Source organism: Streptomyces sp. NPDC051219 (genome assembly GCF_040682335.1).
Lineage (GTDB): Bacteria > Actinomycetota > Actinomycetes > Streptomycetales > Streptomycetaceae > Streptomyces.
Genome location: NZ_JBFBAS010000003.1, coordinates 48,124 through 104,724 on the forward strand (window position 1 = coordinate 48,124; position 56,601 = coordinate 104,724).

Genomic DNA, 56,601 nt, shown 5'->3' on the forward strand with positions numbered 1-56,601 from the left:
CGGTCGTTGTCACGGCGGAAGCCACCGGACGGACGGTCGTCGCGACGGAAGCCGCCCGACGGACGGTCGTTGTCGCGGCGCTCGAACGAACGGCCACCGGACGGACGGTCGTTGTCACGGTTGAAACCACCCGAAGGGCGGTCGTCGCGACGGAAGCCACCGGACGGACGGTCGTTGTCACGGCGGAAGCCACCGGACGGACGGTCGTCGCGACGGAAGCCGCCCGACGGACGGTCGTTGTCGCGGCGCTCGAACGAACGGCCGCCACGGTCGTCACGACGGTCGCGGTTGAAGCCGCCCCGGTCGCCCCGGTCGCCCCGGTCGTTGTCACGACGCTCGAAGCCACCGCGGTCGTTACCGCGTCGCTCGTAGTTGCCCCGCTCGTCCCGGCGGGCAGCCGTCGGCTGCTCCGGTACGGAAGCCGCAGCGGCAGCCGCGACCTCGGCCTCGGCGGCCTCGGTCACCTCGGCGACGGCGGCCTCCGGGTCCTCACCCCGCTCGCGCGCGGCACGCGCGACCAGGCGGTCGGCCTCCTCGCGGAGCTCGACGGCCCGGCGCTGGATGCGCTCGAGCTGCTTGGTGAGGTCCTGGACCTCGCGCTCGGCCTGCTTGGCGGCGTTGTTCGCGGAGTCGGCCTGGACCTCGGTCAGCGAACGGGCGCCGGTGATCTCGGCCACCTCCGGGTCGAACGCGCCGGCACCACCGACGATGTGGCGCGAGGCGTCGACGCCCGCGTCCTCCATCAGCCGGAAGATCTGGCGGCGCTGGTGCGGAAGCGACAGCGAGACGACGACACCGGACTTACCGGCGCGGGCGGTACGGCCCGAGCGGTGCAGGTAGTCCTTGTGGTCACCGGCCGGGTCCACGTTCAGGACCAGGTCGATGCCGTCGACGTGGATACCGCGGGCGGCGACGTCCGTCGCGACAAGCGCGTTGACGTAGCCCTTCTTGAAGTCCTCAAGCACGCGGGTACGCGCGCCCTGCGTCATACCGCCGTGGAGCGCGTCGGCCTTCACACCCGAGTCGCAGAGCTGCTCGGCGATACGGTCCGCGCCCAGCTGGGTGCGTACGAAGATGATCGTGCGGCCCTTGCGGGCGGCGATGGCGGCGGTGACCGGCGCCTTGTCCTTCGGCTTCACGACGAGGACGTGGTGCGTCATGGTCGTGACATTGCCCTGGGCGCTGTCGACCTCGTGACTGACCGGGTCGACGAGGTAACGGCGGACGAGCGTGCCGATCTCGTTCTCCATGGTGGCGGAGAAGAGCATGCGCTGGCCGCCGGCCGGCACCTGGTCGAGCAGCTCGGTGACCTCGGGCAGGAAGCCCAGGTCGGACATCTGGTCGGCCTCGTCGAGGACCGCGACCTGGACGTTCTCGAGGGAGCACGCACCACGGTTGATGATGTCGCGCAGACGGCCGGGAGTGGCGACGAGGACGTCGACACCACGCTCGAGGGCGTAGATCTGGTTGCCCATGGACGTACCGCCGCAGACGACCTTGATCTTCAGGCCGAGCACGTCACCGTACGGCTGGAGGGCATCGGCGACCTGCATCGCCAGTTCGCGGGTCGGGGTGAGGATGACCGCGCGGGGCTTCTTCTTCTCGGTGTGGCCGCCGGCCAGCAGGGCGAGCGTCGGCAGACCGAAGGAGAGGGTCTTGCCGGAGCCGGTGCGGCCACGGCCGAGGATGTCCTTGCCGGCCAGGGCGTCCGGGATGGTCGCGGCCTGGATCGGGAAGGGGGTGGTCACGCCGTTCTGCGCGAGCTTGCGGACGATGCCCTCGGGCAGACCCAGGTCACCGAAGGTGACCGACGGGGTCTCGGGGGCGTCCGGAGTCTCGGGAGCCGACTCGACGATCTCAACGACGTCGACGATCTCGACGGCCTCGTTGGACTCGTTCTCGGGCATGGCGGTGTGGTCAGTGCTGGAAATGGACATGCGAAATGCGAAACCTTCCGGAGTCTCGGCACGCGCCCAAACTCCGTGAATCGCAAATGCGACCGCCTCAATGCGGTCAGCCACGGCAAGGGAGAGTACGCGCCACGCGGCGCGCTTCTGTTTACGGCGCCGGGCAATGGGATCAAACGATCTATAACCATACGCACCCTCCCCCCTCCCTGGCAAACCGGCCCCCTCTAAGCCGGTCCCACCTGCGGATATGCGTGCGGCTCCCGGTGCGCCGCGGCTCGGTCCACGCCCCCTTCCGGCTGCGTCGACGGGGTCGTGGAGGGCTCCGGCTCGGGATCCGGGGTCGGACTGGCCGGCGGCGGCTCGGTCGGGGTGGGCTCGGGGTCCGGTGGGGTGGGCGTACCGTCCCCGGTCGGCACGGGCGGCTGAGGCCCCGGATCCGGCTGCCCGGGCTTCGGCGACACGCCGGGCGAGGAGCCCGCCGATCCGCTCGGGCTCGGTGAGGACCCGTCGGCACCGTCCCGGCCGTCCTTGTCGCCCTTGCCCTTCTTCTGGCCGCGTCCGTCCGTACGTACGCGGGCGTCCGAGCCCACCAGCCCGCCGTCGGGTTCGGCGGCGGCGCCCTGCCGGCCGGCCGGCGCGGAGGGCGCCGGCTTCCCCGCGTCGTCGCTCACACTCATGCAGCCTGCGGACGCCGCGAGCGCGAGCGCGGAGACGGCCAGTCGGACAGGAACGGAAATCTGGCGCACGGGCGGCACCTCCGGGGCGCGGGTGAGCGGGGTCAATGTGCCCAACTCCCTTTGCCCCGTAAGAGACACGCGCGGACGGCGTCGGCCGGGTGTCCTGCACGAGCCCGCCGGGCACCGCCTACCTCAGCAGCGCCTCGCCGAGCGCCCCGCCCAGCACCACGGCGCCGATCCCGACCAGCACGGACACCGCCGCATTCGCAGCCGCGAGGAATTTCCGGCCGAGCTCGGCCAGTCGCAGCGTCTCGTACGAAAAGGTCGAGTACGTCGTCAGCGCCCCGCACAGGCCGGTGCCGAGCAGGGCGTACACACCGGAGGAGACCGCTGCCCCGGTGAGCGTCCCGAGCACCAGGCTGCCCGTGGCGTTCACCGCCAACGTCCCCCAGGGAAACACCGACTCGTGCCGCGCCTGCACCGCACGGTCCGTCAGGTAGCGCAGCGGCGCCCCGACAGCGGCTCCCACCACCACCAGCAGCCAGTTCACCCGGCCACCGTCCTGGCCAGGGCCGCCCGGGTCACCGAGGCAGCGAGCCAGACCGCTGCCAGCGCCCCCGCGAGCGTTCCGCCCGCGTACGCGAGGGCGGTACCCGCCTCGTCGTGTTCGAGCAGCTGAGTGAAGTCGGCGGCGTACGTCGAGAAGGTGGTGAACCCGCCCAGCACGCCGGTGCCCAGAAACGGGCGCAGCAGCGGATGCGCCGACCGGCCGTGCTCGGCGACCAGCGCCATCAGTACGCCGATCAGCGCGGAGCCGGCCACGTTGATCCAGAAGACGGCCCACGGAAAGGCGCCCTCCGCCTGGGGCCAGAGCAGCGAGGCCCCGTAGCGGGCAGATGCCCCCGCCGCGCCGCCCACCGAGATCGCCGAGAGCACCCACCACTTCCCACAGCCCGCGGTCTCCGCGCGCCCGCCGGGCACATGCAGGTCGACATCCGGATCGATCGCCTCGCCGGCCGGCTCACGTGCGGGCTCAGGTGAGCGCTCGGGCTCGGGCGCGGATGGCGACGGAGAACTCATCCGTAGCCCAGCGCGTGCAGCCGCGCGTCGTCGATGCCGAAGTGGTGGGCGATCTCGTGCACGACCGTGATCTCGGTCTCCGTCACCACGTCCTCGCGCGAGTCGCACATCCGAAGCGTGGGGCCCCGGTAGATGGTGATCCGGTCCGGCAGGACGCCCGCGTACCACTCGCCGCGGTCGGTAAGCGGCGTCCCCTCGTACAGCCCGAGCAGGTCGGCATCGTCGGTCGGCGGCTCGTCCTCCACGAACACCGCGACGTTGTCCATCAGTCGCGTCAATTCGGGCGGGATCCGGTCCAGAGCCTCGGCGACAAGCTCCTCGAACTCCTCACGCGTCATTTCCAGCACGCGGCCATTGTCACGCATTTCACGGACGGAGTCGGGGGCCGCATGTCCCGCCTGTCCAGCGGGCATACGGCATCCCATGCCCCTGGCCCCGCACCGCCGGCTCCGTGCCTGGTTCGCCCGCGCGACAGCTCGCGCGGGCAGCGACGCACCGACCGCCGTCCTGACCCGCACGCCGTCCCCCTACGCCCGGGCACTGGGCATGGTGTCCGTGGTGCTGCTCGGCGCCTGGCTGGGGCTGCTGATCGTCGGCAGCGTCCGCACCCCCGTGGGGCCCGTCGACACGAACATGACGCTGCGCCCCTCCTTCTCCGGCGGTACCAAGATCAACGTGGCCCCGCTCGGCGCCCTTGAGCTGCGCTCCCACGTCGCCCCCATCCGTCTCGACGTGGACGTCGACCGGCTCGACCCGGCGCGCTCGACGGCCCTGGTCGAGCATCCCGAACGGATCTCCGGCCTCCAGGACGAGATCGTCCGCGACATCAGCCGCGGCACGGTCGACCTGGCCGTACGTTCCTGTGTCGCCGTCGTCGCGGGAGCGACCGCGCTCGGGCTGGCCGTGTACCGCCGCCCGCGCCCCGCGCTCGCCGCCGGCGGCCTGGCCCTCGCGCTGCTGACGGCAGCCGGCGCGACCGCCTTCGCCACCTGGAACCCGAAGTCGGTCCTGGAGCCCAAGTTCTCCGGCCTGCTGGCCGGCGCCCCGTCCGTGGTCGGCAACGCGCGCAGCATCGTCACCGAATTCGATGTGTACCAGCAGGAGTTGGCGCGCCTGGTGACGAATGTGACCAAGCTGTACGAAGCGACGTCGACCCTGCCCGCCTACCAGCCGGACCCCGCCACGATGCGCGTCCTGCACGTCTCCGACATCCACCTCAACCCCGCCGCGTGGCACATCGTCGGCTCGCTGGTCAAGCAGTACGACATCGACGTGATCATCGACTCCGGCGACACCATGGACCACGGCAGCACCGCCGAGAACGCCTTCCTCGACCCGATCCCCGACCTCGGCGCCCCGTACGTCTGGGTCCGCGGCAACCACGACTCGCAGGCGACCCAGGCGTACCTCTCCAAACTCAAGAACGTGCACGTGCTCGACAACGGCCGGGCGGTCACCGTCGCCGGACTGCGGGTGGCCGGCACCGGCGACCCCCAGTTCACCCCGGACCGCACCGTCAAGGCCCAGGGCGACCCGGCCGAGCGGATGGCGGGCCTGCGCCTCGCCTCCGCCCTGCGCGACCAGGAGGCTGCCGGGACCCCGGTGGACGTCGCGGTCGCGCACAACCCGGTCGCGGCCCGCGAGACCGACGGCGCGGTCCCCCTCGTACTGGCCGGGCATGTGCACCACCGGGTGAACGAGGTCCTGAAGTTCGGCACCCGGCTGAAGATCGAGGGCTCCACGGGCGGCGGTGGACTCCGCGCCCTGCAGAACAAGGAACCGGAGAAGGTGCGGACCTCGGTGCTGTATCTGGACCGGTCCACCAAACGGCTGCAGGCCTGGGACGAGATCACCCTGGGGGGACTGGGCCTGACAACAGCCGAGGTCAGCCGCCATCTGCCGACTCCTCCACGCCCTTAGGGCCGGCCAGGCGGAAACCGTTTTGGCGATACCTCCCCGCATCCCATATGCTTCTCACGTCCCCGACGCGCTGCAAAGCGCCCAGGTGGGCCCTTAGCCCTCATCGTCTAGTGGCCCAGGACGCCGCCCTTTCAAGGCGGTAGCACGGGTTCGAATCCCGTTGGGGGCACGCAAAACCGTGTGCGAGACTTGTTCTCGCACATTGCTTGGTCCTGTGGAGCAGTTTGGAGTGCTCGCCACCCTGTCAAGGTGGAGGCCGCGGGTTCAAATCCCGTCAGGACCGCTGCGGCTCGCAAGAGCTGCGTGGCTGGGTAGCTCAGTTGGTACGAGCGATCGCCTGAAAAGCGATAGGTCGCCGGTTCGACCCCGGCCCCAGCCACTGTTCGAAGGCCCCGTCTCCGGACGGGGCCTTTCGCGTTCCTTCCGGACTGTCCCCGCTGCGCCGCCCGTGCCTGCTCCACTCCCAGCTCGAGGGCCTCCCGGCGCGTGCGACCGCGTCCGGCTCCGCTCCGAAGAGGGGGATGCGCCACTCGATGCGCAGGGTGCCGTCGGCGACGTACTTCTTCACCAGCTCGGTCTCGGTGTCGCGGGCGAACTTCCCGCAGTAGCCGCCTGGGAAGGCCTCTCGGTGACGTACGGGGGAACTCGTCCCGAAATGGGTGCGGGGCCCCGGAAATGGGTTCGCCACCCGGTTCCGCCGGGTGAGATCCTGAATCAGGTATGTCTACTTCCTTCGCAGCCCTGCAGAACGTCCTCGAAGAGGTGTCGCTCCGCGACGCCCACCGGCTCGGCCGGCGCCTCGAGGGTGCCCGCCGTATCCGCAAGCCCGAGGCCCGCCAGGCCGTGCTCGACGAGATCGCCGCCGAGGCGGAGAAGTCTGCGCAGCGCATCGCCCTGCGGACCGCCCGCAAACCCGCGGTCACGTACCCCGAGTCGCTGCCGGTCAGCCAGAAGAAGGACGACATCGCCGAGGCGATACGCAACCACCAGGTCGTGATCGTCGCGGGCGAGACCGGGTCCGGCAAGACGACGCAGATCCCCAAGATCTGTATGGACCTGGGCCGCGGTGTGAAGGGCATGATCGGGCACACCCAGCCCCGCCGGATCGCCGCCCGCACGGTCGCCGATCGCATCGCGGACGAGCTGAAGACACCGCTGGGCGAGGCGGTCGGCTGGAAGGTGCGGTTCACCGACCAGGTCAACCAGGACTCGACCTTCGTCAAACTGATGACGGACGGCATCCTCCTGGCGGAGATCCAGACGGACCGCGAGCTGCGCGCGTACGACACGATCATCATCGACGAGGCCCACGAGCGGTCCCTCAACATCGACTTTCTGCTCGGTTACCTGGCCCAGCTCCTGCCCAGGCGTCCCGACCTGAAAGTCGTGATCACCTCCGCGACGATCGACCCGGAGCGTTTCTCCCGCCATTTCGGCGAGGCACCGATCGTCGAGGTCAGCGGACGTACGTATCCGGTCGAGGTGCGTTACCGCCCGCTCCTGGAGGACGACAGCGAAGAGTCGGACCGGGACCAGATCACCGCGATCTGCGACGCGGTCGACGAGCTTCAGGCCGCCGGGCCCGGCGACATCCTGGTCTTCCTGTCCGGCGAGCGGGAGATCCGCGACACGGCGGACGCGCTCAACAAGAAGAACCTGAGATTCACCGAGGTGCTGCCGCTCTACGCCCGTCTCTCGCACGCCGAGCAGCACCGCGTGTTCCAGCAGCACACCGGCCGCCGGATCGTCCTGGCCACGAATGTCGCCGAGACGTCCCTCACCGTCCCGGGCATCAAGTACGTGATCGACCCGGGCACCGCCCGGATCTCCCGCTACAGCCACCGGACGAAGGTCCAGCGGCTTCCCATCGAGCGGATCTCGCAGGCCAGCGCCAACCAGCGCAAGGGCCGCTGCGGGCGTACGTCCGACGGCATCTGCATCCGCCTGTACTCCGAGGACGACTTCCTCGCCCGCCCGGAGTTCACGGACGCGGAGATCCTGCGGACCAACCTGGCGTCCGTCATCCTCCAGATGACGGCGGCCGGCCTCGGCGACATCGAGAAGTTCCCCTTCATCGACCCGCCGGACCACCGCAACATCCGCGACGGTGTCCAGCTCCTCCAGGAACTGGGCGCGCTCGACCCTGGGCAGAAGGACCCGAAGAAGCGCCTCACGGACCTGGGCCGCAAGCTCGCCCAGCTGCCGGTCGACCCGCGCCTCGCGCGCATGGTCATCGAGGCCGACCGCAACAACTGCGTGCGCGAGGTCATGGTCATCGCGGCCGCCCTCTCGATCCAGGACCCGCGCGAGCGCCCGTCCGACAAGCAGCAGCAGGCGGACCAGCAGCACGCCCGCTTCAGGGACGAGACCAGCGACTTCCTGGCCTTCCTCAACCTCTGGCGGTACATCCGGGAGCAGCAGAAGGAGCGGGGCTCGTCGTCGTTCCGCCGGATGTGCAAGCAGGAGTACCTCAACTTCCTGCGCATCCGCGAATGGCAGGACATCTACGCGCAGCTGCGCTCGGTCGCCAAGACGATGGGCATCCATCTCAGCGACCAGGACGCACCCGAGCAGGCCGTCCACACCTCGCTGCTGGCCGGCCTGCTGTCGCACATCGGCCTGAAGGACACCGAGAAGAACGAGTACCTGGGCGCGCGCAGCGCCAAGTTCGCGATCTTCCCGGGGTCGGCCCTGTTCAAGAAGCAGCCGCGCTTCATCATGTCCGCCGAGCTCGTCGAGACGTCCCGCCTCTGGGCCAGGGTCAACGCGAAGATCGAACCGGAGTGGGTCGAGCCGCTCGCACAGCACCTGATCAAGCGCACGTACAGCGAGCCGCACTGGGAGAAGGACCAGGCGGCCGTGATGGCGTACGAGAAGGTCACGCTGTACGGCGTACCGATCGTCGCCCAGCGCAAGATCAACTACGGCCGGATCGACGCCGAGACGAGCCGCGACCTCTTCATCCGCAACGCGCTGGTCGAGGGCGACTGGCGTACGCAGCACAAGTTCTTCGCCGACAACCGCAAACTCCTCACCGAAGTCGAGGAGTTGGAGCACCGGGCCCGGCGCCGCGACATCCTCGTGGACGATGAGACGCTCTTCGACTTCTACGACCAGCGCATTCCCGAACACATCGTGTCGGGGGCGCACTTCGACTCCTGGTGGAAGCACAGGAAGCGCGACGAGCCCGAACTGCTCGACTTCGAGCGGTCGATGCTCATCAACCAGAACGCGGAGAGCGTCACCAAGGACGACTACCCGGACTCGTGGCGGCAGGGCGCGCTCAAGTTCAGGGTCACGTACCAGTTCGAGCCCGGCGCGGACGCCGACGGCGTCACCGTCCACATCCCGCTCCAGGTGCTCAACCAGGTGACTTCCGAAGGGTTCGACTGGCAGATTCCCGGCCTGCGCGAGGAAGTCGTCACCGAGCTGATCCGCTCCCTGCCCAAGCCGGTCCGCCGCCACTATGTCCCGGCCCCGAACTACGCCAAGGCGTTCCTCGACCGGGCGGTGCCCCTGCAGGAGGCGCTCCCGCTGACGCTCGCCCGTGAGCTGAAGGGGATGGTCGGCGTTCCGGTGACGGCGGAGGACTTCGACCTCTCCCGGGTACCGGACCACCTGAAGATCACGTTCCGGATCGTCGACGAGCGCCGGCGCAAGCTCGCCGAGGACAAGGACCTGGAAGCCCTCCGCCTCGCGCTCAAGCCGAAGGCCCGTCAGGCCCTCTCCAAGGCCGCCGCGGCCTCCGCCGGCCCCTCGGGCGAGTCCGTCGAGCGCACGGGCCTCACGGACTGGACGATCGGCACGCTTTCACGCACCTTCGAGACGCGGCGGGCCGGCCAGCCGGTCAAGGCGTACCCGGCGCTCGTCGATTCGGGCGACACGGTTTCCGTACGGCTCTTCGACACCGAGGCCGAGCAGCAGCAGGCGATGTGGCAGGGCACCCGGAAGCTGATCCTGCTGAACATTCCGGTCAACCCCGCCAAGTTCGCCTCGGACAAACTCACCAACCAGCAGAAGCTGGCACTGTCCCGCAACCCGCACGGCTCGATACAGGCACTCTTCGACGACTGCGCGACGGCGGCGGCCGACAGGCTGATCGCCGACCACGGGGGTCCCGCCTGGGACGAGGAGTCGTTCCGGAAGCTGTACGACAAGGTCCGCGCGGACCTTGTCGACACGACCGTGCGGACCGTGAGCCAGGTCCAGCAGATCCTGGCCGGGTGGCAGGCCTGTGAGCGCCGCCTGAAGGCCACGTCGAGCCCGACCCTGCTGGCCAACCTCACCGACGTACGGGACCACCTGGCGCGGCTCGTACCGCCGGGCTTCGTGACGAGGACCGGCCTGCGCCGGCTGCCCGACCTGATGCGCTATCTCGTAGCCGTGGACCGCCGGCTGCAGCAGATGCCGACCGGCGCCCAGCGCGACACCTCGCGCATGGAGAAGGTCCATGAGATGCAGGACGAGTACGCCTGGCTGCTGGAGCAGATGCCCCGGGGCAGGCCGGTGCCCCAGGAGGTCCTGGACATCCGCTGGATGCTCGAGGAGTTGCGCGTGAGCTACTTCGCGCACGCCCTGGGTACGGCCTTCCCGGTCTCCGACAAGCGCATCGTGAAGGCGATCGACGCCGCCGCGCCGTGACGCGCCGGGGAGACGTCCCGCATCGGGTTCGACCGCACCGCCTGACCTGCTGTACAGTCTCACTCGCAGCCAACGCACATCTGAGGCTGCGAAACCTGGTCCTGTGGAGCAGTTTGGAGTGCTCGCCACCCTGTCAAGGTGGAGGCCGCGGGTTCAAATCCCGTCAGGACCGCAGTAGATGAAGGCCCGGATCCCTCAAGGATCCGGGCCTTCGTTGTGTCTGGACGTCTTGACGGCGCCAACTGCCCCCGGTACCCAGAAGGAACGGGGTAGCGGGGAGGTGGCGCATGGCGGCGTCTACGGCGAGGCATGAGACGCGGGCGCTGCTCCGCGCCCATCTGGCGGCCGCGTCCGGCTACCGGCACCTCACGCGGCACTGTCCGATCTGCCACCAGCTGCTGCGGCTCGCGATGGAGCCCTCCCCGCCGCGCCGTGCCGGAAGACCGGCCGATGCCTCCCCGGAGGCATCCGTCGAGACGGCCGTCGAGGCAGCCGCGGAGGCTGCCGAGGAGGAAACTGCCCCGCCGGCGTGACCCCTCGGCAAGTGCGAAGGCATGTGACGGGTGTCACTTAACGTTTTTTCAGAAGTGGTCAACTTAACCCGTCTTTACACCCAGTCAATTTAATATGTGCAATTGCACCTCTGGCCAGAGGTACAGGCGGGCACAAAAAAAGATCGCGCTGGACCCGGCGGAGTCCAGCGCGATCGACGACAACGCACCCGTAGAGCGAGGGTGAGGCACCTGTTGGGGCAGGGGCCGGCCGTGTGGAGCTAGTTGGGCGGAACCGGATAGGGGGACCCGGAGAATGCCCGGCAAAACGGGGGTGTAACAGGGTGTTGCTGCTGATCAGGCCTCGCTGCGCTGCTGCGGAATGCCCGCAAGCAGTGCGCGGACCTCAGCCTCGCGGTAACGCCGGTGTCCACCAAGAGTGCGGATGGACGTGAGCTTGCCTGCCTTGGCCCAGCGAGTCACCGTCTTCGGGTCCACGCGGAACATCGTGGCAACCTCAGCCGGGGTCAGCAGCGGCTCGGCATCAGGGGTGCGAGCGGTCATGAGCGGCCTCCTCGGGAGAACCGAACCATCACGGTTCTTTCCTCTAAATTCTGCACCTTGACCCGCGTTGCCCGAAATGGCAGACGCGGGCCGAGTCGGTTATAGGACGAACGGCTTGTCCTCGGCACTACAACTACACCATCCGTCCAGCCACGTCGGCCAAACCGATGGAATTGCCCTCTCAGGTGTTCATCAGCGGCGGAAGCCGATGGACCATGCCATAACGGACAGTCACACCCCCGTGACGATCAGTCACAGAGCGACCAGGGGTCGCGAGACCCCCCATAGAGTGCAATACCGAGCAATCCCCCCAAAGTTGGGTGGAAGGAGTCCTCCCCCGGACTCCTTGTCCTATTTTGGCACGAGGGTGGGGGAAGGGCGCAAGGGCCCCGTAAGTGCCGTCCGTCACCCTTGACACAAAGGCCCGGATAGGGATGTAGGTCCCGCGGCGGCGCCCTTGGGCCGGTTCGCGAACACCGGGTCCGGACGGGCTGCGAGGCTCAGTTCGCGAAGAGGCGCTCGCGAACTGCCCGCCAGCGTTCCATGAGGCGCCCGTACGCCTCGTCCGCGCCGACGTCGTCCCCGTCCCGCAGAGCGGCGATTCCTTCGGCCAGGTCGGCCGCGGACCGGTCCGCGGCGAGCTGGGCCTCCGGGAGAGCATGCACCAGACCGCCGTAGTCGAGTTCGACCATTGAGCGGGGGTGGAATTCCTCCAGCCAGGCCCCCACGTCCACCAGACCGTCGATCAGCGGGCCGTCCTCGGTCGAGTCCCGCAGCGTCTTCAGTGCGCGCGCCACCCGCCGCCTGGCTTCCACCATCGGCGTCCGGTACCGCAGCCGCTCCCCCTGCTCGTACTCCCGCTCCTCGTCCGAGAACAGCGCGAACCAGCGCACCGGCACCTGCCACACCGCGCCGCGGATCCACGGGCGCGCGTCCGGGTTCCGCTCCCGCCACCGCTCGTAGTCGGCGGCCGCCTGACGGCGCACAACCGGTGGCAGCACGGCGTCCAGCACCGGAGCGGGGAGCTCGTCCACTAGCTCCTCAAGGGCCTGCCAGCCGCGCAGCCGGGTCCGCCAGGGGCAGACGACCAGGACCCCGTCCACCGTCGTGGTGAAGGCGTCCGCGCTCTCGTGCACGGGCACCGGGACCGGCGGGGTGGGCAGCAAGTCGGTCAGTGAGCGGCGCAGCTCGTCCTGGTACGTGGGGGTGGCCGCCCGGGTGGCATAACGCTCCCAGTGGCTGCGCTCGGGCTCGGGGAAGGCCGCCAGCGGCTCGTACACGCGCAGGTAGGACGCATACGGGACCATCAACGCCGACGCCTTGGTCACGCCTTCTCCCTCGCCGGTGCCGCTCGGTCGTCCCGTTGCCCTGTCCATACGGAATGCTGCAAATCGTCGCATGCCCGTACTCCGGGAGGGGGTGATCCTCGGCACCGCCTCCCTGGTCGGGCACCGTAGGACTTACCCTCTTGCCCACCGGCTCTCCCCCACCCGCAGGGAGGGCGTCCCCGCCGCTTCTCTTACCTGGGAGTCACCACCGTGACCGACGTAACCGACGGCGTCCTGCACACCCTGTTCCGATCGGAGCAGGGGGGCCACGAACAAGTCGTGCTCTGCCAGGACCGTGCCAGCGGCCTCAAGGCCGTCATCGCCCTCCACTCGACCGCTCTGGGCCCCGCCCTGGGCGGCACCCGCTTCCATGCGTACGCCTCCGACGAGGAGGCTGTCCTGGACGCGCTCAACCTCGCCCGCGGCATGTCGTACAAGAACGCCATGGCCGGGCTCGACCACGGTGGCGGCAAGGCCGTGATCATCGGTGACCCGGACACTCTCAAGAGTGAAGCGCTGCTGCTCGCCTACGGCCGGTTCGTGGACTCCCTCGGTGGCCGCTACGTCACCGCGTGCGACGTCGGCACCTACGTGGCGGACATGGACGTCGTCGCCCGCGAGACCCGCTGGGCGACCGGCCGCTCCCCCGAGAACGGCGGCGCGGGCGACTCCTCCGTACTCACGGCCTTCGGTGTCTTCCAGGGCATGCGAGCGAGCGCCCAGCACCTGTGGGGCGACCCGACCCTGCGCGGCCGCAAGGTCGGCGTCGCGGGCGTCGGCAAGGTGGGCCACCACCTCGTCGAGCACCTGCTGGCGGACGGCGCCGAGGTCGTGATCACGGACGTACGCGCCGAATCGGTGCAGCGGATCCTCGACAAGCACCCCGGCAACCCGGCCGTGATGGCGGTCGCCGACACGGCCGCACTGATCCGGACCGAGGGGCTCGACATCTACGCCCCGTGCGCGCTCGGCGGCGCCCTGAACGACCACAGCGTCCCCGCCCTCACGGCCACGGTGGTCTGCGGCGCGGCCAACAACCAGCTCGCGCACCCCGGCGTGGAGAAGGACCTCGCGGACCGAGGGATTCTCTACGCACCGGACTACGTGGTGAACGCCGGCGGTGTGATCCAGGTCGCGGACGAGCTGCACGGCTTCGACTTCGACCGGTGCAAGGCGAAGGCCGCGAAGATTTTCGACACCACGCTGGCCATATTCGCTCGCGCGAAGACCGACGGCATCCCGCCGGCCGCCGCGGCCGACCGGATCGCCGAACAGCGCATGGCCGAGGCCCGCGCGGCACGCTGACGTAACGCCTGATGAGGGGGCCCGCCGGGGGGCGGCGAGAGATGGCTCACTGCCCTTCGGCGGGTCGACCCTGAAGAAGAGGTTAAAATCGCAGCTGACCAGCGAGTACGGGGCGTCTTGCTGGTCCTGCACCGAGGCACGTCATGCGGGCGGCGTACCGTATGGCCGCGGAAGCAGGTACCGTTGAAGCTCTACGGACCGGTCTCTCCCCGAGAGTCCGTTCCGACTCATGAACGCGTGTCAAGACTCTGGGGCCGTCGAGCCCCGTCACCGAGGGGGTCGAGCCATGGGGCGCGGCCGGGCCAAGGCCAAGCAGACAAAGGTCGCCCGCCAGCTGAAGTACAACAGCGGCGGGACTGACCTCTCGCGTCTGGCCAACGAGCTGGGCGCTTCGACTTCGAGCCAGCCGCCTAACGGCGAGCCGTTCGAGGACGACGACGAGGAAGACGACCCGTACGCCCAGTACGCGGATCTGTACAACGATGATGATGACGACGACTCCGCCGAGGAGTCCGGTCCGTCATCGCAGCGTCGCGGCGCTTGACTCTGCACATAGCTTCATCACCTGACCCGGTCCGGGGCTCGCCCCGGACCGGGTTCTGTGCTGCCTCGCGGCCTTACTCGGCGTAGTCGTTCGTGAGCGTCGCACCCGAGGCGTAGTCGCCGCGCTCGGTGATCTCTCCGGCGACCCAGGCGTCCACGCCGCGGTCGGCCAGGGTGGTCAGCGCCACGTCCACCGAGTCCTCGGGGACCACGGCGATCATGCCCACGCCCATGTTGAGCGTCTTCTCCAGTTCCAGCCGCTCGACCTGACCGGCCTTCCCGACCAGGTCGAAGACCGCACCCGGGGTCCACGTCGAGCGGTCCACCATGGCGTGCAGGTGGTCCGGGATCACCCGGGCGAGGTTGTTGGCCAGACCGCCGCCGGTGACGTGCGAGAAGGCGTGCACCTCGGTCGTACGGGTCAGCGCCAGGCAGTCCAGCGAGTAGATCTTGGTGGGCTCCAGCAGCTCCTCGCCGAGGGTCCGGCCGAACTCCTCGACCTCGCGGTCGAGTGCCCAGCCGGCCCGGTCGAAGACCACATGCCTGACCAGCGAGTACCCGTTCGAGTGAAGTCCGGAGGACGCCATGGCAATCACTGCGTCACCCGTACGGATACGGTCCGCACCGAGCAGCTGGTCGGCCTCCACCACGCCAGTGCCGGCACCGGCCACATCGAAGTCGTCCGGACCCAGCAGACCCGGGTGCTCGGCCGTCTCGCCGCCGACCAGGGCGCAGCCGGCCAGTACACAGCCCTCGGCGATGCCCTTCACGATCGCGGCGACGCGCTCGGGATGCACCTTGCCGACGCAGATGTAGTCGGTCATGAACAGCGGCTCGGCGCCGCAGACGACCAGGTCGTCGACGACCATGCCGACCAGGTCGTGGCCGATGGAGTCGTACACGCCCATCTTGCGGGCTAGGTCCACCTTCGTACCGACGCCGTCGGTGGCCGAGGCGAGCAGCGGACGCTCGTAGCGCTTGAGGGCGGAGGCGTCGAAGAGGCCGGCGAAGCCGCCGAGGCCGCCGAGAACCTCGGGGCGCTGCGTCTTCTTCACCCACTCCTTCATCAGCTCGACGGCGCGGTCGCCCGCCTCGATGTCGACGCCCGCAGCCGCGTAGGAAGCACCAGTGGTCTCAGACATTGCCTGGGATCTTTCGGGTTGGTTGAACGGAGCCTTGGGTCACGGACGACGGAGCGCGTCGGCAGCATCCGCGCCGCCCGCCAGCTCGGTCTCCAGAAGCTGCTTGCCCAGCAGTTCGGGGTCGGGCAGATCCATCGGGTACTCGCCGTCGAAGCAGGCTCGGCAGAGGTTCGGCTTGGCGATCGTGGTCGCCTCGATCATGCCGTCGAGCGAGATGTACGAGAGGGAGTCGGCACCCAGCGACTTGCCGATCTCGTCGATCGACATGCCGTTCGCGATCAGCTCCGCCCGGGTGGCGAAGTCGATGCCGAAGAAGCAGGGCCACTTCACCGGCGGGGAGGAGATCCGGATGTGGACCTCCGCCGCGCCCGCCTCGCGGAGCATCTTCACCAGGGCGCGCTGGGTGTTGCCGCGGACGATCGAGTCGTCGACGACCACGAGGCGCTTGCCGCGGATGACTTCCTTGAGCGGGTTGAGCTTGAGGCGGATCCCGAGCTGCCGGATCGTCTGCGAGGGCTGGATGAAGGTCCGGCCGACATAGGCGTTCTTGACCAGTCCGACGCCGTACGGAATGCCGCTGGCCTCCGCGTAACCGACCGCTGCGGGAGTACCGGACTCCGGCGTGGCTATCACCAGGTCGGCCTCGGCCGGGGCTTCCTTGGCCAGTCGGCGGCCCATCTCCACACGGGAGAGGTACACGTTCCGGCCGGCGATGTCGGTGTCCGGGCGGGCCAGGTAGACATACTCGAAGACGCAGCCCTTGGGCTTCGCTTCCGCGAAGCGGGAAGTGCGCAGGCCGTTCTCGTCGACGGCGATCAGCTCACCCGGCTCGACCTCGCGGACGAAGCTCGCGCCGCAGATGTCGAGGGCGGCGGTCTCACTCGCGATCACCCAGCCACGCTCGAGCCGACCGAGGACCAGCGGACGGATGCCCTGCGGGTCGCGGGCGGCGTACAGCGTGCCCTCGTCCATGAAGACGAGGGAGAACGCGCCCTGCACCTTGGGCAGGACCTTGGTGGCCGCTTCCTCGATGGTGAGGGGCTTGCCGTCGTCATCGGTCTGGCCCGCGAGGAGCGCGGTCACCAGATCGGTGTCGTTGGTCGCGGCGACCTGCGTGGCCCGGCCGTCCTGGCGAGGCAGGTCGGCGACCATCTCGGCCAGCTCGGCGGTGTTCACCAGGTTGCCGTTGTGACCCAGGGCGATCGAGCCGTGGGCCGTCGCGCGGAAGGTGGGCTGCGCGTTCTCCCACACCGAGGCTCCGGTGGTGGAGTAGCGGGCATGGCCGACCGCGATGTGGCCCTGGAGGGAGCCGAGAGATGTTTCGTCGAAGACTTGTGAGACCAGGCCCATGTCCTTGAAAACCAGGATCTGGGACCCGTTGCTCACTGCGATGCCCGCGGACTCCTGTCCACGGTGCTGCAGGGCATACAGTCCGAAATAGGTGAGCTTGGCGACCTCTTCGCCCGGAGCCCAGACACCGAAGACGCCGCAAGCGTCCTGGGGGCCCTTCTCACCGGGGAGCAGGTCGTGGTTGAGTCGTCCATCACCACGAGGCACGCCTCCGAGTGTAGGCGAGATCGACCACTGGTCCGAATTGGGGACCCCGGGCGTACGCAACGTCCGCCCGGAGCGCACAGAGGGTGACCGCCGGGCTCCTCCCGTACGGCGGCTGACCACGTCCCGTGGGAGGCCGGTACGCCCCGCACAGCGACGACGTCCCGTACGGCGGCTACTTGCGCGGCCTCGGCTCCGCCTCGATCGCGGTCGCGCTCAGTCCCTTTCCGTCGGCGGCGGTGAGGGACAGGGTGCGGCCGTCGATCTTGTAGGCCGCCTTGCCCTTCAGGACGTGGTGGAGGGCCTGCTCGGTCTCCATCACCGGGGCCGGGCACATCTTCCGCGTGCTCGCGAGGCTGCCGAAGATGATCGTCGAGCCGTCGACGGTCGCCTTGCCGGAGACGTTGTTGCACCCGAGGTTTCCGCGGACGGTTCCGTCCTTGCCGAAGGTGAGCTGCGCCTTGCCCGTCATCTCGGCGGGGAGGGAGGAGGCGGTACCGCCGTCGAGAAGCGAGTCGACGGCCCACTCGGGGCCGACCAGCTGCGCGGGACGTTCCGGCTTCGAGGTGAGCGCGATGGTGTCGCCCTGCGGAGTCGTCAGGGTGAGCCGGTCGCCCGCGAGCTTCGCCTTCAGCTCACCGGCGAAGGCACGCGACAGCGCCGTCTCGAACTTCTGCAAGTCCTTCTCGCAGCCCATCTCCGTGGACTGGCCGGGGCCGACCGTGATCGAGTCGCCCTTGACCGTGACGTCGGCGCCGAACTGGTTGCAGCCGAAGTTGCCGGAGGCGCGGCCTTTGGCGTCGATCTCGACATGGGCGCCGGCGGGAGCCTTCGCCTGCTTGCCGTTCACGGTCAGGGTGTCGACCGTCCACTTGACCCCGGTGACCGGCAGCGCCGTGTCGACGGAGGAACCGCCATCGTCACCGGCACCGGTTTCCGTGCCGCAGGCGGCGAGGGTGAGGAGGGCCAGGACAGAGGTGGTCATACGGAGTTTCTGCATGGCACTGGGACGGTGCCGGTGGGGTTTCTGGTTCCATCCGGTTCCGTCACGCACGTGCACGTGCACGTGCCGGGCACCGGGCTCGGCTCCGGGCTCGCCGGGAGTGAGCAGCCGGTGGTCAGCCGAGGATCGGCAGCAGCCCCGACAGGTCCGCGCGCTCGCCGCTCGCCCTGACGGCCGCGGCCTCGACCGCTTGCCGCCACCCCGTACGCCCCGTGGCCAGCCGGATCCAGGTGAGCGCGTCGGCCTCGACGACATTGGGCGGGGTCCCGCGGGTATGCCGGGGTCCTTCCACGCACTGCACGACCGCGTATGGGGGGACGCGCACCTCGACCGATCCGCCAGGAGCCTTCCGGGCGAGGGCGTCTGCGAGGAGGCGGGTGCAGATGGCGAGGGCCTGGCGGTCGTACGGGATGTCCAGGCCGGTGGCTTCGTTCAAGTCATCCGTGTGGACAACGAGTTCGACGGTACGGGTGACCAGGAAGTCCCCCAGTGTCATGGCGCCGACGCGGGCCCGCAGCAGCCGGCCGTCCGGGGCGGGGGGAAGGCGCTCGGCGAGCCGGGCGGCCGTACGCGCGAACAGCTCGCCCGGTTCGGCGCTCGCGGCGACGGCCCTGGTGTCCTCGTCGATCCTCCCGGCAAGTGCGGCGGTCGCGAACGGCCAGTCCAGCAACCCGACTTCCTGCTCGGGCGGCGCGGGCAGGTCGAGATTCCGGCTGATGACGTCGACGGCCATGGCGAGGTGAGCCGCCAGATCGCGCACGGTCCAGTCGCCGAGCCGGGTGGGCCGGGCCAGCTGCTCGGCGCCCAGGCTGTTGACCGCAGCGCGGACCAGTTCGAACTGGGCCGTCACAGCCGCACGGACCTTGGCCGGGTCGTAACTCCGGGTGCGCTTCTTGGCGGGAGGCATGGGATCGAGGTTATCGGGGTCGGGGGGCGTCTTCCGGATCGGGCCGGACGGCCCGGCACAAGCCGGAAGACACTTTTTGTCACGCGGGCACGACGGCGGTCGCGGCGTGGATCAGTGCGCCGCCGCCGGGCAGACCGGTGAGCAGGGCGAGTCGGCGCCCTCGTGCACCGGGCCGTACAGCACACCGGACGAAGCGGGCTGCCCCGTACCGTCCCACACGCCCGGGCGGCTGTCCGGCGGCCCCGCGAGGGACAGGGACTCTCGCGGCACCCAGGTGCAGCGCAGCACGCTCAGCGGCTTTCCGGCCCCGGCATCCGGCAGCCGCAGGCACCAGTACGGCACCACCAGCATCAGTACGGCCATCGCGAACCCGCCCCATGTGCTGCCACAGGGGTCGGCCTCCGTGCACACCGGCCCGGTGTCGGCGGTGGCGAGAAGGCCGATGGCAACAGCGGTCGCCACGGCCAGCACCCACGCGACCAGCCGTGGAGCCGACCACGCGGGCAGACCGGCGGCCCGCCAGCGAGCGGCCTGCCGGGTGTCCCAGGGGAGGGCGTCGGGGCCGTGGCCGGGAGGTATCGGTACGAGCGGAGCGAGAGTCACCAACGCAGTATCCGCGGAACGCCTGGATCCGTCAGTCTCCTTGCGGCGTCCGACAACTCGCGGACAGCACCGCAGACAACACCGCGGCCCCGCCCATCGGATGGGCGGGGCCGCGATTCGTACGGAAGCCGTACCGGAGCGATCAGGCCAGCAGGGCCGGGATCGTTCCCTCGTGGGCCGCGCGGAGTTCGCTCAGCGGGATGCTGAACTCGCCCTGGATCTCGATCTCCTCGCCGTCCACGACGCCGATCCGCGTCGCGGGCAGGCCGCGCGCGCCGCACATGTCGGTGAAGCGGAGCTCCTCGCTGCGCGGAACGGCGACGACCGCCCGGCCCGCCGACTCGGAGAAGAGGAACACGAACGGGTCGAGCCCGTCGGGTGCGATCAGTCGGGCGCCCTTGCCGCCGCGCAGGCACGACTCCACGACGGCCTGGATCACGCCGCCGTCCGACAGATCGTGAGCAGCATCGATCATGCCGTCCCGGGAGGCCGAGATCAGGATCTCGGCGAGCAGCTTCTCGCGGCCCAGGTCCACCTTGGGGGGCAGCCCGCCGAGGTGGTCGTGCACGACCTGCGACCAGGCCGAGCCGCCGAGCTCCTCGTGGGTGTCGCCGAGGATGTACAGCAGCTGGCCCTCCTCCGCGAACGCCATCGGCGTACGGCGGTTGACGTCGTCGATGACCCCGAGCACAGCCACGACCGGCGTCGGGTGGATCGCGGTATCACCGGTCTGGTTGTACAGCGAGACGTTGCCGCCGGTGACCGGCGTGCCCAGCTCCAGGCACCCGTCGGCGAGGCCCCGGCAGGCCTCGGCGAACTGCCACATGACAGCCGGGTCCTCGGGCGAACCGAAGTTCAGGCAGTCGGAGATGGCGAGCGGCTTGGCTCCGGTGGCGGCGACGTTGCGGTACGACTCGGCGAGCGCCAGCTGCGCGCCGGTGTACGGGTCCAGCTTCGCGTACCGGCCGTTGCCGTCCGTGGAGACGGCGACACCGAGGTTCGACTCCTCGTCGATCCGGATCATGCCCGAGTCCTCGGGCTGGGACAGGACCGTGTTGCCCTGCACGAAGCGGTCGTACTGGTCCGTGATCCAGGACTTGGCGGCCTGGTTCGGGGAGCTGACCAGAGCCAGGACCTGCTCGCGCAGTTCCGCGGACGTCGCGGGGCGTGGGAGCTTGTTGGCGTCGTCGGCCTGGAGGGCGTCCTGCCAGTCGGGGCGGGCGAAGGGCCGGTTGTACGTCGGGCCCTCGTGCGCCACGGACCGCGGGGGTACGTCCACGATCTGCTCGCCGTGCCAGAAGATCTCCAGGCGGGAGCCCTCGGTCACCTCACCGATGACCGTGGCGATGACGTCCCACTTCTCGCAGATCTCCAGGAATCGCTCGACCTTCTCCGGCTCGACGATCGCGCACATGCGCTCCTGCGACTCGCTCATGAGGATTTCCTCGGGCGAGAGGGAGGAGTCCCGCAGCGGCACGGTGTCGAGTTCGACGCGCATGCCGCCGGAACCGGCCGAGGCGAGCTCGGACGTGGCGCAGGAAAGGCCGGCGCCGCCGAGGTCCTGGATACCGGCGACCAGGTCCTGGCGGAAGATCTCCAGGGTGCACTCGATGAGGAGCTTCTCCTGGAAGGGGTCACCGACCTGCACGGCGGGGCGCTTGGCCGGACCGGTCGACTCGAAGGTTTCCGAGGCCAGCACCGAGACACCGCCGATGCCGTCGCCGCCCGTGCGGGCGCCGTACAGGATGACCTTGTTGCCGGCGCCGGAAGCCTTCGCGAGGTGGATGTCCTCGTGCTTCATGACGCCCACACAGAGCGCGTTGACGAGCGGGTTTCCCTGGTAGCACTCGTCGAACACGACCTCGCCGCCGATGTTCGGCAGGCCCAGGCAGTTGCCGTAGCCGCCGATGCCGGCGACGACGCCCGGCAGGACGCGCTTGGTGTCGGGGTGGTCGGCCGCACCGAAGCGCAGCGGGTCCATGACCGCGACCGGACGGGCGCCCATGGCGAGGATGTCGCGGACGATGCCGCCGACGCCGGTGGCCGCGCCCTGGTAGGGCTCGATGTACGAGGGGTGGTTGTGCGACTCCACCTTGAAGGTGACCGCGTAACCCTGGCCCACGTCGACGACACCGGCGTTCTCGCCGATGCCGACGAGCAGCGCGTCATTGGCGGGAGCCTTCTCGCCGAACTGCTTGAGGTGGACCTTGCTGCTCTTGTACGAGCAGTGCTCGGACCACATGACGGAGTACATGGCGAGCTCGGCGCCGGTCGGGCGGCGGCCGAGGATCTCCCGGATGCGCGCGTACTCGTCCTCCTTGAGGCCGAGCTCGGACCAGGGCTGCTCGACGTCGGGCGTCTCGTTGGCGTGCTTGACGGTGTCGAGGCTCATCAGACGTTGACCAGCTTCTTGAGGATCGAGGTGAAGAATCCGAGGCCGTCGGTACGGCCCGTACCGACCAGCGGCTCGACCGCGTGCTCGGGGTGCGGCATGAGGCCCACGATGTTGCCCGCCGCGTTGGTGATGCCCGCGATGTCACGCAGGGAGCCGTTGGGGTTGCCGTCCAGGTAGCGGAAGGCGACGCGGCCCTCGGCCTCGAGCTCGTCGAGGACGCGCTCGTCGGCGACGTACCGGCCGTCGATGTTCTTGAGCGGTACGGAGATCTCCTGGCCGGACGAGTAGTCGGCGGTCCAGGCGGTTCCCGCGTTCTCCACCCGCAGCTTCTGGTCGCGGCAGACGAAGTGCAGGTGGTTGTTGCGGAGCATCGCGCCGGGCAGCAGGTGCGACTCGGTCAGCACCTGGAAGCCGTTGCAGATCCCGAGAACCGGCATTCCGGCCCGGGCGCCTTCGATGATGGTCTCCATCACCGGTGAGAAGCGAGCGATGGAACCGGCGCGCAGGTAGTCGCCGTAACTGAAGCCGCCGGCCAGGACGACCGCGTCGACCTGCTTGAGGTCCTTGTCGCGGTGCCACAGCGAGACGGGCTCGGCGCCCGCCTTACGGACGGCACGAAGGCTGTCCCGGTCGTCGAGTGTGCCGGGGAAGGTGACGACGCCGATGCGCGCGGTCACGACTCCACCTTGACGACGAAGTCTTCGATGACGGTGTTGGCGAGGAACGTTTCGGCCATCTCGTGGATGCGGGCGAGGGCGGTCTCGTCGACCGGTCCCTCCACCTCGAGTTCGAAGCGCTTCCCCTGGCGGACGTCGGCGATTCCCTCGAAGCCCAGGCGCGGCAGTGCACGCTGCACCGCCTGGCCCTGGGGGTCGAGGATCTCCGGCTTGAGCATGACGTCGACTACGACGCGTGCCACTGGCACTCCCGTGGTGGTTTGGTGCGAAGGCGGTTCCTTCAGAGTACCCGGCTCGAAAATCTACGCGGGTAGATATCCAGACCGACGTCAGGAAAAATTCACCCGGACCCGATTGCGAGGGGACACGCTGACGTAATTAAATGGGCTTCACGAGACAATGGCTTTAGCTGTACAAAGGAATCCGCAGAAAAGACGGATTGATCCGAAACAGCCATACAGTCGACATCGCCGCACGTCAACGCGGTGAAGTCGCACGAAGGGACCGATATCCGTGGCGCAGCGCGTAGTAGTCACGCTCTCCGACGACATCGATGGCGGAGAAGCGGCGGAAACGGTTGTCTTCGGCCTCGACGGGAAGTCGTACGAGATCGACCTCAATCTCGCCAATGCAAAGAAACTGCGCAAGAGCCTCGCGCCCTACGTCGAGGCCGCCCGCAGGCAGTCCCGGTCGGGGAAGGCGTACAAGCTCACCTCGCTCGCACCCGACCCGGCGGTGGTCCGCGCGTGGGCCCGCTCGCACCAGTACGACGTGCCGCCGCGCGGCCGGATCCCGAAGGCGGTCTACGAGGCCTACAACGCCGCTCACTGAGAACCGACTTGCATTGCACCCCCGGAGGTCGGCTAGAGTCTGGAGCACGCCGAGGGGCGAGGCCGAAGGGCCGGACCTCGCGGGAGTCATGCGGGTGTAGTTCAGTAGCAGAACATCCCCCTTCCAGGGGGAAGGCGCAGTGTGCAATTCCTGTCACCCGCTCTGCATCGCCTTACCGTCCACTCAGGTGGATCAGGTAGAGTGGTGGTAGCACCGACCAGTGAGAGCTGGCCGGGAGCATGCGGACGTGGCTCAGTTGGTAGAGCATCACCTTGCCAAGGTGAGGGTCGCGAGTTCGAATCTCGTCGTCCGCTCAGAGGAAGAAGGCCTCGGTCATTGCGACCGGGGCCTTCTTCGTGCGCCTGCGCCCCTTAGCGGCGCGAGCGATGACATTTGTCATGAGCACTCATGACAGCCCGCACTGCCGACCGGGACCCGGCGGCGGAAACCTTGAGTCATGGACAGCGACAGGTACGTGATCGACGTCGCGGGGCTCCGGCGCAGCTACGCCGGCGGCTTCGAGGCCGTCCGTGACATCTCCTTCTCCGTGGCGCGCGGCGAACTCTTCGCCCTGCTCGGCACCAACGGCGCCGGCAAGACCTCCACCGTGGAGCTGCTGGAGGGGCTGGCCCGCCCGAGCGGCGGCACCGTACGGGTGCTCGGCCACGACCCGTACGACGAACGCGATCAGGTGCGTCCGCGCACCGGTGTGATGCTTCAAGAGGGCGGCTTTCCGTCCGAGCTGACCGTTGCGGAGACCGTGCGGATGTGGGCGGGCTGTACGAGCGGGGCCCAGCCGGCCGGCGAGGCGCTGGAGGCCGTCGGACTCGCCGGGCGGGCCGGCGTACGCGTCAAGCAGCTGTCCGGCGGCGAGAAGCGGCGGCTGGACCTCGCGCTGGCCCTGCTGGGCCGCCCCGAGGTGCTGTTCCTCGACGAACCGACCACGGGCCTGGACGCCGAGGGCCGGCGCGAGACGTGGGAGCTGGTGCGTGCGCTGCGGGACGGCGGTACGACGGTGCTGCTGACCACGCACTACCTGGAGGAGGCCGAGGACCTCGCGGACCGGCTGGCGATACTGCACGAGGGGCGGATCGCGGCCGAGGGCCGGGTGAAGGACGTGGTGGCCGCCCAGCCCTCACAGATCTCCTTCGAGTTGCCGGAGGGCTTCTTCCTCGGCGACCTGCCGCCGCTGGAACGCCTGGGTGTCCAGGGGCACGAGACGACGGGCCGCACGGTGCGGCTGCGCACCGTGGAACTGCAGCGGGCCGCGACCGGCCTGCTGGTGTGGGCGGAGCAGGCGGGGGTGGAGCTGCGCGGGCTCGATGTGCGGTCCGCGTCACTCGAGGAGGCCTTCCTGCACATCGCGCGGGAAGCGACGGAGACGGCGAAGGCTACCGAGGGGGCTGCTGTCCGATGAGCACGGTACGTACAGAGGTGACCGCGGGCGGACGGCTTTCCGCCCTGGCCCGGGCCGAACTGACCCTGCTCGGCCGCAGCAGGGTGACGCTTTTCAGTGCCCTGGTCCTCCCGGCGGCGATGACCTTCGCCATCTCCTCGTCCGTCGAGGAGATGGACCTCGAGGACACCGGGCTCACCGTCGGCACCGTACTGCTGCCCGGTGCGATCGGATTCGCCATGCTGTTCGCCGTCTACGGCGGCCTGGTCGGCGTATTCGTCGCGCGACGCGAGGAGCTCGTCCTCAAGCGGCTGCGCACCGGCGAGGTGCACGACCACGAGATCATGGTCGGTGCCTCGCTGCCGCTGGTACTCATCGGCCTGGCGCAATGCGTGGTGCTCGCGGTCGGCTGCTCGGTGGTCCTGGACGTGGCCGCTCCGCGCGCACCACATCTGATCCTGGCGGGCCTGGCGTCGGGCACGGTGATGCTGGTCGCGCTTGCCGCGGCGACTGCCGCCTTCACCAAGACGGCGGAGGCCGCGCAGCTGACGACCATGCCCCTGCTCGTGGTGTCGATGGCGTGCTCCGGGATGGTCGTACCGCTCGAACTCGTGCCGGAGCAGATCGCTTCGGTCTGCGAACTCCTGCCGCTCACGGCGGTGGTGGAACTCGTACGGAGCGGGTGGACCGGCGGCGACGGGACGTACGAGACGCTGGGCAGCTTCCTCACCGCGGTGGCCTGGACCGTGATCGCCGTGTTTGCTGTACGCCGGTGGTTCCGCTGGGAGCCCAGGCGCTGACAGCGCGACGACGGGGGCAGAGGACGATGTCGATTCTCACCGGCTGGTGGGTAGGGAAGAGCAATCCCGCCAAGGTGGAGTTGTACACCCGCTGGTCGTTCCACTCCTTCGCGCTCGTCGAGGTCACGGCCATCGGCTTGGCACCGGTGATGCAGGGCGTCCCCCGGCCGACGGGCATCACGCTCTTTCTGCTGGTCTGTGTCCACGCCGTGCTGTGCGCGGTGCTCTGCTCGCGGGCCATGGACTGGACGCTCGGCAGACGGAAGCGGCCTGTGCGGCTGCTGGTCGCGATGGCCGTGTTCTCCGGCACTGCCACCCTGGCGGTGCTCTCGCTGCGGGCGGCGGACGGGCTGCGGAACACCGCGGTCGCGGCCACCCTGACCGTCGGTCTCTCCGCCTTCGGCGTGGGGGCGCTCGTACTCGGGCTGCGCCGGGTGCGGCACATGCTGTGTCTCTTCGTCGGAGCCGCGGCGGGGACGGGCACGGCCACGCTCGCCGTCGGGCTGCCCGGCAACGAGGCGGCCGGAAACGCCGTGGGCGTCTTCTGCGCGAGCGTCGGGATCGCCTTCACCTGCGGCTTCTCCGGCTGGCTGCTTCGTGCCGTATGGGAGCTGGACAGGGCGCGTGAACTACAGGCTCGGTTGGCCGTCGCGGAGGAGCGGCTGCGCTTCGGGCGTGATCTGCACGATGTGATGGGCCGCAACCTCGCGGTGATCGCGCTGAAGAGCGAGCTCGCCGTACAGCTGGCGCGGCGCGACCGGCCCGAGGCCGTGGAGCAGATGATCGAGGTGCAGCGGATCGCGCAGGAGTCGCAGCGGGAGGTACGGGACGTCGTACGCGGCTACCGCGAGGCCGACCTGCCTGCCGAACTGGAAGGTGCGAGCGGGGTGTTGACCGCCGCCGGTATCGCATGCGCGGTCGAGTCCGACTGTGTACCGGCCGGCAGCGACCTGTCGGCCGGTACACAGTCGGCGCTCGGCTGGGTGGTGCGTGAGGCCACCACAAATGTGCTGCGGCACGGCGACGCGCGGCGGTGCACGATCTCACTGACGACCGCCGACGGGCCGGCCGTCCTGGTCGTGGAGAACGACGGGGCCCCGGTCACGGCCGGCGCACGCCCGGGTTCCGGCCTCGCCGGACTGCGGGAACGGCTGACCGCGCTGGACGGCACGCTGGACGCGGGACCGGCCGGCGACGGGGTCTTCCGTCTGACGGCGACGGTCCCACTGCCCTCGCAGACCTTCGACCGCCGAGGTACGCGCAGGGCGCCCCGCGCGAGGCAAGGAGATGAAGCGTGACCAGGGACAGGGGCGGCAGCCGCCCCGTGCGCGTACTGCTCGCCGACGACGAGCACCTCATCCGCGGCGCGCTCGCCGCACTGCTCGGGCTCGAAGACGATCTGGTGGTCGTCGCCGAGGCCGCCTCCGGGCCGGAGGCGCTCGCGATGGGCCGGGCCCACCGGCCGGACGTGGCGGTGCTGGATCTGCAGATGCCGGGCGCCGACGGTGTGAGTGTCGCCACATCGCTGGGGCGCGAACTGCCGGAGTGCCGCTGCATGATCGTCACCGGTCATGGCCGGCCCGGGCATCTGAAGCGGGCGCTCGCTGTGGGAGTGCGGGGGTTTGTCCCCAAGACCGTGTCGGCGCAGCGGCTGGCCGAGATCATCCGCACCGTACACGCCGGAGGGCGTTATGTGGACCCGGAGTTGGCAGCTGACGCGATCAGCGCCGGAGACTCGCCGCTGACCGCGCGCGAGGCCGAGGTGCTGGAACTGGCGGCGGACGGTGCGCCCATCGCGGAGATCGCCGAGCGGGCGGCGCTTTCCCAGGGGACCGTGCGGAACTACCTCTCATCGGCCGCGTCCAAGGTAGGGGCGGAAAACCGGCACACGGCGGTGCGTCTCGCCCGCGAGCGGGGTTGGGTATAGTGGTTTCCGCGCTACGGCGCATGCGGACGTGGCTCAGTTGGTAGAGCATCACCTTGCCAAGGTGAGGGTCGCGAGTTCGAATCTCGTCGTCCGCTCTTGAAGTGAATTTGATGTCGCTCCGACGACACGACGAAGCCCCCGGCCGATTACGGCCGGGGGCTTCGTCGTGTCTGCCTGCTGCCTCTGCGGACCCACTGGGGCACGCCCCCGCTAGGACCAGGGGATCCCGGTGAGGAGTTCGTACGCCTCCAGGTACTTGGCCCGGGTCGCGTCGACGATCTCCTGCGGGAGTGCGGGCGGCGGCTGCTCGCTCCGGCGGTCCCAGCCGGAGGCGGGGGAGGTCAGCCAGTCGCGTACGTACTGCTTGTCGTACGAAGGCTGCGCGTGGCCCGGCTCCCAGGTGGCCGCCGGCCAGAAGCGCGACGAGTCCGGGGTCAGCACCTCGTCGGCGAGGATCAACCGGTCGCCCTCGAAGCCGAACTCGAACTTCGTGTCCGCGAGGATGATGCCGCGGTCGCGGGCGATGTCCCGGGCCCTGCTGTACACGGCGAGCGTCGTCTGGCGCAGGTGGGCGGCGGTCTCCGCGCCGACCTGACGGGCGACCTCCTCGTACGGCACGTTCTCGTCGTGGTCACCGACGGCGGCCTTGGTGGCGGGAGTGAAGATCGGCGCCGGCAACTCGGAGCCGTCCACCAGACCCTCGGGGAGGGCAAGGCCGCAGACCGTGCGGGACTCCTCGTACTCGGCGAGGCCGGAGCCGGTGAGGTAGCCGCGGGCGACGCACTCGACCGGGACCATCCGCAGCGACTTGCAGACCAGCGTGCGGCCGGCCCAGTCGGCGGGGGCCCCGGCGGGAAGCTCGGTGCTGATGACATGGTTGGTGACGAGATCCGCGAGCTGGTCGAACCACCACTGCGAGAGCTGGGTCAGGACCCGGCCCTTGTCGGGGATCTCGGTCGGCAGCACCCAGTCGTATGCGGAAATACGGTCACTGGCGACCATCACGAGGTCGCCCGCCTCGTTCTGGTACAGGTCGCGCACCTTGCCGGTGTGCAGATGTACCAGGCCCGGCACCTCGAGAGGTTCGGGCTTTTCGACGAATCCGGACACGGTTCCTCCCCGTGGTTATGTCCAATCGCCTCGATTCTCCCGTATGCGGTGAGCGGCGGCCCGGTCAGGGTCGCGCGGGGGCGGGTGGGCCTGCGTCGGGCGTGCGTCCCGTGCGTCAGTCGCGCTTGCAGATGCGGTCGAGGAGATTGGCGGTCGCGCGCTGGATCCGCTCGTCGACATGGCCCGGGCGGTCCAGCGCCGGGGACCAGGCAAAGGTGCCGGACGCGAAGACGAGCGCGCCGCTGGGCGCCCGGTAGAGAGAGGTCTCCTGGTGCCGGACCGCCCCGTCGCCGTCCTCGTACGGGGAGTGGGCCAGCAGTATCCGGCTCTCGTGCCGGGGCAGCGCGGTGCGCGGGAAGTAGCGGTCGGCCTCGCCCGCCACCAGCCCGTCGATCTCCTCACCGTCGGCCGCCCCGGTCGCCTCCCAGAGCCAGTGGCCGGCGTTGCGTACGACGAGCGGGTGCGGCTCGGGGACGCGCCCGGCGTACTGGATGCCCAGCAGCTGCTGCTCGGGCCGGTCCACGTCGCGCCAGAGAGCCGCCTTACCGGGGCCACGCCTCTTGCGGCAGGTGAGGAGGCGGTCGGGGACGCCGGAGGGCGACGGGCCCAGCTCGACCTGCCAGTACATGGTGTTGGCGGAGAGGAAGACCAGGGACGTGCCGTGCTCGCGGGCCAGCTCGGCCGTGCGGCGCATGGGTGCGGACCAGTACTCGTCGTGGCCCGGGAAGACCAGGCCGCGGTAGCGGGTGTGGTCGATCCGGCCCGCGTGCAGGTCACGGGTGTCGGCGTACGCGAGGTCGTACCCGTACCGCTCGGCCCAGCGGATGAAGTCGTAGGCGTGCCCGACATGCAGGGGGAGCCCGGCGCCCGCGTACGGACGGTCGAAGGACACCGTGACCGCCGCGTCCTCCTCACCGAGGAGTCGCCCTCCCTCGTCCCAGGCGTGGTACAGGCTCGCGCCCGTCCTGCCGTCCTCGGGGTAGAGGTTGTACGCCTGCCAGGTCACGTCCGGGAGCAGCAGGAGCAGGTCGGCCGGACGGTCGTCGCGCACCGTGAACGGGATGTGCGAGCGGTAGCCGTCTGCGGTCGTGAGCACCGCGACGTACGCGCCGATGTTCCAGTACGACGGGATCTGGAGCCGCCAGGACAGCCACCAGTGGTGGCAGGAGACCGTGCGGTCGGCGGTGAGGGGGGCCGGTTGCACGATGCCGGAGAGGCGGGGGCTGGTGGTGATCTTCGACGCGCCGTCGCCGCCGTAGTGGCCGATGCGGTAGATGTCCACGGAGAACTGCTGCGGCGGGTCCACGGTGATGTGGAAGTCGATCGCCTCACCGGGAGAGACGGCCCCGGTGGACGCGAAGCCCTTGATCTGGCGGCGCACGTCGTCGGCGGTGCGGGGGCCGGCTCCGGCGGCGCGCGGCTGCGGGATTCTACGGCCCGCACGCTCGGCCTGCTCAGTGACGAGTCCGCTGACGTGCTCGGCGTACCAGGGGACGACCTGACCGGTGTCGTCGAAGTAGTGCTCGCTGCCGCGCAGCCACGGCAGAGGGCCCTGGCCGAAAGGGTCGGTGACGGCGTGCGCGAGGGCACCCGACTCCCATCGCCGGATCTGTTCCGCGCTCATGTCGCTCCCCTCCCTCGATCGGTGTTCACCCGCTACCGGTCCCAGCACATCACATAACGCACGCACTCCGTCACCGTTCGTCGCGAATCGACGTGAACGGAATACAGCCCTCCGGATGTAACCCTCCGCATGCAGCCCTCCGCCTTCCCCCGGAAGTCACGTGCCACGGTCCGCCATGTGGCGGGCGGGCCTCACACGAGACGGACCGGCTTCTCCGCGCGAACTCCCAGGGAATGCAGCCAGGCGCGCAATGGCTCCGGATCGCCTTCCTCCACCAGACGCAGGACGCGATTGCCCAGGTCGGTACGTCGCTCGCCGCCGACCAGCAGAGCCGGGCCGTCCAGCCAGTCCAGGCCGGGGACCGCGCCGGCGGTGTCGACTGCCGCGCAGCAGACCATCGCCGTGACGTGGTCCGTGAGCAGTTCCCGCCCGGTTCGCGGTGGCTGGAGAGGGAAGAGCGGGACCGTTCCGGTGTCCCAGAGGTCCTCGCCGGTACCGGTACCGGCACCGGGGCCGCGCGGCGGCTCGGGCACCGCCGCCTCCTCGCGGGCCACCTCGGCGGTGACCCCGGCGGCCAGCGGGTCACAGCTCTCGCTCGCGAGGTGGGCCATGACCCGGTCGAGGGTGGGACCCGTCTCGTGGGCCGGGCGGCGGACGCCCATCGCATCGAGGACCCGGTGCAGGCGGGCCGCCTCCGTGCGCCACTTCCGGTCGACGACCTCCTCTGGGTACTGCTGCCAGTCCACCGGGGCCCAGTCGGGCCCGGCCCCGGCCGGGCCTCCGTGGAAGAGCCGGGCGGCCAGAAGGGACGCGGCCTCGTCCACGGCTCCGGGCTCCTCGAGCAGATCACAGGCGGGCCGCTCGCCCAACCGGGAGGCGAAGCCTTCGGCGAGGCGGTCGCGGCGGGACAGCTCGGTGAGGGCGGAGACGACACCCGCGTCGAGCCGGGACGGCCAGCGGCCCATCCGCCAGGCAGGCAGGGCGACCCGCGTCAGCAGCCGGTCCCAGCCCGCGTACGCGAGGCCGACCTGCTCCTGGGCGACGATCCGCAGTCCGTAGTCCACAGCCTGTGCACGCTCGGACGCGGCGGCGGCGACCCCGCGCTCCATCTCGGTCGCGTGCGTGCGGCACAGGCCCAGCAGCAGCCGGGCCGGCCGGCCGACGACGGAGAGGGCAAGCGCCCGCGCCTGCCCCTGCCCGGGACGGGCGGCGACGGCGAGAGCAGCGTCCAGACCCCGCACAAAACGACGGGCGGCGGCTATGTCGGGATTCGCAGAAGGTCCGGTGCCGGCCACGACGGGCGCGAGGACGGCCCGCAGCTCGGCCACCCGCATCCACCACAGGAACGGCGAACCGATGACCAGGACGGGGGCACCGGCGACGACCGCAGGGCCGCGGATCCCGTCACCGGATATGCGATGCGCGGGGTGCGTACGGTCCTCGAGCCAGCTGTCGCAGTCGGGCGTCAGGGCTATCGCGGACGGCTCGGGCACCCCGAGACGGTCCGCGAGGTCCCGCACCAGCCGGTACAGGTCGGGCGCGGACGCCTCGGCGAGCGGCACGGTCGGGCTGACGGCAGGGCCGGCCCGTACCACCACGGCCGTGAAGATGCCGGCGAGGAGCAGAACGAGGAGGGCGACACCGGAGATCACCCAGCGCGCGGTGTCCCAAGCCGGGCCGATCAGGCGCCCCGTGACACCGCCCGCCAGCAGCACGACGGCGGCGGCGGCGGGGAGCAGGGCGACGGCCAGGGCCCGGCTGCGGACCCGCAGCACGGCCATGGCCCGGGAACGCGCCACCTGCGCGCCCACTTCCACACCCATACCGGACACGACCGGATGTCACCCCCTCTGCCCTGCGACGGCTTTGGTCACTCCCCCACTGTGGCACCCGTGACCGACATCGCAATGCCGGTGGGCCAAGTGCCGGAACGCTTGCGCCGCACCCTAGTTGGGGCTCGGGCGACCGTCAGCCGGATGGCCCATCGGTCACTCGATGGAATGGCTTTGGGCAAAGGTGGCTGATTACGCCCGCCGGTCTCCGGCGGCCGCCTTCGCGGCGATGTCGGTACGGTGGTGGCCGCCGTCGAGGTGGATGCGGGCCACGGCCGCGTACGCCCGCTCACGAGCCTGGGCCAGGTCGGCGCCGGTCGCGGTCACGGACAGCACCCGCCCGCCCGCGCTCACGATCGCGTCCCCGTCCCGCCGGGTGCCGGCGTGCAGGACGTATGCGTGCGGAGCACCCTGGGCCACCACGTCGTCCAGGCCGTCGATCTGGTCCCCGGTGCGGGGGGTGTCGGGGTAGTTGTGCGAGGCGACGACCACCGTGACGGCCGCGTCGTCGCGCCAGATCAGCGGCGGCTGGGCCTCGAGCGTGCCATTGGCGGCGTTGAGCAGGACGCCGGCGAGCGGGGTCTGCAGCCGGGCCAGGACCACCTGGGTCTCCGGGTCGCCGAAGCGCGCGTTGAACTCGATCACGCGTACGCCGCGGCTGGTGATCGCGAGCCCCGCGTACAGCAGCCCGGAGAAGGGCGTACCGCGGCGGCGCAGCTCGTCGACGGTGGGCTGGAGGACGGTCTGCATGACCTCGTCGACCAGCTTCGGGTCGGCCCACGGGAGCGGCGAGTACGCACCCATGCCCCCGGTGTTCGGGCCCTCGTCGTTGTCCAGAGCGCGCTTGAAGTCCTGGGCGGGCTGCAGTGGAAGCACCGTCACGCCGTCGGTGATGGCGAACAGGGACACCTCGGGACCGTCGAGGAACTCCTCGATGACGACGCGCTCACAGGCGAGGGCGTGCTGCCGGGCCCGTTCGAGGTCGTCGGTGACGACGACGCCCTTGCCCGCGGCGAGCCCGTCGTCCTTGACGACGTACGGGGCACCGAAGGCGTCCAGCGCCGTGTCGACCTCTTCGGGCGTCGTACAGACATAGCTACGGGCTGTCGGGACGTTGGCGGCGGCCATCACGTCCTTGGCGAAGGCCTTGGAGCCCTCCAGCCGGGCGGCCTCCTCGGACGGGCCGAAGCAGGGGATGCCCGCCTCCCGTACCGCGTCGGCGACGCCTGCGACGAGCGGGGCCTCCGGGCCGACGATGACGAGCCCTGCCTCCAGCTCCGTGGCGAGCCGCGCCACGGCAGCACCGTCGAGGGCGTCGACCGGGTGCAGCTCCGCCACCTCGGCGATGCCGGCGTTGCCGGGGGCGCAGTACAGCGCGCTGACGTCGGGGTCGAGGGACAGAGAGCGGCACAGGGCGTGTTCGCGGGCACCGCCGCCGATGACAAGGACCTTCACGGCATGCAGCCTAGCCCGCTGCAGAGCGTGCCCTTGTACGGGCTGCCGAGGGGCCGGGCCCTATTCATTCGTATATTCCTCCACGACCGTCGCGCCCAGTTCGCGCACGATCAGGTCGTGGCCGGTCAGTGCGGTGTCGTCCAGGTCCGGGTCGTCCTCCGCCGGAACATCGTCCTCGGGGGCGACCGGCGGGGGCTCCGGTTCCCGGTGGGCCGGGCGCTGCGGCTCGGGGGCGGGCACCGCCCGGTGGGCGGGCGCCGTCTGTGGTCCGGGCGCGTGGCCGACGGGAGCGACGGGCGGGGCGGTCTGTACGGGCGCGGGCGCCGCGGGCGCGCCGCCTCCGCCGAAGCCGCCACCACCACCGAAGCCGCCGCCACCACCGCCTCCGCCGAAGCCGCCGCCCGGGCCGGGCGGGGGTGTCCCGCCGCCCGAGGCGTCGACGACGGCCTCGATCTTCCACTGCACCTGGAACTGCTCGGCCAGGACCTGCTTCAGCACGTCCTCGCTGCCACTGCTCGCGAAGTTGTCCCGGGCTCCGGCATTGGGGAATCCGAGCTGCAGGGTCGTCCCGTCGAACCCGGTCACCTGGGCGTTCTGGCTGAGCAGGATCCACGTGAAACGCCGTCGGTTCTTGACGGCCTCCAGGACGTTCGGCCACATGCCGCGCACCTGCGCGGCGCCCTGCGCCATACCGGGCGCGGGCGCGGCACTCGGCGCCGGCGGTGCGGCCGGCGGGGCCGGTGTGCCGGGCGCGCTCGCGGCGGCGGCCGCGGGGCCCCCGGAGCCGGGCCAGGCCCCCGGCCGCTGGCCGGAGGCGGAACCTGCGGACGCGGGCGGGGAGGCCGGAGCCGGCGGCGTCGCGGTTCCCGGCCAGGCGCCGGTTCGCTGCGGCGCCGGCACGTCAGCGGCAGCCGGTGCCTGCGGAGCGGCGGGCTCCGGCGTCGCGGGAGCTGCGGTCGGAGCCGCACCCGGCCACGCCCCCGGCCCGGTGGGCCCGCCGGGTACGGCTGCGGTGGGGGACGGCCCGGCAGGAGCCGCAGCCGGGCCCGTCTCCGGCGTGTCCGCACCGCGCACCGCCGCGCGGACGGCGGCCGGGCCGGCGCCGGGATGGGTCTGCGGGGCCGGGGAAGCAGGGGCTTGGGGGGTATGTGGGGCCTGCGGCACCAGGCCATGGGCCTCCGGCCCGGGCACGTACCCCATCACCGCCCCCGCGCCGGCACCCGCCATGAACGCCGCCCCGGCGCCACCGCGCTCCAGCCGGTCGAGACGCGCCTGCACCGACCGCTCGTCTCCGAACGCGGCCGGCAGCAGCACGCGCGCACAGATCAGCTCCAGCTGAAGCCGCGGCGAGGTCGCGCCCCGCATCTCGGTGAGCCCGGTGTTGACCAGGTCCGCGGCGCGGCTCAGCTCGGCCGCCCCGAAAACGGACGCCTGCGCCTGCATCCGCTCGACCACGTCGGCGGGCGCGTCGATCAGCCCCTTCTCCCCGGCGTCCGGCACCGCCGCGAGGATCACCAGATCGCGCAGTCGCTCCAGCAGGTCCGCGACGAAGCGCCGAGGGTCGTTGCCGCCCTCGATCACCCGGTCCACCACCTCGAACGCGGCCGCGCCGTCTCCGGCCGCGAAGGCGTCCACCACGGCGTCCAGCAGCGAGCCGTCCGTATATCCGAGGAGGGAGGTCGCCATGGCGTATGTCACACCCTCCTCGCCCGCGGCGGCGAGGAGCTGGTCCATGACGGACATGGAGTCACGGACGGACCCCGCGCCCGCCCGTACGACGAGCGGAAGTACGCCGTCCGCGACAGGCGTCGCCTCCTGGGCGCAGACCTCCGCCAGGTAGTCGCGGAGGGTGCCCGGTGGCACCAGTCGGAACGGATAGTGGTGGGTACGCGACCGGATCGTGCCGATGACCTTCTCGGGCTCGGTCGTCGCGAAGATGAACTTGAGGTGCTCCGGCGGCTCTTCGACCACCTTCAGCAGAGCGTTGAAGCCCGCCGAGGTGACCATGTGCGCCTCGTCGATGATGTAGATCTTGTAACGACTCGAGGCGGGCCCGAAGAACGCCTTCTCACGAAGATCACGGGCATCGTCCACGCCACCGTGCGAGGCGGCGTCGATCTCGATCACGTCGATCGAGCCCCGCCCGTTGCGCGCCAGGTCCTGGCAGGACTGGCACGTACCGCAGGGAGTGGGCGTCGGCCCCTGCTCGCAGTTCAGGCAGCGGGCGAGGATGCGCGCGCTGGTCGTCTTGCCGCAGCCGCGCGGCCCGCTGAACAGGTACGCGTGGTTGACCCGGTTGTTGCGCAGGGCCTGCATGAGAGGGGCAGTGACATGCTCCTGCCCGATGACCTCGGCGAACGACTCGGGGCGGTAGCGGCGGTACAGCGCAAGGGACGACACGCATACGAGGTTATCGGGGCCCACCGACATTGGGCGCCGCCCGCCGGGCCGCCGGGACACAGAAGCGCCCCTCACGCACCCGCCAGAGCCCACTTACCCTTGCTGCCTTCCGGCCCTGGGGGAGTTGGGTGAGATAGCGCCGCGTGAGGGGCTGACCCCCACCCTAGCCGATGCATGGGCCGGGGAACGAGTTCGCGAGCACTCCTCAACGTCTTGTATTGTTTGCGGCGGAGGATTCGCCTAGTGGCCTAGGGCGCACGCTTGGAAAGCGTGTTGGGGGCAACCCCTCACGAGTTCGAATCTCGTATCCTCCGCCAGTGCCTCACCGGGCACGATGTCGAAGGGCCCCACCGTTCGCGGTGGGGCCCTTCGACGTGTGTGGTCTCACTTCTGGTCTCAGTTGGCCCCGGAGGAGCCCCAAAGCTTCTCACCGACCTGGTCCGCTACCTTGCGCAGCATGGGCCCAGTCACATGCATGTAGCGAGCCCGCATCCGCGCGGCACCGCCCGGCTCCCAGCCCATGATCGCGTCCACGATCACATCCGGGACACCAAGTAGGAGGAGGACCGTGCCCGCCGTGTGCCGGGCATCGTGGAGACGGCCGTCACGTACGCCTGCGTCCTGGAGCAGCCGCTTCCACAGGTGGTAGTCAGTGTTCGGGCTCAGCGGCCCGCCGGTCGGCGAAGCGAAGACGTAGCCCTTGTGCTCCCAATCGGCCCCGGCCTCTGCTCGCTCGCGGTCCTGCGTCTCCTTGTGCTGGCGAAGAAGCTTGACCAGCGGAGCCGGTAAGCCGACTGTACGGCGGCCGGAGCGCGACTTCGTGGTCTTGTGCTCACGCCGAACCTGCTCTCGCTCGGGGCAATAGCCCGGTTTCCTGCCACACGGGTTGCCGTCGCAGCCGTGCCGGTACCTCGGCCGCAGCCGGTTCCGCCGGATGCGGAGGTACCCCGCGTCAAGGTCGATGTCCTCCCACTGGAGCGCGAGCGCCTCTCCTTGGCGGAGGCCCAGCGCCAGTGCGATGACCCACCGTGCGCTGTTCCGGAGCTTCGACGCTTCGAGGAGCAAACTCCGCACTTCTTCGACCGTGTAGGGGTCTACCTCCTCCTCTTCGATCCGAGGAGGACGAGCGATCTCGGCAACGTTGCGGGAGAGGTGCCCGCGCCGCCTGGCCTCAGCTAGCGCCACACGGACCGTACGGTGCACATGATGCGCGGTCCCGGCCTTGCTGCCCTCGCGTTGCATCTTGGCGTAGAACGCCTCCAGGTGCTCTGGTTCCAGGCGGTCGAGCCGGTGAGACCCGATGCCCGGCACCAGGTGCACACGTACGTCAACCTCGTAACCGTCGTACGTGTTCTCAGAGACGTACTTCTTGGCGATCCCATGCACCCAGTGCTCTAGCCACCTCCCGAGCGTCCATGTCTCGCCCGGCTTGCTGAGGTTCCCTGCATCGCGCTTTCGCTCGATCTCCCGGACTGCCTTGACGACTTCAGCCTTGGTTTTGCGGCCGACATGACGCCGGTCCGGCTTGCCATCCGGGCGGACACCGACGGTGACACGGCCGTGCCATCGGCCATCGGCGCCCTTGTAAATCGAGGCCGCACCGTTCGGCTCTCGGCTCCCCTTCGCCATCACGCATCACCGACCGCGGAGACGGAAGGGGCGCGGAGATGGGCGATGTATGCGGCCAGGGCATCGGCGGGAATGCGCCGCAGGCTTCCTACCTTGACCGACTCAAGTTCGCCCGAGGCTATGAGGCCGAAGCACGTGGTCCGGCCGATGCCGAGACGGCGGGCGGCTTCCTCGACAGAAAGGAGCAGGAGCGTCGGGTCCGAGGCCACGGGGGCCACTGTGGCGGTGGCTGAGGTCACTTTTCCTCCCAGAGGTCGAGGCCGAGCAGGGACAAAACGTCACGTGTGGCCACGAGCGTGGAACCGCCACACACAGGGCACGGGTAACGCGGTTCGGTCGAGTGGCGGCCTTCGCCGCCGCATTCCAGGCAAGCGGTCCATTCCCCGGCGGCGAGGGCGGCCGAGCAAGTGGCGCGGTCGGCACAGTCCTGGCGGCACACTGGGCAGTCCGTACCTGGCACGGTTGGCAAACGGTCACCCATGGTCTGCTCCCTCCAGCGGCGAGTGCCTCACACGACCACTTGCGCCGGATCATGGTCGTGCTCATGCGGTCGCTTCTCCTTCCGTGGTGTCGGGTGCGAGTGCTGCGGCTAACCATTCCTCTCCGCGCGTGAGGCCGGTTCCGGCGAAGCTCCAGTGGGCGAGGACGAGGGTGGTGTCGTCACTGTCCGGGTCGGCCGGCGCGTGGGTGTGGTCGCCACGTGCGATGGCGACTTGGAGGCGTCGCCATTCGGCGCGGGCGGTGCGGAGGGCGCCGAGGGTGGTGGAGTAGCGGCGGGTTTTGGTGGAGAAGTGGCCGCGGAAGCCCAGCATGTGGGCCCAGGCGCGGAGGCGTAGGTCTTCGAGGTCTTTTCGGGCGCCGAGAGTCCAGGCGGTGCGGATCATGCGGCGTGCGTGTTCGGGGATGGTCATGCGCCCGAGTTCGGCGAGGAACTTGATCGGCCGGTCGAGCGCGCCGGTAGCGGTCTCGGCGCCCTTGGTGGCGTACTTGGCGATGTAGGCGGCCACGGCCCGTTCGGTCAGTTCGGTGCCGCCGTCGAAGTCGGCGGATCGGATGGTGCGGATATCGAGCTGGCGGCCGAAAGCGAAGGTATGGACGCGGCCGTTGACGACCGGGCCGGGCACGTCGGCCGCGGTGGCGGCGGCGTGAATGGCCTCGGCGAGGAGTTCGGCCGTCGCCCAGGCAGGGGGCGGGGTGTCGCCACCGTCCGGGCCGTCGAGGCGGATGACGGCGTGGAAGTGGATCGCGCCGCGCCGCTGGTACTCGGCGACCTTGGCGAACGACACGCGGGCGTGGTCGGCGAAGTCCCGTTGGGTGATCCCGGCGCGCTTAGCGACCTCCCGACGCAGGTAGATCGAGAAGCGGGCCCAGATCTTCGAGGCATGCGCGTTCCACAGCACGGCCCCTTCGTAGTCGTAGGTGTCGGGGTCGAGCGGGGTGCCTAACTCGGGTGCGTCGTTGGGGTGCTGAGCACCGCAGCGGCAGCGGCCGGTAGCGGGCTGGTTGTGGACGGGGCCGAAGCCTGGAGCGGTGAAAGTGGCGAACACCCGCGGGTGGGTGGCGACTGCCTCCGGGGCGCCCTTGCCGCCCCGCAGTCCGGCGGTGATCAGCTGGTACGTGTCACGGCGGTAGGTCTCGGCGCAGGCCGGGCAGCGGGTGGCGCGGCGGTTGTTACACCGCACCAGCAGATTCCCGGCGGGCAGATCGGAGGCGTTCAGTTCGCCGACGATCTCACCGGTCGCCGCGTCGATGTCGGTGCGGTGGCCGTCGAGGCGGATCGGAGTCGTGCAGCCGCCCAGGCCGCGGAGCTGTCGGACCAGACCGGGCATAGTGCCCAGCGAGGCGAGGAAGGCGAGATCACCTACCGGCGGCGGTGCGGTGGTCTTGGTCAAGGTGGGTTCCTCCTCTCAACGGGGGTTGGCCGGGGCGCCGGGAAGGTTCGGCCGGCATGGTGTCCCGGCGGATGGTCAGCGGCGGCCGAAGACGGCAGCGGCGGCAGCGGCGGCGAGGGTGCGCAGGGCGGGGATGGTGCCGGTGCCGTGGCAGGCGCGGCAGTGGGCGGTGACGGTCCGCAGGTGCCCGGCGGGAGTGCGGCCGCCGAGGGTGATGGCAACGGAGGCAAAGCCGTCGCAGTCCGGGCAGACGCGGGCCAGGGCAGGGTGGTGCTGGGGCATGATGTTGCTTCCTTCCGGTTGATGGATCGGATAGGGGCCCTAGCCGTCCGGGCGGCGGATACTTGGCGGTAGAGGCCGCCCGGAGGGCCGGTCAGCGCTGTCGCGTCTGGCCGTTGGCGAGCGAGCGCAAGACGACGGCGCAGACCGCGACCGAGACGGCGGTGATGGCGACCGCGAGCAGCAGCGAGACCAGGACCGCACCGATGACGAGAACGACCGCGGCGCCACCGCCGACGACGGCGAGCAGGCCGGTCGGGGTCAACCGGACCGCAGGAGCCGACGTCGGGGCCAGGGCCGGGGTGGTGTGCTGACAGGCGCAGTCGGTGTGGTGCTGCTCGGCCGGGGCCGGGTGGATGAGCGGGGTGACGATGCCGGTCGGAGTCGGCATGGTCGGGACACGGGGTCGGAGCATGATGGATCTCCCTTCGGGGCTGGTTACTTGGTGGTGCCGTTGACGACGTCGACGCCGGTCTTGGTGCCGGATTCGATGGCGGGGGCGAGGAAGGTGTCGGCGAGGAGGAAGCCGCCTAGGAGGAGCACGACGATCAGCCAGGTCGGCGGACGCATGAGGCGGATCCCGAAGTAGCCGAAGATGGCGACCAGGACGATCAGCGGCAGTTCGACGTTCACGGCAGGTCTTTCCGGATAGGTCAGTTGCCGCGGCAGCGGTGGGTGCGGGCGGCGAGCTGAGCGGCGGAGCGGGTGGTGTAGTCGGCGGACCAGCCGCAGTCGTCGCGCGAGCAGACGGCGGCGTGCTTGGTGCGTCCGTTGCGGTCGCGGTGGGTGCCGATCTGCACCGGGCCGATCCGCATCACGGAGTAGAAGAAGTCACGGGCACGCATGGCGCGTTGTCCCTTCGTGGCAGGTGAGCGGGGCGGCGTACTTCTCGACAGCGGCGACGTACGCGGTGACGGCGGCCAAGAGATCTCGCGCGAACTTGAGCTGCTCGGCCGGGGAGAGGTCGTCGTCAGCGCAGAGCGTCAGCGATGCGTGCGTGTCCTGGACGGCGAGGATCGGAGTGCGCTCCGTGCCGTAGTCGTGGCACAGCACGAACGGCTTCTCGGCCAGGTGGAAGCTGATCGAAGTCATGAAGAACCTCCGTTAGGCGAGGTGGACGGCGAGCTGGTCGGCCATCGGGCCGGGCAGGCCGAGGCGGTCGCGCAGGGTGGCGGCATCGATTGGTGTGCCGGTTGCCGAGCGATGGGCTTCGGCGACCTTGCGGGCGTGGTCCACGAGGGCGGGTGGTACATCGGCGGGCGGCGGTGAGGCAGGGAGGGCGGGAACAAGCTCTGCGGCCTCGACCGCTTCCGGCTCAGGCGCGGGGTCCGGTTCGGCTGGCGCAGTCACCGGCTCGACCACGTGCAGCGGTGCAGGGTCGATGGCACCAGTGGCTTCACTGGTCGGTGAGTGGACGAGGAGGGTGCCGCCGAGGAACGCCAGGGCGGGCCAGCCGGCGACCAGGATGCGCAGCCAGTCAGGCACGTCGCTCAGGTCGAGAAGTCCCGCGGTGGCGACGTTGGCGCCCAGGGAGGCGGCCAGGGCGACGGCGAACCAGGTCCACGCGGCACAGGCGGGCTCACCCTGGGCCCGCAAGATGCGCAGGCGTCGCCAGGCCGCGACGAGCAGCAGGTCGACGGAGACCGGGTAGGCCCAGGCTTTCCAGCCGTCCTGTCCGGCAGCGGCAGCGAGGTCGTGCAGGTGGGCGAAGGACAGCGCTCCGGCGATCACGGCTTGCACCAGCACGGCATCCGGGCGGATCGAGCGGGTCACGGTCTTCACCTCCTCTGGGGTTGGGGCCGGGCCGGGCGGGGCTCACGAGGTCTTGCCGCCCGGTCGCGGCGGGTGTTCAGTCGTTCGGGGCCTGGCCGGTGCCGAAGCAAGTCAGGCAGAGGGCTTCCTGCCGGTCGGTGCTCTGGTGCTTGTGGCGGCCGCCGACCTGGAAGGACTCCGAGACCTGACCGGTCTTGCAGTCGGGACAGGGCTTGGGCTTCGCGGCCCTGCGGCTGGTGCTCTTCCGTGCCGTCATGGCTCCTCCTTCGGGCATGGCAGGGGTAGAGACCTGGCGCGAGACGGTCGCGCCGACCGACGGGCGGGGTGGTTCAGGCGGTGGTGGGTGCTGCGGCGAGGGTCGGGATCTCGACCGACGCGAGGTCCGGCAGCACCGGACGAAACGGCGCCAGCTCCGCGATCTCCGGGGTGCGGTGCGCGTGCGCGTTGCAGGCGGACACGGCCTGGCGCATCGAGGTGAAGGGGGTGCGGATGCGGATCCAGCCGCCCGAGGAGTCACCGGCAATGGCCATGCCGGGCCGTTCGGTGGGGATCTGTGTGGTGGCTAGTACCGCGTCCGGGGATATGTCGCCGAACGCCATCTTGGCGGAGGCTTCATCGTTGACCCGGTGTGAGACGCGGCCGGTCAGCTGGGCCCGGAGCATGGTGATCCCGTCGCCGAGTTCGGCGCCGAAGCGCTGCCCGCAGATCTCCACATAGATGCCTGCCGCGCGGCCGAGCTGAACAAGGCGGACCAGGGCAGTGATGATCCGCTCGCGGCGTTTTTTCTCTGCCGGGTTGGCGAACAGCGCCAGCTCCGCCACCTCATCCACGACCAGCACGATCGGCACCGGCCGCGACTCCGCGGGCAGGCCCCAGATGTCGGCGGTGATCTCCGCATCCGGCGTGTCCGCGCTGATCCGCTGTTCCCGCCGGATCACCTGGTAGATCGCACCCATCCGGGCCACGAGGGCTTCCAGCAGGTCAGCCGCTTTGTCGGGGTTGTCGGCCAAGGCGGTGAACCGGCGTGCCAGCGGAGCGAGTTCGACGCCTTGCTTGCAGTCGATTCCGGCGAGGGCGACGTGGCGTGGGGCGAGTTCCTTGACCAAGTGCCGTTGATAGACGGACTTGCCGGACTTGGTGGCGCCCAGGTTCAGCGCGTGTGGCACCTCCTCGTAGTCCCGGTAGTGGACCTCCCCGTCCTCGCGCAGGGCGACGGGTATCCGCAGGCCCTTTCGCTCGATCTTGGCGGGCATCTGCACGCGCTTGAGGACGTCGTAGCCGGTCATCCGTAGCTCGACCACGCCTGACTTGATCTCGCGGGAGATGATGCCCTGCATCGAGAACGAGTGCCGCAGCCGGTCCGTGGAGGCCGCGAAGTCGAACGCGTCCTGACCGGGCCGCAGCTTCAGCCGCAGCACCAGGCCCGTACGGGTCGGTCGCAGCCGCAGGACCCGCGGTGGACGGGACTCCGGCGCCGGCCGGTTGGCCATCCGGGCCAGGGTCAGCCGCAGCCGGGACGGCGGAACGGTCAGCCCGCAGGCGTCCATGACCGAGGCGTACCGGACGGTCACCCGGATCATCGCGAAGACGACCCCGAAGGTCATCCAGTACCAGGCCGGACGCTGCCACCGCAGCACCAGCGCGACGGCTGCCAGGACGAGCAGCAGGGCTGCTAACAGCTCGCTGGACATCCCGGTCAGTCCTCCGCGCCGGACGGGGTAACCAGAGCGACCGCGCGGAAGGCGATGCCGAACCGCTTCTCCCCGCCGAAGGTGTTCTCCCAGTCCCGGGCCTTGAGGCCGACGACCTTGACCGGCAGCCCCAGCTTCACACCGGCCGGGATCCCCGTCTCCGGGATCGACACGTTGTACAGGTTCGCCTCACCGTCATCCGCGATGGTCAGGCCGACCGTCATCATCTTCGCCTTGGTCTCACGGTCGACGGCGACCTCACCCGTCTCCTTGTTGATCACCTTCAGCTTCGGCTCAACCGCTACGAACACCACCGCGGTCGAAAGGTCGATCTTGAAGCTAGCCATGGAGCCGACTCCTTGCGGTAAGGGGGGGTTACCACCCAGGACCCCTCTCAGCGGCTGCTAAGGGGGGGTTACCACAAAGATGCACCCGCCTAGCGCGAGTGTCAAGCCCCCCTTATCATTGGGCTGTGAAAGCCACCGCCTACCGCAGATCGGAGGCGTCGGACCGTGATCGATGAAGTCCGACGTGTCGCAGCCATCAGGGACCACAGTCTGCGAGTCAAAGCCGCGGTTGAGCTGATGGAAGAGCTACAGGCCGCCGTCATGGAGACCTCGCGGATGCGGAAGGAAAGCATCGCGTGGCTGCGTCAGAGCGGCCTATCTATGGCAGACGTAGCCAAGCTCATGGGAGTCAGTCGCGCGCGCGTCGCGCAGCTCAAGGACGCAGGTCCGCCAACCGAGCGAGCTTTCCTGGGCTTGGATCGGATCCACGTGGCTGTGCCGCAGCGTGATGGCGAGCGAGAGTTCGTGGCACTTGAGGACAGCGCCACGGGGCAACAGCTGATCAACCTTGCCCACCGACTGCAACTCGACGGCGAGCTTGAGTACATCCCCACGTCAGGAGCCATCGATCTCGACCGAGAGGGGCTAGTGGTCGTGTGTGGTCCGAAGACCTCTGCGATCACTGCCGCAGCGTTGCAGGGCGATCCTCGCTTGGCCTTCGAAACGTTGAGCGATGGCCGATGGGCCCTGATTGAACGCGAAAGCGGGCGGACCTACACCTCACCCTCCGATGAGCCGGGTGATCCGCAATCCAGCGACGTGGCCTATCTCGGACGCCTGCCGCGACCAGACGGGGAGGGGATGTTCCTGCTTATCGCAGGCGTGCACGCCGTCGGGTCGTTGGGGGTGGCGCACTACCTGTCAGGCCACGTCGGAGAGCTCTACGCTGAGATCGGTAGCGAACCCTTCTCCATGGTCGTGGGCTGTGACTACGAGCCCGAGACGAAGCGGATCACGAGCGCCCGGCCCGTGAGCGACGTCCTTCGGCATGAGGCAGCTTGACATGCGGGTTTCCTTTGCCACTGACCCCAGTCCAGGACGGGAGAACGAGGACTTCGTTGCAGCGAGTCCGAACGTCGTAGTCTTGCTCGACGGCGCCGGCATACCCGAGACCCTCGACACGGGGTGCGTCCACGGCGTGCCCTGGTTCGTTCGGCGCCTCGGAACTGATCTGCACACTCGCGCGGCCGAGCAACGAGCCAGCCTGACTGAATGCTTGGCAGACGCGATCCACCACGTCACTCAACTCCACAGCAGCGTGTGCGATCTCAATAATCCGATGACACCATCCGCCACTGTGGTTCTGGCACGAGCCCGCGAAGCGTCGTTCGAGTGGCTCGTCCTCGGTGACTCAACGATTCTCATCAACGACGCAGCCGGTCTGCGGGCGATCTCGGATCACCGAGTGTCCGAGGTGACGAAGCGCCAACGAGAAGCCATGGCAGCGGAGCTGCAAGGGATGCGGTCAGCGGACAGGCGCCGCACACTCGCGCACGCCCAGCGCTCCGTCATGAACACAGCCCATGGCTATTGGGTGGCGGCCACCGATCCCAAGGCGGCCGACGAATCTCTTGCAGGCTCGGCCCCAGTCGCCGAAGTCAGAGCCGCAGCACTCCTCACAGACGGCGCAGCCAGGCCGGTGGACGACTTCCGCTCCATGACGTGGCCCGAGGCCCTGGCCCACCTCGAAACCGAAGGTCCCCGAGGGCTCATCGACCGCACCCGCGCCATGGAGAGGACGGACCCTGACGCCAAGCGGTGGCCCCGGAGCAAGCGTCACGACGACGCGACCGCAGCCCTTTTGCAGCTCTGAACGCTCCGGCAGCGCCGGTTCGTGGAGTGAGTAGAAACCTTCTCTACGGGTTCAAGGCCCGCGCATGGCGCGGGCGCGCGCCGCCTCTGCGGCGCGGCCTGCCTCCTGTCTCCGCCCCGGCTGGCCGCGCCCGGCGGCGCGCTGCGTGCATGCGGGCGGAGGAGAGAGACCCGCTGTGGCTGGGCGGCCGGCTCCACGGCTTTAGGCAGCCACTTTGGCGCGAGCCTCGAAGATCATGGCCCCAGATCGGGCTATTGCGGGCAGGACCAAAGCCTGCCCGATCCGCTGGCGAGCGTAAGGGGCCATGATCACTCGCGCCAAAGCAGCTCCAGCCCAAAGCCGTTCCGCCAGCCGCGTGGTCATCTGCGCCACGACGCCCTATGGGAGCCCGGTGCGCACCATCGTCGCCATGGGAACGGTGACGAGTTAGAAGGGGGCGATGGGCTGTTCTGCCAGTGCTCAGGAGGGGAAAGTACGGTCTGTTCTTTCTTGCTGCCCAACCAAGTAGGAGCTGCCCGTGATCCCCACCGTTGACATCGACATCGACATCGACCCCAGGTTTCCGGCGAACCTGGCTATGGGCTTGCCCGAGGAGGAGGATGTAGGCGAAGAGGGCTACGGCTACTTCCGCGACGTCTGGGCGATCGGGGAGGTGAGCCGCGAAGAAGCAGTCGGCATGATCGAAGAGGAATGGCGCCTTGTCGCCCTCGTAGATCAGGCAAGCCGCACTCATGCTGAATTCGAGGCCATGGCCAAGGCAGTGGAGGCGGGGGAGCTCGACTACCTGCCAGCTGGATACGCTGCACAGCACCCCGATAGCGAGCTCGTCCAAGTTGTGGGCGAAAACGCCGAAGACGGATCGCCTCTTGACGCTCTCGAAATCGGCGTGGCAGGACTGTCGTACGCCCTGACGTCTGTCGGGTGCTTCACCGCAGCGAGTTGCCGTAGCCACTACTCCGATCACTCATGGGCAGACTGGCCAGTGATCTTCTTCGCTGCCGAGCGTCCCACCGTCCATTGGCTCACTCCGCTGGTACACCAAAGCGGGTGCGGCTTCGCAGACGGCAGCGAGCGAGCGGACAGATTGCTGATCGTTGAAGCCCCATCGATCACGAACTTCATGGACCTGGCCAGCCGCATTGTCCAGCAAGTCGAGCGGCAGGGGTCTGCCAAGCCCCCGTTGATGCCTGACATCAACAACTGACACCACCAGCAACGAACCGGAGCCGGACGAAAGCGGTCGGCGACCATCGCACCACCGCCGGGCTGAGACTCCCCCAGCCCAACAGGGCTCCATGACGACCCGATGAGGAGGAGGTTACACAGCGGGATCCGTTGCCGACGTGGGGCATTCCCTTTGATGGCGCCCCTCTGCCGAACACATGTCGAAGCAACCCAGACCAACGGCACACAGGGTTATCGTCACACGGGCGAGCTTGCCCCCGCCGTCGCAGCGAACGACTCCCGAAACAGAACTCCAAGCTCTTCGTCGAGCACTTCCGCCAGCAGTGAATCGAAGGACATGAAGGCGTTGAGTCTGAGCACTCGCTTGAGGAAGTCACGAAGCAGCGCCCTCTCCACATCAGGTGGGACGTCGAGCTCCTGCCAGACTCTGACGATCGCCCGCACCAGATGCGGACTCCCACCGATCGAGGTGCGGCGTGCGTATATCTGGTCGAAGGCGGCCTCGCCGAAGACGGACAGTGATGCGTAGAGGTCCTCCCTCCCGCCTTCGTCGTCGTATAGAAGGTGCGCTCGCCACCACAGCCGGCCGAAGACGTGACGCGTGACGTCGGTTCCCAGCACCCGGTCGCGGTGTCGGTCCGGGAACCTCCACGCCGCCACATCCGGCAGCACGACGAGGGAGAGGAAGGCCCACAGGTCACCCGCGACCGCCTCCGCCGGGATGATGTCCGAGTCTCGGCCGAGGATCGTCGCCGCCTCGATGTCGAAACTCGCCGCCTGCTTCCTGCCGGGTTTGGTGGGGTAACCCCGGTCGGTGGCGCATGCGAGCACCGCCTCGCGTAGAGCGTCGAGCCTTTGCTCGGGAAGACGCGCGCCTCCGGTGGCTGCATAGAACATGGCGGGGTGCGAGAGGCCAGCGCGTTCGCGCAGGTGCTCAACAGATCGGTTCAGGTACTCCTCCCGGAGCCCGGACGCGGCTTTGGGCAGAAGGCGTGGATACAGGTAGGCCATCACGTCTCCTTGGAGAATAGGCCGACGGCGTGTTGGATCTTCGCGGAGAAGAGCGCGGGGTCGGTCCGACGTGTCATGCGTAGGGAGGTGAGGGACGTCCCGGGCAGGAAGGTCCGGAGGAGGCCGAGCAGCGTGTGGCCGAGTGTGTCCGGCTCGAACCGCAAATCGTCGGTCAGCTCCTCATCCGTTACGGCCCTCTCGACCATCAGGCGGACGACGTCCTGTCGCACGGCGGATTGGATGAGCCGTTCCGCGTACGACGCTTTGTCGGCCCGACGAAGTGCGTTTAGCACGGTTGGCGTACCGCTGTTCACGAGGAGCACGACGGCGCCCATCGTCGCCGCCTCCAGGTTCGGGCCAATGTCGAGGTACCAGGGAGCGTTCTCCGGATAGCCAGCGCTCTTGAAGTCGACCACGGCCATTGGGAACTGCGACGCGTCACCTTGCAACCGCACCCGGGCCTCATGACGCCACAGCACGGATCCCGCGCGACGTGGGCCAGCGGGATTCGGGTTGTCCAAGGCCTTCGCGAGGACCAGCTGGGTCTCGACGGACAGCACGCCGCCGCTGTCGCGTCCGGCCACCGTGAACGAAAGCTGTGCCGAGCGGGTGCCTCCGCCGTTCAACGGAACGCGGTCGGCAAGTCGTTTAAGGCCGCTGCCGGTGGAGCTCCAGATCGCCGAGAGGGCGAGTTCGGCCTCGTCCGGAAGTGCGGCCGACGCCCTGACCGCGTCGAGGTCGACGCCCACCACGGTCTCCAGGGACAGGTCTCTCTGAAAGTCCCAGTCGGGTATAAAGGCGGGCAGCGGTACGGCTTCTCCGTCTTCGCTCTTAAGCGACCACTCGGCCATCGTGACCGCTCCGGCAGCCGCTCTCCGGTAAGGATAGGCACGACGGTTCACAGGCCGTCGCCCCCTACCTCCGCCACGACCGCCAGTTCGGTCATGGTGTCGGGAGCCGGCCTGACGATCAGGGACCAGACCGTGCCGTCACCGCCCTTAGTGCGCAACGAAGACCCGGACATCAGGGGCCCATCCCCCGCACGCCATCCCAGAACCGTGGGAATCGAGGCCCCAATAGGGGGCTCCGCCTCGATGCCACGGCCGTCGCCCAATGCGACGGCGGGGCGACCGTGCACGACGCAGGGACCCTCGTCGGGCAGGATGAAGCGTTGGACGAGGACGGATTCACCGTCGACGACATCATGTTCGGGGTCCCCGTCGTACAGAATCCGCCGGCGTCCGGAAGACCCGCCCGGTCCTCCTCTGGGCCCCGGGATCCCGCCGGGCTCGGCCGATCCCCCGGAGCCCCGTCCCGAGCCCGCGATGCCTCCGGGGGAGGTCGTACCCCCGGTGAAGACGGCCTCCGCGCCCTCTCCCGCCGTACCCGCCATGAGTCCCGCCATGAGGCGGCTCATCCCCGCAAGGGAGACGCCTTCGCCCGCCTCGTTGGATACCGGGGCAGGCCCGGAAGCCTCCTTCATCGCGTCGTTGATCTTGCGGAGAGCGTGCTTGGCCAGGCGGTGGTCGTCCCCGCTGAGTTTCTCCACCAACCAAGCGTCGTGTGACGCGGGCTCCGCCGCGGCGAAGACCCGGTCCATGTCCGCGTCAGCACGGAAGACCGCCGCGTAGCCCCCGTTCTCCTCGAAGAAGGGGGGACCTTCGAGATACCTCACCACCAGATCGACCGGTCGCATGAGGCACGTGTGATGGAGGCGCTCGCCGATCCCCGCCTCTTGAGCGACCCGCGGGGGCCTTCCGGGAGGCGAGAGGAACTTCCGCGTGCCGAGGCGGCCGAGAACACGCCCCAGAGACTTGTGCTCCACCAGACGATCCATGTCGTCGTAGGCCCAGACGAAGGGGCGCAGGTAAGGCACCTCCGACGGCCTGGGGACCGGCACAGGTCGCCCCTCGTGGCGGGCGGAGAAGCGCATAGGCGCGTCACCCCCCTCGGGAAGCATCTTCGGCCAAAGGTTCCACACCATGGCGTCGACCATCCAACGCATGGCCTCAGCGTCGTCGCGTTCTCCGAACACAGGATCGAGGATCGCGACGGTGGTCCCGGTCTGGCCGTCGGGAAGGCAGTCGAGGCCCAGACTTCCGGCGACCTCGTCGGCCTCCTGCCCTACAAGCGGTTCGACATAACCGTCGTGGACGGTCCCCCAGTAGTGCCGGCCGGTGAAGGTCTTGGTCCCGTCATCGACATCCACTGTGTAGCTCTCGTGCACCGCCCACCCGATGAGCCGGGTCTCCAACCGGTCGTCTATCCGACAGCGGGTGTGTACGAGCACCGTGTGAGATGCGGAGAGGAGATGGAACACCGCCTTTCCAAAGCCGTAGGTGCCACCACGACCGTTGACCTTGCTCGAGCTGCCGGTCTTGCGGACGAACGATGCGAAGTCGGACTGGCCGGGGATGGCGACGTCGGCCCGGGTGGGTCCTCCTAGTCCCCTTGTGCCGGTGTCGGTCACGGTCAGGACGCGTAGAGAGGGGCGTGCTAGCGAGGCCCGGAGCTTGAGATGTCGCAACGGAGGTGCGCCAGCGGTGAGGAGGTCGCGCCACACCGGTGCCTCACCAGGCCCCAGCGTGCGCAGTTCCACCCGGTAGTCGACGGGCCCGTCCCCGGCCCGGGCGTCCCAACTGTTCTGTGCCGACTCCCTCACGAGGAGAGTCAGCGGGTCGAGTTCGGTGCCGTCGAGGTTCTTCAGGGCGCCCTCGGCCGTCCCTCCACCGCCGGGGGCGTAGGGCTCGGACAACCAGCGCGGGGATTTCGCGGTCATGATGTCCTCCCCACTTCGTCCAGGAACGCGTCGACGGCCGGATCACCAAGCTCAGGCGAGTGAACGCCCGCCAAGTCGACGGTGTAGCGGACGTCGAGGAGCCCGTCGGACACCGGACCCCTCAATGACGCTGTGGTGAGGCGGGGAAAGACCTCGTCGACCTCATACCAACGTCCTTCGACGGGTGACAGGCGCAACGCCCCTTCGTCGCCCATCAGCGCGCGTTGGTACCCGACGTGCGCCAGTCGGAGCCACAGCTCCGACTCGTCGTCGCACAGCCGTGCCGCCTCCGCGACGAGTTCGCCGACGGTACGACCCCGCGGGCTCCGCTCGAACCGCTGCCAGGCCAACACCAGGCGCCCGCTGTCCGGCACCTCCAGTTGGTCGAGTCCGTGAACCTCGAACGTCCTGCGTTCGGACGTCGTGTTGGTGCTCTTGACCTCGATGGCGTGGAGGCCGTCGGAAAAGTCGTGGCGTCCGCCCTCGGGCCCGGACCAGAACCGTACGGCGCCCGGGTCTTCGTGTAGCAGGCGGAGCAGGACCAGCAGCTCACCAGCTAGACCAACCTCCTGGGCCTCGGTGAGCACCCGGGGCACACCGCTGAAAAGCTGCCGCCACCGGTTCACCACCGCCAACGTCGTGCGGTAGGGGCGACGTCCGTCCGCCTCCAGGGCCACGAGGACGTCGGCGCACAGACCCGTGAAGACGTCGTCCAGGTCCCTCCGTGTGCACACGACGTCCGCAAAACGGCCGTAGGTGTCGTCGTCCTGCAACGCCCGTTCGGTGATGTGCAGCGTCCCACCGATCCGACCAGTGGGGATCCGGCGACGCCCTTGCAGAGGAATGAGCAGGTGGCGCAACGAGTTGCCGTCGGTCGCTGCGGAGACTGCCCCGTGATCGGTGACTACGGGAAGCTTGGAGGTCCTGAGCGCTGCTTCAGCACCGAGTGGCGTCAGATCCAGCTGGGCCCAATGTCGTTCCAGTACTCGCCGCAGATCTGCTCCCCCGCTCAACTGTCGTCCTCCTCGAAGAGCATCGACAGGTCCTCTTCTTCGTCGTCCACCACGCCGGACAGGTCGGCGCTGTAGTACTCAACCTCGTCGTCGTCCCCGGGAGGCTGCGGGAAGACCAGGCCAACGCCGATAACGTCGTCGACGGCGTCGAGCGGGGCACGGCGCGCACGGTCCGTCGGCGAGGGCGAGAGCGCGTCGATTGGGTAGAGGGTCAATAGCGCGGTGTCCGGCATCTGCTCGCGCCGGGCCTTCTTGAGCGCCGCTTCGGTGATCTCCGGCAGCATGCCGAGGTCGAGGTCTACCCCAGCATCGCGACGGCTCATGAGGGTCTTGATGTCTGCGGCGTCACTTCCGCTTTCCTCGAGCTTGGCCCGGATGACGCGGTCGACGGCGATCCCAGGGGCGAACTCGTACCGCTTGTCCGGGTCGTTGCTAAGTGGATTGCCGATGATGGCCACGTTCCAGCGCTTGAGTGCGCCGCCAGCCCCGGAACGCACCCGGCGCTCGACGTAGTCGCGCAACAGATCCGCGTCGCACTCCAAGGACTTGCCGTGGAAGCTGTATTCGCGGAGGAAATCCACGACGAGGTCGTAGGGGACACCTCGGAGAACATGACGGCCCTGAGCGCCCCTGTCTTCGTGTCGGGCTCCCGCCAGACGCAGTGAGCGGTCGACGAGATCGTGGGCGGCCTTCCTGTTAGCCCTCAACCACTCGGCATTCCGCGTGCGGAAATAGCGGGTCTGCACCCGCTGCCCTCCGTAGGCCGCGCTGGCCTTCACCGCGTCGCGCATCTTGCCGGCGGCGGTGATACGGAGCGAGGGGTGGGCGCGGAGGCGGACGGCGAAGGACCTGGGCGTCTTGTCCTCGACCATGTACACGTCGATATCGCGGCGCATCTCCGACTCGACCGTGGCGATGTGTCGGAACCAGTCGCGCATCGCGTCCGTCATCCAGATGCGCGGCAAGTCCGCGTAACCGTCACGGAACCCGAACCAGCGGCCCATCTGCAGCAACGAGTCGTACGTCGAGGCGCCCCGCACGAAGTAGCTGACGGCGAGTCCTTCGAGCGTCAGGCCACGTGACAGGGTGTTGCCACCCACGGCGATGGCGACGACCGAGCCCGCCTCATAGTCCAGTCGCTCCACGCTTCTGGAGTTGTCCATAATGATGCGGCAGTCGTCCACCACGGCTGTAAGCAGCGGTCGAAGGGCGTCGAAGGAGACGGGTGTCTCCCCGAGGTCGGGCTCATTACCGGGGACACGGGCGGTCTCCGCGTCCCACAGTTCCTTCAGTTCGCGGAGCAGGTGGGAGTCGGCCACCTCCAGCTGTCCGGCCGTGTGCTTACGGACCGCCTCCAGGGGCCCCTTGAAGCTCTCGTGAACCAGGGTGCTGACACTGGTGTGGATCAGCATCGTGGAGTGGGGTACCCCGGTGCCGCGCACCCGTCGGGCGGCAGTTACAAGCCAGAAGTACAGCACCGCCGTCCTCAGGGCACCGTCGATCTCGGGCACGAAGCCCTCGATCTCGTCCCGTCCTGGCCGGACCAGGGGCACCTCTTCGTAGGGAACTGTGCGGATCATGTCGTATCCGTCCGGCACGTCCTGCGGATCCTCACCATCCAACACTTCACGACCGAAGAGGACCTCGGTCCCGAAATGTCCCCGCGGCTTGGGCAGGTTGACGACGAAATCCTCGGGATAAAGATCCTTCGCGGCGGGGTCGATCAGCAGGTTGGCGAAAGGCGTGGCGGTGTAACCGACGTAGCCTCCGCGGGGGAATAGATTGATGATCTCCCGGATCAGCGGATTGGTGCTGCGCGAGGCGACGCTCGCCTGGTCGGCCTCGTCGTCGATGATCAGCGTCGGGCAATTACGCAGGTAGTCGGGTGCCTTCTCCAGCCACGCCTTGAGCTTCCGCAGCCTCGGCACGTTTTTCTTGATAACGCAGAGCACGTGCTGCTGACTCTTGTCACCGAAGAACGCGGCCGGGTTGCCCGCGGGGGGCTCGAAGTCCCCGACACGTCCGGTGAGCGTGTGCCACTGGTCCAGCACCGGCTCCACGAGCTGCCGCTCCAGGCGAAGCTGGGTCTGCAACCGTAGACCGTTGTGGACGCCGGCGAGGACGATGAAGAATTTGTACCCGGCGTCGGCCGCCTTCGCGATCAGTGCGGTGAAGTTGCTGGTCTTGCCCGACTGCACGTACCCGACGACCAGGCCTCTGGTCGAGAAGGCGCTCTCCAGCGGGTGGTCGAGCATGGAGACGACCTTCGTGGACGCGGAGTCGAGGGCGCGCAGGCTGTCGGCGTTCCACGACTGTTTCGCCAGCAGGCCTCTCAGGGCGGGCCAGCACCTGTCGTCCTCCTGGGGACCGACGTACCAGGTCTCGCGGTTGTTCCGGACGACGGATCCCGGTTCACGCTTCTCGCGGATGGCGATGGTCTCCTGCTGATGACGTTCCGCGATGCGCTTGGCGAGCTCGTCTCTCATGCCGAACAGCTTGATCGTCGCCAAAGCCTGTTCCGGCGTATGCATCTTGATGAGGCGTTTGAACGCCTCGTACTGACTGTCGAACTCGTTCAAGTCCCCACCCCTCGGATCCGGCGTCACGCGGGCGTAGGGGCAGACGGCCCGGTCGCCGTACGGAGGGCGTCGGTGCCGCCGCCCGGTGTGGCCGCGGACGTCGGATGAGCCGGGGTCACCACCGTTCCTCACCCTCCCGTGGAGAAGGAACGCCCCGACGTCGTTGTCCAGTGAACAACTTTATATCCGGTCGCACCGCTGACCCGGGCGGTTATACAAGAGCTTTCCCCGGCGCGCGCGGACGGCGTGCGCCCCCTGCGGTCAGGCTGCGGCGGAGACTCTGCGTCGCGAGTGCCGAACGCGGGGCACCCCCGCGGTACGCGTGGTCTGGAGATTCCGCTGGGCGAGGAGCAGCGGTGCCAGGTGTTCGGCGATGGCGCGGCCCAGTCCGACGGGGACGGCGTTGCCGATCTGTCGCGCGATCTCGCTCCTGCTCCCGCACCACTCGAAGGTCTCCGGGAAACCCTGCAGCCGGGCCGCCTCCAGATGCGTAATGGGACGGTGCAACCACGGGTGGAGATAACGACCCTTCTCCGGCTTGAAGAACTCCGTACGGATCGTGACCGAGGGTCTGTCGCGATAGAGCCTTCCCATGACATCCGCCGAGCCGGTCTTGTGCTTCTTCCAACAGGGGGCAAGGAGCTCATCAGGGATGTCGAACCGGTTACCCCCCTCAGGAATCGCGCGATAGCGCTGAATCGAAAGCGGCTTGATGCCGTTTCGGCTCAGGTGCAGTTCGTCCATGGAGAAGGGGCCGGCGATCTCCCGGCCGTTCACGGAGCTCCGTCGAGCGGGTAGCTCCGGGGACAGCTTCTGGAGCACGAGATCCGAGATCGTCTGCCATACGGTCCGCTGGGATCCCCCTGAAGGGCTCGGGATCAGCCTGGCCTGCAGCTCCAGATCCGTCAGATCCTCGATCCGATCGGTCGAACCCGGCCCCACCCGAAGGTCCCTGCGGATCCCGACCGCGATCGTGCGGAACCGCCGTTGAGGCACTCCGTGATCCGCGGCGTTGAGGAGTTCGTCGAAGACGATGTAGTCGGAGAGGGCGCCTCCCTCACGAGTCTCGTTGATCAGAAGTCGGAATTCCGGGGACTTCCTGAAGGCGTCAACGTTCTCCATGACGAAGACCAGGGGCCGAACCGTGGAGACCACTTTCAGATAGTGGCGCCAAAGTTGGTTCCGCTCGTCATTCGGGTCCTGGTTGCCGAGTCGCGAGAATCCCTGGCACGGCGGCCCTCCCAACACGACGTCGGCTTCCGGGATCTCCTCGGGTCGATTGACCCACTGAGCAATGTCCCCCTGATGGATGTGCGCCCCGAACGCCTTACCGAAGTTCACCGCGTAGGTGGCAGCTGCGGCCTGGTCGAGCTCAACGGCGGCGACAGGACGGTACACCGCACGATCGTCATGCCGGGCGTCCACGAACCCCTGCGTCAGCCCTCCACAGCCCGCGAAGAGGTCGATCGTCCGTAGCGGGGGAACGTCGGCAATGCCGACGGCCGCCTTCCGGGAAACGCCGACTTCGGCCTGTGGTTGGCTCATTGGCGCACTGTAGCCAGCTGGCCGGCAAGAGGGCAATTTTCAACGATACCGCTTAGTGGGGTTCCGCGCCGGCCCAGCCCGATCACCCAAACGGCCCCGTCCAGGTGTGTGACTTGTAGTCTCGGAGGGTGGAACATACGCGCCCGGTCGGCGGAGCTTCCAGCAATCCCAAGGGACGGCGTACTCCCGTCGAGTGCCCGCTCGCCCGCGCTTGGCGTCCACGGGTCGGGATGACTAGGGCTGAACGTGCACGCGAGCAGGACCGGGCTGCTGGCGGGGCGTCCAAGCGCATCGTCGGGGGTGACGCCGGCGAGACTGCCCTCGCCACCGTGGTGCTGGTCCCGGCTCGGAGAACGGGGCGTGTCATCGCTAAGCTCCAATGGACAATCGCCGGGCAAAGACATCGGCATCTTCTTGGCGAGGTCGGCCACTCCACCCGAGGTGCGAACCTTCGTGCCGCCTGGCGTCTGGCAGCAGAGGCGGGCCTTATAGCGAAGGAAGACGCCGGAGACTCCTGGGCTTCATCGTCCGGCACGAGAGCCTCGATGCGTTCCAACAGGGGCCGGGACACCAAGCCCGAACTGGCACTGCGCTCGTCACTCCACCGAGCAGGGTTGCGCTTCAAAGTCTCGGCCAGACCGGTGCCCACGCTCCGCAGAACCGCGGACGTGATCTTCACCAAGTACAGGGTGGCGGTCTTCGTGGACGGCTGCTACTGGCACGGTTGCCCCACCCACCGCTCAATCCCTTTGACGAATCACGAGTTCTGGGTCGCGAAGATCGAGGGCAATAGGAGTCGAGACGCAGAGACGGACAGGCTCCTGGTGGAACACAGGTGGTTCGTCGTGCGCGTCTGGGAGCACACATCGGTGGAGCACGCGGTGTCGCTCGTGCAACTCGGGCTCGAGGAGTCGAAGAGCGGTCGTTCCGCCCGAGTGATCAAAGAGGAC

General features: G+C 69.1%; 53 protein-coding genes, 8 tRNA genes and 1 other RNA gene (2 of these 62 cut by a window edge). 22 read left to right on the plus strand and 40 right to left on the minus strand.

The window, feature by feature from the left end; translation table 11 throughout:
- From AB0M62_RS05100 to AB0M62_RS05120, 5 genes are all read right to left on the minus strand, one after another.
- On the minus strand, positions 1 to 1,937 hold a 1,937-nt coding region (locus tag AB0M62_RS05100; RefSeq protein ID WP_366072741.1), incomplete at its 3' end, for a DEAD/DEAH box helicase.
- Between the two features lie 197 nt (positions 1,938 to 2,134).
- Positions 2,135 to 2,656: a hypothetical protein gene (locus tag AB0M62_RS05105; protein ID WP_366072742.1), complete on the minus strand. Its 522-nt coding sequence runs from the start codon at positions 2,654 to 2,656 to the stop codon at positions 2,135 to 2,137.
- A 118-nt stretch (positions 2,657 to 2,774) separates the two neighbouring features.
- A complete protein-coding gene (locus tag AB0M62_RS05110) occupies positions 2,775 to 3,137 on the minus strand; it encodes a CrcB family protein (protein ID WP_366072743.1) in 363 nt (120 codons plus the stop codon).
- The gene (crcB, locus tag AB0M62_RS05115) at positions 3,134 to 3,667 is read right to left on the minus strand and encodes a fluoride efflux transporter CrcB (RefSeq protein WP_366072744.1); all 534 of its coding nucleotides are present in this window, start codon (positions 3,665 to 3,667) and stop codon (positions 3,134 to 3,136) included. Before crcB ends, AB0M62_RS05110 begins: the two co-directional genes overlap by 4 nt.
- Positions 3,664 to 4,014 (minus strand): metallopeptidase family protein, encoded by a 351-nt coding sequence (locus tag AB0M62_RS05120; RefSeq protein WP_366072745.1) that lies wholly within the window; start codon positions 4,012 to 4,014, stop codon positions 3,664 to 3,666. Before AB0M62_RS05120 ends, crcB begins: the two co-directional genes overlap by 4 nt.
- A gap of 199 nt (positions 4,015 to 4,213) precedes the next feature.
- Here AB0M62_RS05120 and AB0M62_RS05125 point away from each other — a divergent pair, with 199 nt between their 5' ends.
- The 7 genes from AB0M62_RS05125 to AB0M62_RS05155 all read left to right on the plus strand — a co-directional run bounded on the left by AB0M62_RS05125 (position 4,214) and on the right by AB0M62_RS05155 (position 10,761).
- Positions 4,214 to 5,587, plus strand: coding sequence for a metallophosphoesterase (locus tag AB0M62_RS05125; protein ID WP_366073057.1), 1,374 nt, complete (start codon positions 4,214 to 4,216; stop codon positions 5,585 to 5,587).
- 96 nt (positions 5,588 to 5,683) lie between these two features.
- A tRNA-Glu gene (locus AB0M62_RS05130) sits at positions 5,684 to 5,756 on the plus strand.
- A gap of 39 nt (positions 5,757 to 5,795) precedes the next feature.
- Positions 5,796 to 5,870 (plus strand) — tRNA-Asp (locus AB0M62_RS05135).
- A 22-nt stretch (positions 5,871 to 5,892) separates the two neighbouring features.
- Positions 5,893 to 5,966, plus strand: a tRNA-Phe gene (locus tag AB0M62_RS05140).
- A 341-nt stretch (positions 5,967 to 6,307) separates the two neighbouring features.
- On the plus strand, positions 6,308 to 10,228 hold the full coding sequence (hrpA, locus tag AB0M62_RS05145; RefSeq protein ID WP_366072746.1) for an ATP-dependent RNA helicase HrpA: 3,921 nt from the start codon (positions 6,308 to 6,310) through the stop codon (positions 10,226 to 10,228).
- Between the two features lie 97 nt (positions 10,229 to 10,325).
- Positions 10,326 to 10,400, plus strand: a tRNA-Asp gene (locus tag AB0M62_RS05150).
- A 115-nt stretch (positions 10,401 to 10,515) separates the two neighbouring features.
- The gene (locus AB0M62_RS05155; RefSeq protein WP_366072747.1) at positions 10,516 to 10,761 is read left to right on the plus strand and encodes a DUF6274 family protein; all 246 of its coding nucleotides are present in this window, start codon (positions 10,516 to 10,518) and stop codon (positions 10,759 to 10,761) included.
- Between the two features lie 315 nt (positions 10,762 to 11,076).
- Here the strand turns inward: AB0M62_RS05155 and bldC are convergent, their stop codons facing one another.
- Together bldC and AB0M62_RS05165 are read right to left on the minus strand one after the other, a co-directional pair.
- Entirely contained in the window at positions 11,077 to 11,283 is a 207-nt protein-coding gene (bldC, locus tag AB0M62_RS05160; RefSeq protein ID WP_003949541.1) for a developmental transcriptional regulator BldC, read from the minus strand.
- A gap of 500 nt (positions 11,284 to 11,783) precedes the next feature.
- Positions 11,784 to 12,611 (minus strand): hypothetical protein, encoded by an 828-nt coding sequence (locus AB0M62_RS05165; protein WP_366072748.1) that lies wholly within the window; start codon positions 12,609 to 12,611, stop codon positions 11,784 to 11,786.
- 210 nt (positions 12,612 to 12,821) lie between these two features.
- Here AB0M62_RS05165 and AB0M62_RS05170 point away from each other — a divergent pair, with 210 nt between their 5' ends.
- Positions 12,822 to 13,916, plus strand: coding sequence for a Glu/Leu/Phe/Val dehydrogenase dimerization domain-containing protein (locus AB0M62_RS05170; protein WP_366072749.1), 1,095 nt, complete (start codon positions 12,822 to 12,824; stop codon positions 13,914 to 13,916).
- 286 nt (positions 13,917 to 14,202) lie between these two features.
- Entirely contained in the window at positions 14,203 to 14,460 is a 258-nt protein-coding gene (locus AB0M62_RS05175) for a DUF3073 domain-containing protein (protein WP_366072750.1), read from the plus strand.
- 73 nt (positions 14,461 to 14,533) lie between these two features.
- Here AB0M62_RS05175 and purM read toward each other — a convergent pair whose 3' ends face one another.
- From purM to purS, 8 genes are all read right to left on the minus strand, one after another.
- Entirely contained in the window at positions 14,534 to 15,601 is a 1,068-nt protein-coding gene (purM, locus tag AB0M62_RS05180) for a phosphoribosylformylglycinamidine cyclo-ligase (protein WP_366072751.1), read from the minus strand.
- A 39-nt stretch (positions 15,602 to 15,640) separates the two neighbouring features.
- Positions 15,641 to 17,158: an amidophosphoribosyltransferase gene (purF, locus tag AB0M62_RS05185; protein ID WP_366072752.1), complete on the minus strand. Its 1,518-nt coding sequence runs from the start codon at positions 17,156 to 17,158 to the stop codon at positions 15,641 to 15,643.
- A 172-nt stretch (positions 17,159 to 17,330) separates the two neighbouring features.
- The gene (locus AB0M62_RS05190) at positions 17,331 to 18,140 is read right to left on the minus strand and encodes an META domain-containing protein (protein ID WP_366072753.1); all 810 of its coding nucleotides are present in this window, start codon (positions 18,138 to 18,140) and stop codon (positions 17,331 to 17,333) included.
- Positions 18,141 to 18,273: 133 nt separating this feature from the next.
- Positions 18,274 to 19,065 (minus strand): sterol carrier family protein, encoded by a 792-nt coding sequence (locus tag AB0M62_RS05195; RefSeq protein ID WP_366072754.1) that lies wholly within the window; start codon positions 19,063 to 19,065, stop codon positions 18,274 to 18,276.
- A 111-nt stretch (positions 19,066 to 19,176) separates the two neighbouring features.
- Positions 19,177 to 19,668, minus strand: coding sequence for a hypothetical protein (locus AB0M62_RS05200; protein ID WP_366072755.1), 492 nt, complete (start codon positions 19,666 to 19,668; stop codon positions 19,177 to 19,179).
- Between the two features lie 142 nt (positions 19,669 to 19,810).
- Positions 19,811 to 22,060 carry a phosphoribosylformylglycinamidine synthase subunit PurL gene (purL, locus tag AB0M62_RS05205; RefSeq protein WP_366072756.1) on the minus strand — a complete coding sequence of 750 codons (2,250 nt, stop codon included), beginning with the start codon at positions 22,058 to 22,060 and terminating at the stop codon, positions 19,811 to 19,813.
- On the minus strand, positions 22,060 to 22,740 hold the full coding sequence (gene purQ, locus AB0M62_RS05210; protein ID WP_366072757.1) for a phosphoribosylformylglycinamidine synthase subunit PurQ: 681 nt from the start codon (positions 22,738 to 22,740) through the stop codon (positions 22,060 to 22,062). Before purQ ends, purL begins: the two co-directional genes overlap by 1 nt.
- A complete protein-coding gene (purS, locus tag AB0M62_RS05215) occupies positions 22,737 to 22,982 on the minus strand; it encodes a phosphoribosylformylglycinamidine synthase subunit PurS (RefSeq protein WP_254370817.1) in 246 nt (81 codons plus the stop codon). The genes purQ and purS overlap by 4 nt, the downstream gene beginning before the upstream one ends.
- A gap of 271 nt (positions 22,983 to 23,253) precedes the next feature.
- Here purS and AB0M62_RS05220 point away from each other — a divergent pair, with 271 nt between their 5' ends.
- The 8 genes from AB0M62_RS05220 to AB0M62_RS05255 all read left to right on the plus strand — a co-directional run bounded on the left by AB0M62_RS05220 (position 23,254) and on the right by AB0M62_RS05255 (position 27,789).
- Positions 23,254 to 23,571 (plus strand): Lsr2 family protein, encoded by a 318-nt coding sequence (locus AB0M62_RS05220; RefSeq protein WP_366072758.1) that lies wholly within the window; start codon positions 23,254 to 23,256, stop codon positions 23,569 to 23,571.
- Between the two features lie 90 nt (positions 23,572 to 23,661).
- Positions 23,662 to 23,733: transfer RNA gene (locus AB0M62_RS05225), tRNA-Gly, on the plus strand.
- A 79-nt stretch (positions 23,734 to 23,812) separates the two neighbouring features.
- Positions 23,813 to 23,885 (plus strand) — tRNA-Gly (locus AB0M62_RS05230).
- Positions 23,886 to 24,028: 143 nt separating this feature from the next.
- A complete protein-coding gene (locus AB0M62_RS05235) occupies positions 24,029 to 24,988 on the plus strand; it encodes an ABC transporter ATP-binding protein (RefSeq protein ID WP_366072759.1) in 960 nt (319 codons plus the stop codon).
- Positions 24,985 to 25,767, plus strand: a complete 783-nt coding sequence (locus AB0M62_RS05240; RefSeq protein ID WP_366072760.1) for an ABC transporter permease — start codon at positions 24,985 to 24,987, stop codon at positions 25,765 to 25,767. The genes AB0M62_RS05235 and AB0M62_RS05240 overlap by 4 nt, the downstream gene beginning before the upstream one ends.
- 26 nt (positions 25,768 to 25,793) lie before the next feature.
- On the plus strand, positions 25,794 to 27,065 hold the full coding sequence (locus tag AB0M62_RS05245; protein ID WP_366072761.1) for a histidine kinase: 1,272 nt from the start codon (positions 25,794 to 25,796) through the stop codon (positions 27,063 to 27,065).
- Positions 27,062 to 27,694, plus strand: coding sequence for a response regulator transcription factor (locus AB0M62_RS05250; RefSeq protein WP_366072762.1), 633 nt, complete (start codon positions 27,062 to 27,064; stop codon positions 27,692 to 27,694). The genes AB0M62_RS05245 and AB0M62_RS05250 overlap by 4 nt, the downstream gene beginning before the upstream one ends.
- A gap of 22 nt (positions 27,695 to 27,716) precedes the next feature.
- Positions 27,717 to 27,789 (plus strand) — tRNA-Gly (locus AB0M62_RS05255).
- A gap of 115 nt (positions 27,790 to 27,904) precedes the next feature.
- Here the strand turns inward: AB0M62_RS05255 and AB0M62_RS05260 are convergent.
- From AB0M62_RS05260 to ffs, 6 genes are all read right to left on the minus strand, one after another.
- Entirely contained in the window at positions 27,905 to 28,804 is a 900-nt protein-coding gene (locus tag AB0M62_RS05260; protein ID WP_366072763.1) for a phosphoribosylaminoimidazolesuccinocarboxamide synthase, read from the minus strand.
- A 115-nt stretch (positions 28,805 to 28,919) separates the two neighbouring features.
- On the minus strand, positions 28,920 to 30,428 hold the full coding sequence (locus AB0M62_RS05265) for a N,N-dimethylformamidase beta subunit family domain-containing protein (protein WP_366072765.1): 1,509 nt from the start codon (positions 30,426 to 30,428) through the stop codon (positions 28,920 to 28,922).
- Positions 30,429 to 30,619: 191 nt separating this feature from the next.
- Positions 30,620 to 32,251, minus strand: coding sequence for a hypothetical protein (locus AB0M62_RS05270; protein WP_366072766.1), 1,632 nt, complete (start codon positions 32,249 to 32,251; stop codon positions 30,620 to 30,622).
- A gap of 201 nt (positions 32,252 to 32,452) precedes the next feature.
- The gene (gene purD / locus AB0M62_RS05275) at positions 32,453 to 33,715 is read right to left on the minus strand and encodes a phosphoribosylamine--glycine ligase (protein WP_366072767.1); all 1,263 of its coding nucleotides are present in this window, start codon (positions 33,713 to 33,715) and stop codon (positions 32,453 to 32,455) included.
- 60 nt (positions 33,716 to 33,775) lie between these two features.
- The gene (locus AB0M62_RS05280) at positions 33,776 to 36,115 is read right to left on the minus strand and encodes a DNA polymerase III subunit gamma and tau (protein ID WP_366072768.1); all 2,340 of its coding nucleotides are present in this window, start codon (positions 36,113 to 36,115) and stop codon (positions 33,776 to 33,778) included.
- Positions 36,116 to 36,172: 57 nt separating this feature from the next.
- Positions 36,173 to 36,271, minus strand: an RNA gene (gene ffs, locus AB0M62_RS05285) — signal recognition particle sRNA small type.
- A 73-nt stretch (positions 36,272 to 36,344) separates the two neighbouring features.
- Here ffs and AB0M62_RS05290 point away from each other — a divergent pair.
- A tRNA-Ser gene (locus tag AB0M62_RS05290) sits at positions 36,345 to 36,432 on the plus strand.
- 79 nt (positions 36,433 to 36,511) lie between these two features.
- Here AB0M62_RS05290 and AB0M62_RS05295 read toward each other — a convergent pair.
- From AB0M62_RS05295 to AB0M62_RS05350, 12 genes are all read right to left on the minus strand, one after another.
- Positions 36,512 to 37,744: a site-specific integrase gene (locus AB0M62_RS05295; RefSeq protein ID WP_366072770.1), complete on the minus strand. Its 1,233-nt coding sequence runs from the start codon at positions 37,742 to 37,744 to the stop codon at positions 36,512 to 36,514.
- On the minus strand, positions 37,744 to 37,983 hold the full coding sequence (locus tag AB0M62_RS05300) for a helix-turn-helix domain-containing protein (protein ID WP_366072771.1): 240 nt from the start codon (positions 37,981 to 37,983) through the stop codon (positions 37,744 to 37,746). The genes AB0M62_RS05295 and AB0M62_RS05300 overlap by 1 nt, the downstream gene beginning before the upstream one ends.
- 303 nt (positions 37,984 to 38,286) lie before the next feature.
- On the minus strand, positions 38,287 to 39,573 hold the full coding sequence (locus tag AB0M62_RS05305) for a replication initiator (RefSeq protein WP_366073058.1): 1,287 nt from the start codon (positions 39,571 to 39,573) through the stop codon (positions 38,287 to 38,289).
- Between the two features lie 138 nt (positions 39,574 to 39,711).
- On the minus strand, positions 39,712 to 39,918 hold the full coding sequence (locus AB0M62_RS05310) for a hypothetical protein (protein WP_366072772.1): 207 nt from the start codon (positions 39,916 to 39,918) through the stop codon (positions 39,712 to 39,714).
- 91 nt (positions 39,919 to 40,009) lie between these two features.
- The gene (locus AB0M62_RS05315) at positions 40,010 to 40,330 is read right to left on the minus strand and encodes a SpdD-like protein (protein ID WP_366072773.1); all 321 of its coding nucleotides are present in this window, start codon (positions 40,328 to 40,330) and stop codon (positions 40,010 to 40,012) included.
- Positions 40,331 to 40,353: 23 nt separating this feature from the next.
- Entirely contained in the window at positions 40,354 to 40,548 is a 195-nt protein-coding gene (locus AB0M62_RS05320) for a hypothetical protein (RefSeq protein WP_366072774.1), read from the minus strand.
- 20 nt (positions 40,549 to 40,568) lie between these two features.
- The gene (locus tag AB0M62_RS05325; protein WP_366072775.1) at positions 40,569 to 40,760 is read right to left on the minus strand and encodes a mobile element transfer protein; all 192 of its coding nucleotides are present in this window, start codon (positions 40,758 to 40,760) and stop codon (positions 40,569 to 40,571) included.
- On the minus strand, positions 40,747 to 41,007 hold the full coding sequence (locus AB0M62_RS05330) for a hypothetical protein (RefSeq protein WP_366072777.1): 261 nt from the start codon (positions 41,005 to 41,007) through the stop codon (positions 40,747 to 40,749). Before AB0M62_RS05330 ends, AB0M62_RS05325 begins: the two co-directional genes overlap by 14 nt.
- 12 nt (positions 41,008 to 41,019) lie before the next feature.
- On the minus strand, positions 41,020 to 41,688 hold the full coding sequence (locus AB0M62_RS05335) for a DUF2637 domain-containing protein (RefSeq protein WP_366072779.1): 669 nt from the start codon (positions 41,686 to 41,688) through the stop codon (positions 41,020 to 41,022).
- A gap of 76 nt (positions 41,689 to 41,764) precedes the next feature.
- Entirely contained in the window at positions 41,765 to 41,944 is a 180-nt protein-coding gene (locus AB0M62_RS05340) for a hypothetical protein (RefSeq protein WP_366072780.1), read from the minus strand.
- A 73-nt stretch (positions 41,945 to 42,017) separates the two neighbouring features.
- Positions 42,018 to 43,379: an FtsK/SpoIIIE domain-containing protein gene (locus tag AB0M62_RS05345; RefSeq protein WP_366072781.1), complete on the minus strand. Its 1,362-nt coding sequence runs from the start codon at positions 43,377 to 43,379 to the stop codon at positions 42,018 to 42,020.
- Between the two features lie 5 nt (positions 43,380 to 43,384).
- Complete coding sequence (locus AB0M62_RS05350; protein WP_366072783.1) at positions 43,385 to 43,726, minus strand: hypothetical protein; 342 nt, start codon at positions 43,724 to 43,726, stop codon at positions 43,385 to 43,387.
- Positions 43,727 to 43,891: 165 nt separating this feature from the next.
- Here AB0M62_RS05350 and AB0M62_RS05355 point away from each other — a divergent pair, with 165 nt between their 5' ends.
- The 3 genes from AB0M62_RS05355 to AB0M62_RS05365 all read left to right on the plus strand — a co-directional run bounded on the left by AB0M62_RS05355 (position 43,892) and on the right by AB0M62_RS05365 (position 46,743).
- Positions 43,892 to 44,728 carry a sigma-70 family RNA polymerase sigma factor gene (locus AB0M62_RS05355; protein WP_366072784.1) on the plus strand — a complete coding sequence of 279 codons (837 nt, stop codon included), beginning with the start codon at positions 43,892 to 43,894 and terminating at the stop codon, positions 44,726 to 44,728.
- The gene (locus tag AB0M62_RS05360) at positions 44,715 to 45,539 is read left to right on the plus strand and encodes a protein phosphatase 2C domain-containing protein (RefSeq protein WP_366072785.1); all 825 of its coding nucleotides are present in this window, start codon (positions 44,715 to 44,717) and stop codon (positions 45,537 to 45,539) included. Before AB0M62_RS05355 ends, AB0M62_RS05360 begins: the two co-directional genes overlap by 14 nt.
- A 517-nt stretch (positions 45,540 to 46,056) precedes the next feature.
- Positions 46,057 to 46,743: a hypothetical protein gene (locus AB0M62_RS05365; RefSeq protein ID WP_366072786.1), complete on the plus strand. Its 687-nt coding sequence runs from the start codon at positions 46,057 to 46,059 to the stop codon at positions 46,741 to 46,743.
- 218 nt (positions 46,744 to 46,961) lie between these two features.
- On the opposite strand, the gene AB0M62_RS05370 is transcribed toward AB0M62_RS05365, so the two are convergent.
- The 6 genes from AB0M62_RS05370 to AB0M62_RS05395 form a co-directional block, all read right to left on the minus strand.
- Positions 46,962 to 47,735: a DUF6339 family protein gene (locus tag AB0M62_RS05370; RefSeq protein WP_366072787.1), complete on the minus strand. Its 774-nt coding sequence runs from the start codon at positions 47,733 to 47,735 to the stop codon at positions 46,962 to 46,964.
- The gene (locus AB0M62_RS05375) at positions 47,735 to 48,586 is read right to left on the minus strand and encodes a hypothetical protein (RefSeq protein ID WP_366072788.1); all 852 of its coding nucleotides are present in this window, start codon (positions 48,584 to 48,586) and stop codon (positions 47,735 to 47,737) included. Before AB0M62_RS05375 ends, AB0M62_RS05370 begins: the two co-directional genes overlap by 1 nt.
- A 47-nt stretch (positions 48,587 to 48,633) precedes the next feature.
- The gene (locus AB0M62_RS05380; protein WP_366072789.1) at positions 48,634 to 50,514 is read right to left on the minus strand and encodes a hypothetical protein; all 1,881 of its coding nucleotides are present in this window, start codon (positions 50,512 to 50,514) and stop codon (positions 48,634 to 48,636) included.
- Positions 50,511 to 51,527 carry a PD-(D/E)XK motif protein gene (locus AB0M62_RS05385; RefSeq protein WP_366072790.1) on the minus strand — a complete coding sequence of 339 codons (1,017 nt, stop codon included), beginning with the start codon at positions 51,525 to 51,527 and terminating at the stop codon, positions 50,511 to 50,513. The genes AB0M62_RS05380 and AB0M62_RS05385 overlap by 4 nt, the downstream gene beginning before the upstream one ends.
- Positions 51,524 to 54,106, minus strand: a complete 2,583-nt coding sequence (locus AB0M62_RS05390) for a Z1 domain-containing protein (protein ID WP_366072791.1) — start codon at positions 54,104 to 54,106, stop codon at positions 51,524 to 51,526. The genes AB0M62_RS05385 and AB0M62_RS05390 overlap by 4 nt, the downstream gene beginning before the upstream one ends.
- Positions 54,107 to 54,367: 261 nt before the next feature.
- Entirely contained in the window at positions 54,368 to 55,651 is a 1,284-nt protein-coding gene (locus AB0M62_RS05395; protein ID WP_366072792.1) for a DNA cytosine methyltransferase, read from the minus strand.
- 488 nt (positions 55,652 to 56,139) lie between these two features.
- Here AB0M62_RS05395 and AB0M62_RS05400 point away from each other — a divergent pair, with 488 nt between their 5' ends.
- Positions 56,140 to 56,601, plus strand: partial view of a very short patch repair endonuclease gene (locus tag AB0M62_RS05400; RefSeq protein WP_366073059.1) — the 5' portion only. It continues 9 nt past the right edge of the window; the window shows 462 of its 471 coding nt (coding positions 1–462); the start codon lies at positions 56,140 to 56,142; its stop codon lies beyond the right edge, outside the window.
- A protein-coding gene (locus tag AB0M62_RS05405) for a hypothetical protein (protein ID WP_366072793.1) crosses the window boundary here: on the minus strand, positions 56,591 to 56,601 show its 3' end. It continues 178 nt past the right edge of the window; only the last 11 of its 189 coding nucleotides appear in the window; the start codon falls outside the window, past its right edge; the stop codon is at positions 56,591 to 56,593. The two genes, AB0M62_RS05400 and AB0M62_RS05405, sit on opposite strands and share 20 nt — an antisense overlap.

Coding starts and splice junctions, on each gene's coding strand:
- AB0M62_RS05125 (WP_366073057.1), top strand. CDS start 4,214: ATGGTGTCCGTGGTGCTGCTCGGCGCCTGGCTGGGGCTGCTGATCGTC.
- hrpA (WP_366072746.1), top strand. CDS start 6,308: ATGTCTACTTCCTTCGCAGCCCTGCAGAACGTCCTCGAAGAGGTGTCG.
- AB0M62_RS05245 (WP_366072761.1), top strand. CDS start 25,794: ATGTCGATTCTCACCGGCTGGTGGGTAGGGAAGAGCAATCCCGCCAAG.
- AB0M62_RS05350 (WP_366072783.1), bottom strand. CDS start 43,726: ATGGCTAGCTTCAAGATCGACCTTTCGACCGCGGTGGTGTTCGTAGCG.
- AB0M62_RS05190 (WP_366072753.1), bottom strand. CDS start 18,140: ATGACCACCTCTGTCCTGGCCCTCCTCACCCTCGCCGCCTGCGGCACG.
- bldC (WP_003949541.1), bottom strand. CDS start 11,283: ATGACCGCTCGCACCCCTGATGCCGAGCCGCTGCTGACCCCGGCTGAG.
- AB0M62_RS05370 (WP_366072787.1), bottom strand. CDS start 47,735: ATGGCCTACCTGTATCCACGCCTTCTGCCCAAAGCCGCGTCCGGGCTC.
- AB0M62_RS05310 (WP_366072772.1), bottom strand. CDS start 39,918: ATGCCCCAGCACCACCCTGCCCTGGCCCGCGTCTGCCCGGACTGCGAC.
- AB0M62_RS05340 (WP_366072780.1), bottom strand. CDS start 41,944: ATGACGGCACGGAAGAGCACCAGCCGCAGGGCCGCGAAGCCCAAGCCC.
- purM (WP_366072751.1), bottom strand. CDS start 15,601: ATGTCTGAGACCACTGGTGCTTCCTACGCGGCTGCGGGCGTCGACATC.
- AB0M62_RS05295 (WP_366072770.1), bottom strand. CDS start 37,744: ATGGCGAAGGGGAGCCGAGAGCCGAACGGTGCGGCCTCGATTTACAAG.
- AB0M62_RS05270 (WP_366072766.1), bottom strand. CDS start 32,251: ATGGGTGTGGAAGTGGGCGCGCAGGTGGCGCGTTCCCGGGCCATGGCC.
- AB0M62_RS05155 (WP_366072747.1), top strand. CDS start 10,516: ATGGCGGCGTCTACGGCGAGGCATGAGACGCGGGCGCTGCTCCGCGCC.
- AB0M62_RS05175 (WP_366072750.1), top strand. CDS start 14,203: ATGGGGCGCGGCCGGGCCAAGGCCAAGCAGACAAAGGTCGCCCGCCAG.
- AB0M62_RS05395 (WP_366072792.1), bottom strand. CDS start 55,651: ATGAGCCAACCACAGGCCGAAGTCGGCGTTTCCCGGAAGGCGGCCGTC.
- AB0M62_RS05380 (WP_366072789.1), bottom strand. CDS start 50,514: ATGACCGCGAAATCCCCGCGCTGGTTGTCCGAGCCCTACGCCCCCGGC.
- AB0M62_RS05360 (WP_366072785.1), top strand. CDS start 44,715: ATGAGGCAGCTTGACATGCGGGTTTCCTTTGCCACTGACCCCAGTCCA.
- AB0M62_RS05325 (WP_366072775.1), bottom strand. CDS start 40,760: ATGCGTGCCCGTGACTTCTTCTACTCCGTGATGCGGATCGGCCCGGTG.
- AB0M62_RS05375 (WP_366072788.1), bottom strand. CDS start 48,586: ATGGCCGAGTGGTCGCTTAAGAGCGAAGACGGAGAAGCCGTACCGCTG.
- AB0M62_RS05265 (WP_366072765.1), bottom strand. CDS start 30,428: ATGAGCGCGGAACAGATCCGGCGATGGGAGTCGGGTGCCCTCGCGCAC.
- AB0M62_RS05315 (WP_366072773.1), bottom strand. CDS start 40,330: ATGCTCCGACCCCGTGTCCCGACCATGCCGACTCCGACCGGCATCGTC.
- AB0M62_RS05305 (WP_366073058.1), bottom strand. CDS start 39,573: ATGCCCGGTCTGGTCCGACAGCTCCGCGGCCTGGGCGGCTGCACGACT.
- crcB (WP_366072744.1), bottom strand. CDS start 3,667: ATGAGTTCTCCGTCGCCATCCGCGCCCGAGCCCGAGCGCTCACCTGAG.
- purL (WP_366072756.1), bottom strand. CDS start 22,060: ATGAGCCTCGACACCGTCAAGCACGCCAACGAGACGCCCGACGTCGAG.
- AB0M62_RS05195 (WP_366072754.1), bottom strand. CDS start 19,065: ATGCCTCCCGCCAAGAAGCGCACCCGGAGTTACGACCCGGCCAAGGTC.
- AB0M62_RS05240 (WP_366072760.1), top strand. CDS start 24,985: ATGAGCACGGTACGTACAGAGGTGACCGCGGGCGGACGGCTTTCCGCC.
- AB0M62_RS05345 (WP_366072781.1), bottom strand. CDS start 43,379: ATGTCCAGCGAGCTGTTAGCAGCCCTGCTGCTCGTCCTGGCAGCCGTC.
- AB0M62_RS05235 (WP_366072759.1), top strand. CDS start 24,029: ATGGACAGCGACAGGTACGTGATCGACGTCGCGGGGCTCCGGCGCAGC.
- AB0M62_RS05330 (WP_366072777.1), bottom strand. CDS start 41,007: ATGACTTCGATCAGCTTCCACCTGGCCGAGAAGCCGTTCGTGCTGTGC.